Source organism: Collinsella sp. CLA-JM-H32B, from assembly GCF_040098065.1.
In the GTDB taxonomy this organism is placed as follows: Bacteria; Actinomycetota; Coriobacteriia; order Coriobacteriales; family Coriobacteriaceae; genus Collinsella.
The window spans coordinates 1-56,225 of the sequence record NZ_JBBNNA010000014.1 but is presented as its reverse complement, the minus strand read 5'-3'; the positions used below and the strand labels follow the sequence as shown (position 1 = coordinate 56,225).

The window sequence follows — 56,225 nt, the reverse complement described above, 5'->3', positions numbered from 1 at the left end:
CCGCAGGAGCTGCCGGACGAGCGCAACTTTGAGGAGACGCGGGCAAAGCTCGACAGCGCGGGCTGGAAGGTCGACTACGTGGTCACCCACACCTGCTCAACGCGTATGCTTTCGCCCACGCTTTATCCGGCACCCGGCTGGAATTACCCCGCCGTTGATCGGCTTACGGCATTTTTCGATGAGCTGGAAGACCGCTTGGATTACAAGCGCTGGTACTACGGACATTTTCATCGGGATGCCAATCCGGCCGAGCGCCACACCGTGCTCTACGACTGCATCGTTCGCCTAGGCGACGAACTCCAGCCCTGGGATGTTGCGTAGAGGCGCGGTGGCTGGCTACTCGACCGTTACAGTGATGTTTTCCCGATGCTCCCGGATGACGTTCCAGCTAAAGTGCTCGACCAGCTGCTCGGCAGAGCGCGGCGTGGTGTCTGGCGCGATGCCTGTTTGCCCGGCGAGCCAGCCCAGTAGTGCCTCGGGCGTGCCAAAGCGGGCGCGTAGTTCGCCCAGGTCCAGATCGCGGTCGCGCTTGGAAAGGCGGCGGCCGTCCGGTGACATGAGCAGCGGAATGTGCGCGTAGTGCGGCGTGGGAAGGCCCAGCAGATGCTGCAGGTAGATCTGGCGTGGTGTGGAGCCAAGCAGGTCGCATCCGCGTATGATCTCGGTAACACCCATGGCGGCGTCATCGACCACCACGGCCAGCTGATAGGCAAACACGCCGTCGCTGCGGCGCACCAAAAAGTCGCCGCATTCGGTGGCGAGCGCTTCGCATTGGGCCCCGTACGTGCGGTCCACGAATTCGATCACATCGTCTGCGAGGTCGTCGACGGCGGGCACGCGCAGGCGCGTGGCCGGGGCGCGCAGGGCACTGCGGCGGGCGACCTCTTCGGCCGAAAGCCCTCGGCAGGAGCCGCGATAGATGGGCGTGCCGTCGCTGGCGTGCGGCGCGCTCGCGGCGTGGAGTTCGGCGCGCGTGCAAAAGCAGGGGTAGGTGAGGCCGGCGTCTTGCAGCTGGTGCAGGGCGTCCTCGTACAAGTCCAGGCGATCGTGCTGGTAGTAGGGACCTTCGTCCCACTCAAGCCCCAGCCAGGCCAGGTCGTCAATCAGTTGAGCGGCAAGTTCCGGGCGCTTGCAGCGATCGTCCAGGTCCTCGATGCGCAGTACGATGCGGCCGCCCTGGCTGCGGGCCGAAAGCCACGCGCACAGGCAACTGAACACGTTGCCCAGGTGCATGCGGCCCGAGGGCGACGGGGCAAAACGGCCCACGACGGGCGCGGGGGCAGAGGCGGCCGGCGTCGTTGGCGCGTCCGCGGCGGGCGTTGCTATGTTGCGTGCTTTGATATCCATGCGGACGAGTATAGCGCGGGGCGCGATGGGGAGACGTCACTGTGGTCCGCAAGTTGTCGAAGCCCCGCATTGCGTATGGCGGGCCGCAGACTCGGCGCTTTGATTCCTGTCCATCAATTCGGCGCCTTAGACGACAGAAACCCCGGCAGCTCTTCGCAACTGCCGGGGTTTCCGCGGAAAAGGGGGACATGATCCTCGAGCGAACGGCAAAGGGGCAAACCGTTTTCGCTCAACTGCTTTATGCCCCTCGGCTGGCGGCTCAATCAGCGCATGCCGCGCCCACACAAAGCCACTACACCTGTGACGGAGCTGTGAAATGGTATCTATCGTTGGTGCATGCCATGCCAAAGAGTGTCCCTAACGGCTAGTCATTTAAGAACGTCCCCAATGACTAGCTGCTGGCGGCGGGCGTGACTTTTGTCCCATTTGGCGCTCCGGTCGCCTAGATATTCGTCATGTGCGCCCGTAAACGTGGGACAATGACGCTGTTGGTATCACAGACAAAGGATGTGCCTATGAACGCCCCCGTTGCCAAGACCTGTCGGCAGCGCCGCCTATTCGCGCGATTCGCTTCCGTCTGCGCACTCGTCGCGCTTGCGTTGTTGCTGCTGCCTGCCGCCGCACACGCCGACGGCTACTCCATGAGCCAAACCTACATCGGCGCCACGGTTGAGGCCGATGGATCGCTGACCGTTGTCGAGGGACGCCAGTTCGATTTCGACGACGACATCAACGGCGTGTTTTGGGAGATCAATACGGGCACCAACCAGCAGGGCGGCACGGCGGGCGTCGACGTGCTGAGTGTCGAGGAAGAGGACACCGCGTTTAACAAAGTCGATAGCGCGAACAAGGGCGACTCTGGCGTCTACACGGTCGAGCAGACCGGTGACGGCGTAAGGATTAAGGTGTTCAGCCCCCACGAGAGCGGCGATAGCGCGATCTATTACGTGAGCTACACCATGACCGGTGCGGTCATGAACTGGGCCGATACCGCCGAGCTCTACTGGAAGTTCGTGGGTGACGGCTGGTCCGCGGATTCCGACGATGTCGAGATGGAAGTGTACTTCGCAAATGCCGCTGCCGGGACGGCGGCCGTCAAGGGCGATAACTTCCGCGCATGGGGTCACGGTCCGCTGACGGGCGACGTGTCACTCGATGCGGATGAACCCATGGTCACCTATACCATTCCCTGCGTGCATCAGGGCGAATTCGCCGAGGCGCGCATCGCCTTCCCCAGCGACTGGGTGCCATGGCTTTCCGCTTCAAGTGAGGAGCGCATGCCGACAATCCTGAGCGAGGAGAAGGCGTGGGCCGACGAAGCTAACGCCCGCCGCGCTCACGCTCGCATGATTGCCAATGCACTTGCCGCGCTAAGTGTTGTCGCGGCGGTGGCATTTACCGGCACAATCGTTGTGCTCAAGCTGCGCCGCCGCAAGCCCAAGCCGCTTTTCCAGGACGAATATTTCCGCGATGTGCCTTCGGCCGACCATCCCGCCGTACTTTCGGCCCTCATGAGCTGGAACGAGGTGCCCGATCAGGCATATATCGCTACGCTCATGAAGCTCACTGACGACCGTGTGATCAAGCTGGAGCAGGCGACCGTGACCAAGGCCAAGAAGGGTCTGCTGAAGCGCGAAAAAGAAGAGCAGACGTATCGCGTGATGGTGAGTGATGCGGGCTGGAAATCGGCCAAGGGCATTGACCACATGGTGCTCAAGGTTTTCTTTGCCGGTGCTAAGCCCGACGAGAACGGCGATCGCTCGCGCACGTTTGACGAGCTGCAGCACTACGTTAAACAGCACGCTACGCCCGTGGGGGACAAGCTCGAGGACTATCAGAACACCGTTAAGGGCAAGCTGGCCGATAGCGAGTACGTTGCCTCGGACGGCATCGTTGCAATGGTGTTTTGCCTGGTTCTTGGTATTCTGATCGCCTTTGTTCCCGTGGGATCCATTTTCTTTACTGACGGCGCGCAGGTGAACATTATCGCCGCGGTTATCTCGGCGCCGATTGTGCTGGTGGGTATTGGCGTGGGCCTTACGTTCCGCCGCTTTACGCCGGAGGGCGCCGAGGTGGCGGCTCGCTGCAAGGCGCTTAAGCATTGGCTCGAGGACTTCACGCGCCTAAAGGAAGCCGTCCCCGGCGATCTGGTACTGTGGAACAAGCTGCTGGTGATGGGCGCGGCGCTGGGCGTTTCGAAGGAAGTCCTGCGTCAGCTTGCCGAGGCTGTTCCTCCCGAGGTGCGCGAGGCCGACGGTTTCTACGACAATTACCCCTGCTACTGGTGGTACTACCATCATTACGGTATCGATTCGCCGCTCGATTCATTTAACAATGTGTATCACGAGAGCATCCGTGAGCTGGCTTCGAGTTCCGATAGCTCGAGCGACGGCGGAGGCGGCGGCTTCTCGGGCGGCGGCGGAGGCGGCGTCGGCGGAGGCGGCGGCGGAACGTTCTAGCGAGCGCTTGCTTTGGGGTGGACCTTTCTGGGCGGTTGCCAGGGAAGATCCATCCCATTTTTGTGCATCGAAACGGGCCATACTTTCCGCTGCGGACCTTCGCGCAAGGGGCAGTGGGCAAAAAATGCCAAATATGAGTACTGTTGCCTAGATTGTCACATTTGCTTGTACTAAAAAATGGACTCCTAACGAGATTGTTTCTCGTTAGAAATCCATTTTATTGTACATTTGGGGAGATACGTTAGTTCATCCAACGCGTCGAGAGGTCTAAGAGACCCGAAAAAGCCGAATTTCGCTGCCACTAAAAAGGTAACAGTACTCATATTTGATGTTTTTTGACCACAGCTATATGTGAACCCCTATATAGCGACCTCAAGAAGGGCTTCGTCGGTCGTTTTGATCAAGACTGTCCCCAACGACTAGTCATTTAAGAACGTCCCCAACGACTAGGTGCGGCTGCTGCCAAGGAGTGTCCCGGGGTGCCGGCACAAGAGGAACGTCCCTAACTGCCGGGTTTTAGACTGTTAGGTCGAGTTCGTAGAGGAAGCTTTCGCGCGGCATGGCGTGGCGGCGTTCCTCGCGGTTGGCTCGGTGCGTGGCCGTGCGCTTAAAGCCGTGCAACTCGTAGAACTTCCACGAGCAGTTGGAGTCGGTGTACAGGTGCGCGCTGGTCGCCCCGCACGAGGACAGATGCGAGATTGCAGCGTCGAGCAGCACCGTGCCAACGCCCAGGCCGTGGACATCGCGATCCACGGCAAGCAGCGTGACCTCGTTGTCATGCGGCAGCGGGCTTTTCTCGAGCAGGCGGTTGTTGGTTCGAATGGTGGTGCGCACAAAGGAGAGGTACTCGGCGCAAGCTTCAGGCTCCAGCTCGCGCATCTGCGACAGCAACGAGCGTTCGGTGTCCATCCAATGTTCCTTGACGGTGGCGCCGGAGCTCTGTCCCGCACGCGCGAGCGCAATGCCACGCGCCTGACCGTCGATTACGGCAACCTGCGAAAACGTCGAGGAAGAAAGGCAGTAGGCAAGGTCGCACGCGGCTTCGAGGCGGTTGTACTCATCGTTATCCGAGTTGTTGTGCCAAAGCTGCTGCAGGATCAGCGCGATGGCGTCGAAATCTTCGGTATCAAACGGTCGGTAGAGAACCCGCGAGACCATGGTGCCTCTTTCTATTGCGGATGCATATCGAGCACAGTTCTACCACGCCATTGGCATCTAATTATGGTGCCCCTGTGTTCCATGAACTCACCGTGCCCAGTGGCGCTCCTGCAACCCCCGCTCGAAGCTTTTTCTGCACAGCCGTGCGTTGCGGGGTGCATCGTCGCGCTCGATGCGCTACATTGAATCAGTATTTTCAATGCCGCTGCGCGAGCGCTGCAGATCGACGTATCACCGACTCACAGAGCACGGCGGCGTACCAGACAGGAGGACTGCATGGGATCTGATGTGAAGATCGCACGCGCGTTGATCTCGGTTACCGATAAGACGGGCGTCGTCGATTTCGCACGGACGCTGGTTGACGACTTTGGCGTCGAGATCATCTCTACGGGCGGCACGGCTCGTGCCATCGAGGACGCGGGCGTTCCCGTAACCCCCATCGAGGAGTTCACGGGCTATCCCGAGATGATGGACGGCCGCGTCAAGACGCTGCATCCCAAGGTTCACGGCGCGCTGCTTGCCCGTCGCGATTCCGAGCAGCACATGCAGGAGGCCGCTCAGCACGGCATTAAGCTGATCGACCTGGTGGTCGTCAACCTGTACGAGTTCGAGAAGACCGTCGCCAACCCCGAGGTCACCTTCGCGGATGCCATCGAGCACATCGACATCGGTGGCCCCTCCATGCTGCGCTCTGCCGCTAAGAACGCCGCGAGCGTTACCGTCATTTCCGACCCGGCCGACTATGATGCCGTCCTGGCCGAGATGCGCGAGACCGGTGGCTGCACCACGCTTTCCACCCGTCGTCGCCTGCAGGTGAAGGTCTACCAGACCACCGCCGCCTACGACACGGCTATCTCCCGTTGGCTCGCCGCCCAGGCAAGCGACGTGGCGGATACCTCTGCCAAGCTCGAGATCTCGCTGGAGAAGGTCGACGACCTGCGCTATGGCGAGAACCCGCAGCAGAAGGCCACGGTCTATCGCTTTGCCGAGGGCTGCGAGAACACCGCGAGCTCGCAGTTCCCGCTCGTGGGCTCCGAGCAGATCCAGGGCAAGCCGCTCAGCTACAACAACTATCTGGATGCCGACGCCGCTTGGAACCTGGTCCGCGAGTTCGACGAGCCCGCCTGCGTGATCCTCAAGCACCAGAACCCCTGCGGTTCCGCCGTTGCCGAGGATATTACGGCTGCCTACGACCGCGCCTTCGCCTGCGATCCCAAGAGCGCTTTCGGCGGCATCATCGCCTGCAACCGCGAGGTTCCCTATGAGCTGGTCGAGCACTTCGCCGACCAGAACAAGCAGTTCGTCGAGGTCATCATCGCCCCGAGCTACACCGCCGAGGCACTCGAGCGCATGGCTAAGCGCCCCAACCTGCGCGTGCTGGCCACCGGCGGCGTGGACCACGGCGCCCAGGTTGAGCTGCGCTCCGTCGACGGCGGCATGCTGGTGCAGGAGGTCGACCACGTGACCGAGGACCCCGCGACCTTTACGTTCCCCACCGACCGCAAGCCCACCGACGCCGAGATGGCCGAGCTCGAGTTTGCCTGGAAGGTCTGCAAGGGCGTTAAGTCCAACGCCATCCTGGTCTCCAAGGGCAAGGCCGGCATTGGCATGGGTCCCGGTCAGCCCAACCGCGTGGATTCTGCGCTGCTGGCCTGCGAGCGTGCCGAGGACTTCTGCGAGCGCGAGGGCGTGGAGAAGGGCGGCTTTGCCTGCGCAAGCGACGCGTTCTTCCCGTTCCGCGACAACGTCGACGTGCTTGCTGCACACGGCGTGACCTGCATCATCCAGCCCGGCGGCTCCAAGCGCGACGACGAGAGCATCCAGGCCTGCAACGAGCATGGCATCGCAATGGTCTTCACGGGGGCTAGGCATTTCCGTCACTAAGTTCCGCCCTGGGACAAAATAATCTCTGCAAAAGACGGTCGCTCCGTTTGGAGGGCCGTCTTTTTGGTATAAGAGGACGGAATGACTAACACGAAAGGTATGACCATGCCCCAGATTGATGATGCCGAGCTGTTTGGCAATGCCGAGGATCAGCGTGCGTACGAGGACTTTTGCGCCAATCAGGAGGCGGTCGAGAAGTTCACGCTCGACAAGCCCGCGCTTGTCTGCCGTTGGCGCATGTCCAACAAAAAGGTGCCCATGCTCAACCGCCACATCCGTGCGCTATCCGAGCGCCTGGTGCAGGGCGAGCCGCTTACCCACAACATGCTCAGCTGGGCCAAGCAACACGTTGAGTGGTCGCTCGCCGAGGGCGATTACACCGCGCACGACGGCGTACTCATGCTGGTGATTGACGTTAACGGCAACGCCGCCATGACGGTGGGGGAGTACGAGCCGCTGGCCGATACGTCGGCCAAGGCGCTGCGTGCCCGCTCCGCCGAGGCCCGCTCCGAGGCTGACGAGACCGGCGTGGCACCCGAGCTGCTCGCCGCCGTCAACAACGGTGAGCTGGCCTTTGTGGCACCGGCGGACGAGTGCCTGTGTGGCACGGCGACCCTTATTGAGCAGTTGGCTCAGACCAAGAACATCCCGGTCACGCGCGTAGACATTCCCGCACAGCTCAAGGGTGCCCTGTTCCTGGTGAGTGACGAGCACGGCGTGGTTCCCGCAACCGAGACGGACGCCGCGGAGGCCGACGCCGCCACGGTCGCCTTCTTTGCCGACGGCTACGAAAAGCTCCGTGCCCGCCGCTAAATGATTTTTCTGGGACGGGGATTATATAATCATTTGATTCTCGCGCCCGTTGCGAGCGAGGGACGAGCCAAGCGCTTTCGTTTGCGAACAGTTCTGTCACCTTGGTGCCGCGTGAGGTGCGTACCTGCGGCTTCGCGGTCATAATGGGACAAGACAACCAAGAGGGGAGCGGAATCCATGGCGCTAATCTATGTCGTTGAGGACGACGAGCCTATCCGTCGCGAACTTGCCGACATCCTTGCCCGTGCTGGTTTTGAGGTCGAGGCCTGCGAATCGTTCGAACATGTCTCGCGCGATATCCTTGCTGCCGCGCCCGACCTGGTGCTGCTCGACCTCACGCTTCCCGTCAAGGACGGCCAGCATATCTGCCACGAGGTCCGTCGCGAATCCGAGGTCCCCATCATCGTGCTTACCTCGCGCTCGACCGAGATCGACGAGGTCATGGCCATGACGCTCGGCGCGGACGACTTTGTGCCCAAGCCCTACAGCGCGCGCGTGCTCGTGGCTCGTATCAATGCCCTGCTGCGCCGCACCACGGCTGCCGGTGAGCGCAGCACGCTCGTCCACAAGGGACTGGAACTCGACCTCGCTCGCTCCACGGTCACCAACACGGCAACTGGTACCGGCACCGAGCTCACCAAAAACGAGCTGCGTATCCTTTCGCTGCTCTTGGGTCGCGCGGGCAAGATCGTCTCGCGATCGGCCATCATGCAGGACCTGTGGGACTCCGATGCCTTCGTGGACGACAACACGCTTACCGTCAACATCAACCGCCTGCGCGCCACGCTCGAAAAAATCGGCATCAAGGGGTATCTGACGACGCACCGCGGCCAGGGCTATTCGGTCTAGGTGCCAGGTATGTCGTTTGCCAAATTCTTCAAAGACGCGCTGCTTCCCGTCGCCGTGTGGACCTGCGGCGTGCTGCTGAGCTGCTTTGTACTGACGGTCGCCGGCGCTTCCGTTTCCATCGTGGTCGTGGCGGTCGGCGTGTCCTTTGTCTTTGGCATGCTCGGCATTGTGATCGAGTACGCGCGCCGTCGTCGTTTTCTGCGTCAGCTTGAGCGTGCGGCAGAGGAGCTCGAGAGTCCCGCATGGGTGCAGGAGATGGTGCAATGCCCGACCTATGCCGAGGGCGAGCTCGAGTACGAGGTCTTGCGCCGGGTGGGCAAAGCTGCTTGCGACGAGGTTGCCGAAGGCCGGCGTCAGACCGATGACTATCGCGACTATATCGAGAGCTGGGTACACGAGGCCAAACTGCCCTTGGCGGCTGCCCATCTGATCTTGGAAAACCTGGACGGCAGCGAAGACGATCCGACGCGCGTGGACGACCTGGCACGCGAGCTTGCCCGCGTGGAGCGCTATATCGACCAGGCGCTGTACTATGCGCGCTCGGAGGTTGTGGAGCGCGACTACCTGATTCGCCGCTGGGATCTTAAGACCTTGGTGACGGGTGCCATTAAAGCCAACGCGCGCGAGCTCATTGCGGCGCACGTGGCGCCGGTGTGCGAGAACCTCGACTTCGAGGTGTTCACCGACGAGAAATGGCTCGAGTTTATTCTGGGCCAGCTCATTCAGAACAGCATTAAATATGCGCGCGAGGATGGCGCAAAGATCGTGTTTTCGGGCGCGTTGTTGGACGAGGGCCTGGCAAGCGAGCGCATCGAACTCACCGTCGCGGACAACGGCTGCGGCGTGAGCGCGGCCGACCTGCCGCGCGTGTTCGAGAAGGGTTTTACCGGCGACAACGGCCGCACCACCAAGCGCGCAACGGGCATCGGCCTCTACTTGGTGGCGCGTCTGTGCTCCAAGATGGGCATCGACGTCACCGCATCGTCCGAGCCGGGCGAAGGCTTCGTCGTCACGTTCGCTTTTTCAACGAACAAGTTCCAATACTTTGAGTAGTCAGCCCGTATGGCGTAGCCGTTCAGGATCTGCCCATCTAAGAAAATATCAGGCTTCTCGGTAGCTATATTCCTGAACGGGAACATTGCTAATGTAGCAAACACTATATTCCCGTACATGAACATAGTTCCACGGTTTTATACTATGTTCACGAATAGGAATATAGCTGGAGGCATGATGAGAACGGTGACAACGATTAAAAAGCTGGATGGGCGCATCAAGCTCAAACCGTCGGAAGTCGCTTTCTCGGAGCGCGTGGTTTTCGATCCCGCCGAGATGGGGAAAGCCCTTAGGCTCAGAAGGCGTGAGCTTGGCTTGACTCAACGCGATGTCGCGACTATGACGGGCCGCAGCCTTCGTGTGATTGGTGATATCGAGCGGGGGCGGACAACGGTCGAAATTGGTGTCATTTTCGATTACGCCTCCATCGTGGATATTGATTTTATTCTGAAGGTGAGGGGGAAGTAATGGATGGCACGCTGTTCGTTCACCGTGAGTTTAATGGGTCTTACCAGCTGGTTGGCATATTGGAGGAAAACGCGGGGCTTCCGATATTCACCTATAGCCCCAAATATCTCCAGAGCGGTGATGCGGCCCCGATTTCGACCTCGCTGCCGTTGTCGGCCGAGACATTTAGTCCGGACACAACGGGCTCCTTTTTCTCCGGCATCATTCCGGAGGGGCAGCTCAACAGGGATCTTGAGAAAAGGGCGCGAGCGGAACGCGGAGATTACTTTAAGGTGCTCGATTTAGTCCGCGATGAACCTGTCGGCGCTCTGGTTTTGACGCGAGATCCTTCGGCCGACAGTCTCGAAATGGGCTATGAAGAGATAGGTGAGGAACAGCTAAGCGGGCTGGCATACGCGCCGGCGGAGGTTGCTTTTGATTTAGCGCTAGAGAGTCGAATCTCCCTTGCAGGTGCTCAGGCGAAGGTCGGTCTCTACCATACGGGCGATGATCCATGTGGCGGATGGTACCTGCCTCATGGAGCGGCCCCATCTACGCACATTCTCAAGGCGGGATCGAAAACGTTCCCGGGCGAGACAGTGTGCGAAGCGATGTGCGTGAGGGCCGCCTCTCTGATGGACCTGTCGGCCGAAGAGTGTTTTCTTATCCGAGTTGAGGATGCCGAGCCAATTATCGCCGTGAGGCGATTTGACCGAGTAACGCCTGATGCTGGATGCTCGGTTGACGGATTGCCAATTCCATACCGTTTGCACCAGGAAGATGTTTGTCAAGCCAAGGGCATTTCGCGTGAGCTTAAATATGAGCCCACGGGCGTCAATTACCTGGGGCTTATCGTCGATGCGGTGCGAAGGACGTCGACGAATCAAATGGAGGACAGGTTCCTTGTCGGCTATAACCAGCTGTTCGACTATGCCGTAGGTAACTGCGATAACCATCTAAAGAACTGGTCGTTCGTGTGGGACGAAAGTTGGAAGCAGGTGAGGTTGGCGCCGCTCTATGACGTGCTGTGCACAACGGTTTATCCCAGTCTCGTTCGCGAGATGGGCGTCTCGTTTGGAGGGAGCCGCAAGATTGACGACGTAACGCGCGGGTCGGTGATGAGCCATATGATCGGGGCGGGTTTGCCCGGGGGAATTGTTGCCGGAATGATTGCCGATACCTGCAATGAGGTTCCAGACGCGCTAAGAGACGCCGCGCGCGGTCTCAAAGAAGAGGGTTTTGCTGAGGCGGAGGTAATGTTCGAGAAGATCATTCCAGAAGTGCAAGCTCGTCTAAGCAGGATCGCCATATAACAAAAACGTGCCGCCCCAAACAAAGCGTGCCGCCCCAAACGGGGCGGCACGCCATCTTTTATCAGCCAACTCGCTGAAGTACGGTGACGAAGGCGCAAGGCCGGGAGGGGTTATCTAAGCCGACATCCCGCAGCCGCGAAGCGGCGAGGACGTCGGCGTGATAACCCCGCAGGCCTTGCGCCGGCGGGAAGGAACCTACTTCACGACCAAAATGTCGCAGTCCGTATTGCGCAGCAGGAACGTTGAAATCGAGCCCAGTAGCGCGTACTTAATTGAGGACAGGCCGCGGGCGCCGCAGAGCACCAGATCGGGCTTGACCACGTCGAGCATCTCATCCTTGAGCGTCTCACGAATGCGGCCGGTACGAATCATGACCTCGACCTCGGGAATGTCGGGATTGGCCTTGGCCTCTTCGAGCTGCTTGGCGATGGAGTTCTTAAATGCCTCCTCCAGTCCGTTGACCAGATCGACCGGATAGGAACCAGCGCTCTCGAGTGCCGTGGAATCGATAACGTGGCCGATAATCAGCTTGGCGCCGTTGTTCGCGGCGACCTTGATGGCGCGTGCGAGCACAAAATCCTGCTGCTCAGTACCGTCGAGTGAAACAAATACCTTGGTGTAGCCCTCGTTCATGGTTTCCTCCTTGGTCTATCGCACGGGCGTGGGGCTCGTGCATCGGGCGGGCGCGGATGCGTGGCCGCCGGACACTTTATCTTGTTGCAGTTATACCCAAGGATTTGGGTTTGACCGCTCGCAATTCTGTGAACGGGCGAGTTTTTTGGTAAGGGTAGGCGCAGGCGCGCCGCCAACGGTTGATAATGGGACATCGCCCGCACCGTCCGCAGAACAATATCGGCGGGTGTCTAACGAGGGGGTCCCTTTGGATATCATTGAGCTTCTAAAATCTGCCTTCATGGGCCTGGTCGAGGGCATCACCGAATGGCTGCCTGTTTCGTCGACCGGTCACATGATCTTGGTGGACGAGTTCGTCAAGATGAACGTGAGCGAGACGTTCTGGAATATGTTCCTGGTCGTGATTCAGCTTGGCGCCATTTTGGCCGTCTGCGTTTTGTTCTTCTACGACCTCAACCCGTTTTCTCCCAGCAAGGGCAAGGAGGGCCGTCGCGACACCTGGGTGCTATGGGGCAAGATTGTGCTCGGCTGCATTCCCGCCGCGGCGATCGGTCTGCCGCTTAACGACTGGATGGAGGAGCATTTCTACAATGCTCCCGTCGTGGCGTTGGCGCTCATTGTGTACGGCGTGCTGTTTATCGTGATTGAGAACTGGCGCGCGAGCAAGCGCGACCAGGCCGCTCTTGCCGGTTCGTTTGGTTCGCGTGCTGTGGTGTCGGGTGTACGTCCCGCCGGTGCGCACTTTGCGGCGCCCGCCGCGGCTACCGCTGAGGATGAGGACGATGACGATAACCTGGACTTTGGCTCCATCACTACGCTCGAGGATCTGAGCTGGAAGACCGCGCTGGGTATCGGTTGCTTCCAGGTGCTTTCGCTGATTCCGGGCACATCGCGCTCCGGCTCCACCATCATCGGCGGCCTGCTTTTGGGCTGCACGCGCTCGGTGGCGTCCAAGTTTACGTTCTTCCTGGCCATCCCTGTCATGTTTGGCGCGAGTGCGCTCAAGCTGGTCAAGTACTTCATCAAGGGCGGCACGTTCGGCGCCAACGAGATCGCCATCTTGGGCGTGGGCTGCGTCGTCGCCTTTGTGGTGTCGCTCATCGCCATCAAGTGGCTTATGGGCTTCGTCCGCCGTCACGACTTTAAGTGCTTCGGTGTTTACCGCATCATACTGGGCATCGTAGTGCTCGCGTACTTCTTTGTCCTGGAGCCGATGCTCGGCCTCTAACTTAGTCGACGCTGCGCGGCGGCCAGGGTGACAGCTTGTCATTCAAAGAGGGTGGCATGACCAAAAGGTCTATGCCGCCCTCTTTTCATGCCAATTTGTTCGCTCTGGTCGCCGTTCGCTGCTGCTGCCATGACATCGGCGGTTTCGTGATTGGCGCAATGGGGACAGGTTACTTTGCAGCAACGTGGTGCAGACTAACCTGACCCCATTGCATCAAATCTGCTGGGGCGGGCTCGATGGCGGCGCACGGAGTCGCGGTGTGATTTACGTCGGTGTCCGCGCGGCTCGGTATACTGGTACGGCTCAAACTATGGCGCTGCCCGCAGGCGCGCCGTCCGTCAGATGAGGAGTCGCCCATGACCCAGCCGCTGCCCTGGGAAAGAAACACCGCGGTACCCGTGCCGCCCGCACCGGAGCCCGTACCACTCGATGTATACGCCGCCCCCGCCGCGCCGGAACCCGAGCTCGTCCCGCTCGACATCTACGACGCCCCGGCCCCGGCGCCCAAGCCCGCCAAGCCGCTCGTCGACATCGACAGCCTCAACCCCGCCCAGCGCGAGGCGGTCCTGACCACCGAGGGCCCGTTGCTGGTCCTTGCCGGCGCCGGCTCGGGCAAGACCCGCGTTCTGACCTTCCGCATCGCGCACATGCTGGGCGACCTGGGCGTTAAGCCCTGGCAGGTCCTGGCCATCACGTTTACCAACAAGGCTGCGGCCGAGATGCGCGAGCGTCTGGCAGCGCTCATTCCCAACGGCACTCGCGGCATGTGGGTGTGCACCTTCCACGCCATGTGCGTGCGTATGCTGCGCGAGGACGCCGACCTGCTGGGCTACACCGGCCAGTTCACCATCTACGATGATGACGACTCAAAGCGCATGGTGCGCGACATTATGCAGGCGCTCGGCATTGAGCAAAAGCAGTTCCCCATCAACATGATCCGTAGCAAAATCAGCTCGGCCAAAAACGCCATGATCGGGCCCGAGGACATGCTCAAATCCGCCGACAGCCCCAACGACAAAAAGGCCGCGCAGGTCTATATGGAGCTGGAGCGCCGCCTGCGCGCTGCCAACGCCATGGACTTCGACGACCTACTCGTGCGCACGCTCGAGCTACTGCGCACCCGCCCCGAGGTGCTCGACAAGTATCAGGAGCGCTTCCGCTACATTAGCGTCGACGAGTATCAGGACACCAACCACGTCCAGTACGAGATCGCCAACCTGCTGGCCGCCAAGTACCAAAACCTCATGGTCGTGGGTGACGACGACCAGTCCATTTACAGCTGGCGCGGCGCCGATATCACCAACATCCTGGACTTCGAGAAGGACTTTAAAAACTGCAAGACCGTCAAGTTGGAGCAGAACTACCGCTCCACGGGTCACATCCTGAGCGCCGCCAACGCCGTGGTGCGCCACAACTCGCAGCGCAAGGACAAGCGCCTGTTCACGGCAGAGGGCGACGGCGAGAAGATCCAGGCCTTCCAGGCGAGCGATGAGCGCGATGAGGGCCGCTGGATTGCCGGCGAGATCGAAAAGCTGCACTCCAAGGGCACAAGCTACGACGACATCGCCGTGTTCTACCGCACCAACGCCCAGTCGCGTATTCTCGAAGATATGTTCCTGCGCGCGGGCGTACCCTACAAGATCGTGGGCGGCACGCGATTCTTCGACCGCGCCGAGATCCGCGACGTCATGGCCTACCTCAAGATGATTGTGAACCCGGCAGATGAGATGAGCGTCAAGCGTGTCATCAATACGCCGCGACGCGGTATCGGCTCCACCTCGATCCAAAAGATTGAGCAGCTGGCGCGCGATAACCGCTGCTCGTTCTTCCAGGCCTGCGAGATCGCGACGGCCGAGACGGGCATGTTTAGCGCCAAGGTGCGTAACGGCCTGTCGAGTTTTGTGGCGCTGGTGCGCGAGGGCCGTCGCATGGACGGCGAGCTCAAGGACGTCGTCGAGATGATTGTCGACAAAACGGGCCTGCTGCAGGCGTTCCGCGCCGAGGGCACCATGGAGTCTGAGAGCCGCGCCGAGAACATTCAGGAATTCTTGGGCGTTGCTGCCGAATTTGAAGAGACGCACGAGGATATCGAGGGTACGCTCGAGAGCTTGGAAGAGCTGCGCGCGGCTGGCGTTGCCGATGTACCGGCCGGCGCCGAGTCCGAGCCCGTCGTGGTGAGCGCGCCTGCGCCTGAACCGGGGCCGTCTGCCCCGGCATCCTCGTTTGAGGCGCTCGTTGGCGCGCGTGATGCCGCGGGTTCCAATCCGCTCGATAGCCTGGCGGCCCCGGCGCTTTCTCCGCAGGATGCTCTGGCTGCCGCCATCGCGGGCAATGCCTATGCCGCGCCGACGGAGCTGCCCGCGGGTGCCGTGCATGCCGACGAGATTGAGCGCACCTATGGCCCGCTTACCTGCAAGGCGCTGCCCGCCCTCATGGAGTGGCTGGCCCTGCGTTCCGACCTGGATTCTCTTGCCGGCGAGACGCATGCCATTACCATGATGACTATCCACTCCGCCAAGGGCCTGGAGTTCCCTGCGGTCTTCGTTGCCGGCATGGAGGAGGGCATCTTCCCGCACGTGCACGACTTTGGCGGCAGCGACGATCCGGGCAAGCTCGAGGAAGAGCGTCGCCTGGCCTACGTTGCCATCACGCGTGCCCGTAAGCGACTGTTCTTGACCTATGCGGCCACACGTCGCACCTACGGTTCGACCTCTGCCAACCCGCGCTCGCGCTTCCTCAACGAGATTCCGTTTGAGGATATCGAGTTTAGCGGTATCGGCTCTGCCGGTTTTGAGGGCACGGGCTGGGAGAAGCGCGGCGACCGTCACGGCACCTTTGGCTCGGGCATGGGCTCGGACATGTATGGCGGCAAGGTGTTTGGCTCGCATACGCGCTCGACCGGCGGTTCCGGTTCGCGCGGCGGATCGAGCTTTGACGATTTCTTTGGCGGCAGCAGCTACGGGACCGAGCGCCATCGTGGGGTTTCGCCCGATGCCGGCCGTGTTGCCTCGACCTTTGGCTCGGGCGCGCCGCGAGCCAAAAAGCCCTCGTCCAAGGTGTCCCCGACGGTGGAGCGCAAGGTCGATCGCGCCAGCGCATCGCAGGACTTTGCCGCGGGCGATACCGTGAGCCACAAGACCTTTGGCACGGGTACCGTGATCTCGGTCGCTGGAGACATGATCGAGGTCCAATTCGAAAAGACCGGCCAGACCAAAAAGCTAATGAAAGGTTTTGCACCGATCGTCAAACTGTCGTGATCCCGGCGGACCTGGGCGGGCGTATGGGGCAACATCGCCTGCTCGGGCAGTCCTGCTCGCACGGATAGCACATTAAGTGCTCTCCGGCTCGTGCGGAACTCGCGATCGATGTTGCCCCATACGCCCGTCCAGGTCCTTAGATAACGTTGCTTGCGAACGTCGCTCTGCTCGTCCGCTTTTTTGATCTGGAGAGCCGGGTGGGCTGATATATATGGACAAGGGGCTCCCCCGTTGGTGGACGGGGGAGCCCCTTGTTGCGTTTGGGTTGTTGGTGCGATCTACAGATGCGAGACGATCAGTTCCATCTTGCCTTCGAGGTCGATGGAGCTGACGGTGCTCGGGGCCAGCAGGTGGCTTCCCTTGTGGACGGGGTCGCCGCAGACGGTGCCTTCGCCGTCGATGACCGACAGGCACATGAAGGGCCAGCGCTGGTCGAGGGTCTTGCTGCCGTTGGCGCGCACGCGATCGACGGTGTAGCAGGGGTTGGACTCGAGCTCGGTCACGCCGTCCACCTCGGGCGCGGTCACCGTGCCGTCGGTCGGAGCCTGAGCATCAAAGTCGATGCAGTCGAGGCTCTGCTCAATGTGCAGCGGGCGCAGCTTTCCGTCGGTGCCGGGGCGGTCGTAGTCGTACAGACGATACGTCACGTCGCTCGACTGCTGCGTCTCCAGAATCAGCGTGCCGGTCTTGATGGCGTGAACGGTGCCGGAGTCGATCTGGAAAAAGTCTCCCTTGTGAATCGGCAGCACGTTGAGCATCTCGTCCCAACGGCCCCCCTCGATCATCTGCGCGGCCTCGGCGCGGTCGTGCGCGCGCTGGCCGACGATGATCGTGGCACCGGGTTCGCAGTCCAGCACATACCAGCACTCGGTTTTGCCCAGGCTGCCGTTCTCATGCTCGGCGGCGTACTCGTCGTTGGGGTGAATCTGGATCGAAAGGTCGTCCTTGGCATCCAGAATCTTAATGAGCAGCGGGAACTCCTTGCCCTCGCAGTTGCCAAAGAGCTCGCGGTGCTCGGCCCACAGCCACGAAAGCGTGTGACCGGCGTACGGGCCCTCCGCAATCTGGCAGTCGCCGTTGGGGTGTGCCGAGATGGCCCAGCACTCACCGATGGGACCTTCGGGAATGTCGTAACCAAATACGGTTTCGAGCTGGCGGCCGCCCCAGATCTTCTCGTGAAAGATCGGCGTCAGTTTAATCAAATCGGACATGTTCATACCCCCATTGTGTTGCGCGGGCGCTGCACAAAACAGCTCAAAACGAGCACCCGGATGACTACAAAAACCTATGCCAACGTTACGTTGTGCAACTCAAAGCGGTCGCCAACGTTGCGCGAGACCGAATACTCAAAGGCGGCGCCGCTGTCCAAAAAGCCAATCTGGGTGAGCTCGAGCAGGGGAGAGCCAGGCTTGGTGTCCAAGCGCTCGGCTTCTTCCTCGGTTGCTGCCACGGCGCGAATGGTACGGTGGAAGCTCGAAATCTTCAGCCCACATTGCTCGCGGATGAAGTGGTAGACCGATCCGTACAGGTCCTTCTTTTTAAGGCCTGGAATCAGCTCGAGGGGCATGTAGGTGTACTCGATAACGATGGGCTTCTCATCGGCCTGACGCACGCGCACGATGCGATAGGCAAAGTCATCCTCGGCAATTCCCAGCTGGGCTGCGATGTCCGCTGGTGGATTAACAATCGAGAAATCGTAGACCACCGAGGTCACCTTCTCCCCGCGGTGCTCATACGAAAAGCCCTGGGCACGGTCGTTTTTGCCCTGGAAAAACGCCTGACCGGGAAGTCCCGCCGTGTCCTTAACGTAGGTACCCGATCCGCGTCGGCTGGTAATAAGACCTTCCTCGGTGATTTGCTCGATAGCTCGTTTGACGGTGATTTTGGAAACGCTATAGAGCTCGCAGAACTCAACGACGGTGGGAAGCTTGTCGCCCGGTTTAAGAGTGCCATCCTCGATGCTTCGACGAATATCTGCAGCTATCGCCTCGTATTTGGGAATCATTGAACCTCCTTTCCGACATATATCAATACGCAAGTAAGTATAACCCTTAACAAGGCACCCATATAACCTTTATCTAAGAAGCTCGAGAAAGAAAAAAGAAAAAGACGCTTTACTTTTAGAATTAGAGCGCTATAGTTTAAGCAACGAACGGAATCTTTCCGCAGAACAGGATCGACCGTTTGGGGACGGTTTTGTTTTGGCGGGTTGGATATCGGTATGACCGGTGCGCGCCCGCGCCGGATAACCTGCCAAAGCAAACCCGTCTCCAACCGGAAGCTCTAGAACACGAAAGCGAGGACTTTGATGGCACAGTATCAGCTGCCCAACGACTTCTTCTTTGGCGCTGCTATGTCCGGCCCGCAGACTGAGGGTCAGTGGAACCAGGGCGGCAAGCTCGAGAACCTGTGGGACACCTGGTCCATCCAGGATCTGGGCTCGTTCTACAACTGCGTTGGCTCTTACGCCGGCAATGACTTTATGGCCAAGTACCAGGAAGACCTTCGCATTTTGAAGGACTTGGGCCTGGATACCTATCGCACTTCCATCCAGTGGAGCCGTCTGCTCGATGCCGACGGCAACCTCAACGAGGAAGGCGCCGCGTGGTATCACGAGTTGTTCCGCGCCTCTCGCGAAGCCGGCCTGGAGCCGTTTGTCAACTTGTACCACTTTGACATGCCCACCTACCTTTTTAACCGTGGCGGCTGGGAGAGCCGTGAGGTTGTCGAGGCTTACGCACATTACGCCGACGTCGCCTTCCACGAGTTTGGCCAGGAGATTAAGTACTGGTTCACCTTTAACGAGCCCATCGTCGAGCCCGAGCAGCGCTATCAGGAGGGCGTGTGGTTCCCGCAGCTCCACGACTTTAGCCGCGCCCGCACCGTGCAGTATCACATCTCGCTGGCGCACGCGCTGGCCGTGGCCAACTACCGCCGCGCCTATGACGAGGGCGCTATTCGCTCCGATGCCAAGATCGGCATGATCAACTGCTTTACCCCGGTCTACACCAAGGAGAACCCCAGCGAGGCAGACCTCGAGGCCGTGCGTATGACCAGCGGCATCAACAATCGCTGGTGGCTCGACCTTATTACCAAGGGCGAGCTTCCTGCCGACGTGCTCGACAGCCTGGCCGAGGGCGGCGTTAAGCTCCCGTTCCGTGCCGGCGACCAAGAGATTCTCAAGCAGGGTGTTGTCGACTGGCTCGGCTGCAACTACTACCACCCCACGCGTGTTCAGGCACCGGCGAGCAAGGTCGACCAGTACGGCCTGCCGCATTTTGCCGACGAGTACGTATGGCCCGACGCCGTTATGAACGAGAGCCGCGGCTGGGAGATCTACCCGCAGGGCCTCTACGACTTTGGCATGGACTGCGCTAAGAACTATCCCGATCTTGAGTGGTTCGTTTCCGAGAACGGCATCGGCATCATGGACGAATACAAGAACCGTGACGCCGAAGGAACCATCCAGGATGACTACCGAGTCGACTTTGTGCGCCAGCACCTGGAGTGGGTTGCCAGGGCAATCTCCGAGGGCGCCAAGTGCCGCGGATACCATTATTGGGCCGTCATCGATAACTGGTCTTGGGCCAATGCCTTTAAGAATCGTTACGGCTTTGTCGAGGTCGATCTCATGGACGGCTACAAGCGCCGCCTTAAGAAGTCGGCGGCCTGGCTCAAACAGGTCGCCACGACCCACGTGGTTGATTAGCGACCGGGCGAACGCCCAGACCGCGCGCCGCCGCGCGCAACACATGGCACATCTGGTGGCAGAGGGCGACAGACCACCGTGCGCATAGGAAAAGGCCGGATTTGAAAGTTAGGAGCAATCATGGCCAGTGACAACGGAAAGAGCTTCCTCGACAAGTTTGCCGAGGTCTCTGCGAAGGTGGGAAACCAAGTTCACCTGCGTTCCCTGCGTGACGCCTTCGCGACCATCACGCCGCTCTATATCCTTGCGGGTATCGCGGTTCTCATCAACAACGTCGTGTTCCCTCTGTTCCCGCTCGATGCGGCGGGCCTTGCCAACCTCCAGACCTGGGGTTCGGCAATTACGCTGGGCACCCTCAACGTCTCTGCCATTATCTTGGCCGGATTGATTGGCTACAGCCTCGCCAAGAACAAGCGTTTCGATAACCCGCTCGCTTGTGTGGTCGTCGCTATCTCTGCTTTCGTCATCATGATGCCGCAGCAGATCACCGCCTCGCTTGCCGCCACGAGCCCGCTGCTCACCGACAAGATCACCTCCGCCGAGGTCACGGGCGCCCTTTCGACTGCCAACACCGGCACTAACGGTCTGTTCTCGGCCATTATCATCGCTCTGCTCTCCGTCTCGCTCTTCATCAAGATTTCTGGCGTCGAGAAGCTCAAGGTTAAGCTGGGCGAGGGCGTGCCTCCCGCGGTCTCCAACTCCTTCAACGTCATGATCCCGATGCTGCTCAACCTCGCAATCTTCGCTCTTGCCGCAGCCCTGCTCGCCGTGTGCGCCGGCACCGATCTGTGCGCCATCATCTCCACGTGCATCTCCAACCCGCTCAAGAACATCATGAACGCCGGTCCGTGGGCTGTTATCCTCATCTACACCCTTGCCAACCTGCTGTTCTGCGTCGGTATTCACCAGTCCACCATCTCTGGCGCTACCGTCGAGCCGATCCTGACCATGCTCATCGTCGACAACATGGCTACCTTTGCCGCCGGTGGCACCATCCAGCCCGATCACTACATGAACATGCAGATCGTTAACAGCTTCGCCCTCATCGGCGGCTCGGGCTGCACCCTCATGCTTCTGCTCGACACGCTCCTGTTCTCCAAGAACAAGGCTTCCGAGACCGTTTCCAAGATGGCTATCCTGCCTGGTCTGTTCAATATCAACGAGCCGGTTATCTACGGTTACCCCATCGTGTACAACCTGCCGCTCATGATCCCGTTCGTCCTTCTTCCCGACCTGTTCATCGGCATCACCTATGGCCTTACCTGCGCAGGCATCATCAGCCCCTGCATCGCCCAGGTGCCCTGGACCATGCCCCCCGTCATCAATGCCCTGCTCGCTACGGGCTTTGACTGGCGCGCCGGCGTGTGGCAGGCTCTCGAGATTGTCATTGGCATGGCCGTCTACCTGCCCTTTATGAAGATTTCCGAGAAGGCAATCGCCAAGCAGGAGGCTCTCGCCGAGTAGAACGCCTAACGTTCGTCCCTTTCACCTTTGCGGGTGCCGGTACGCGGTGCCGGTGCCCGCGGCTCTCTCCCTTGTGTAAAGATGCAGGGGGGTGGGCACAATAGCCGCAAGGAATAAAACCAGTTGTCGTCTGCGCGCCGCGCAGTTATAAGGAGGAAACCATGAAGAAGATCATGCTCTGCTGCAATGCCGGTATGTCCACGAGCCTGCTGGTCCAGAAGATGCAGGCCGAGGTTGCAAACCGTGGTCTGGATATCGAGATCGAGGCTCGTCCCATGAACGAGGCCCACGATCACCTGGACGAGTGCGACATGTTGCTGCTTGGCCCGCAGATCGGCTACACCAAGGGTGACTTTGAGAAGGAGGCCGCCGGTCGTTTTCCGGTCGAGGTCATCAACATGGTCGACTACGGCCGCATGAACGCTGCCGGCATCATCGACCACTGCGTCAGCGTGATGGGCTAGGTGCTCCACATGGAGGATATGAATGAACTGCAGATGACCTGCTTTGAGATCATCAGCTACGTCGGTACCGCCAAGAGCATGTACATCAATGCCGTGCAAAAGGCCAAGGAGGGCGATTTTGACGCCGCCGAGGAGCTTATTAAGCAGGGCGACGAGGCCTATAACGGTGGCCACGATGTTCACATGGGGCTTCTGAAGAAGGAGGCCAACGGCGAGCGTAACGGCGAGGCCCCGTTGATTCTGCTGCATGCCGAGGACCAGATGGCCGGCACCGAGACCATGCGCGTCATGGCGACGGAGCTCATCGAGGTTCACAAGCAGCTGCAGGCACTTCAGGCCTAGTCGGCGTTATCGCCGCGGCGGACCGTGCGGTCCAACAGACAACATAGTCCCTTTGACGGGCGCCGGGAGTCTCCGCCTCCCGGCGCCTTTATATTTGGGGAAGGTCATGTGCGGCCTGTTGAGCAGCCATCTGCGTTTCCCCAGATAAAACCTGCCAAAACAAACCTGTCCCTTTTTGGTAGGTTTTTGCCTTGGGAGCGGTACCATACAGACAATGTTTAAACGAGAAAGGTGGGCTCCCATGGAACCTAAGCAGTATTACATCGGCATCGACGTCGGCGGCACCTCGGTCAAGGAGGGTCTGTTCGATGAGGACGGAAACCTGCTTGCCAAGGCCAGCGTGCCCACGCCTCCCATCGTTGACGCTGCGGGCTTTGCCGCGGTGACCGAGGCTATCGACCAGGTGGTCGCCAAGGCCCAGATTCCGCGTGCCTTTGTGTCGGGCATTGGCCTGGCCGTTCCGTGCCCCATCCCGGCATCGGGCGATGCCAAGGTCAAGGCGAACATCGCCATCAACCTGCCCGAGCTCAAGATCGCCATCCAGGAGCACTGCCCCGACGCGGTCGTTAAGTACGAGAACGACGCCAACGCTGCTGCTATGGGCGAGGCCTGGCTCGGCTCTGCCAAGGGCGTACAGAACGTGGTGATGGTCACCATTGGTACCGGCGTGGGCGGCGGCGTTATCGTCAACGGCGACGTGGTATCGGGCGTTGTGGGTGCTGGCGGCGAGATTGGCCACATGTGCCTGAACCCGGCCGAGGAGCGCACCTGCGGCTGCGGCGGCCATGGCCACCTGGAGCAGTATTCCAGCGCCACCGGCGTGGTGAGCAACTACCTTGCCGAGTGCAAGAAGGCGGGCGTCGAGCCCATCGAGCTGACCGGCCCCTCCGATTCCAAGGACGTGTTCCAGGCTTGTCGCGAGGGCGACAAGCTCGCGCTGGCCGCGGCCGATACCATGGCCGACTATCTCGGCCGCGCACTGGCGCTTATTGCCAACGTGGTTGATCCCGAGATGTTCCTCATCGGCGGCGGCGCCTCCGCCTCGGCCGATGTCTACCTCGACAAGGTTCGCGAGCACTTTAAGCAGTACGCGCTTTCCGCCTCGCGCGAGACGCCCATTAAGGTCGCTTCGCTCGGAAACGACGCCGGCATCATCGGTGCCGCCTACGTAGCCCTGCGCGCTGCCGGTAAATAGCTGGTGCAAGGGGGACAGGTTACATTGCACCAACATGGTGCAAAAGGGACAGCCTTGGCCCCCGTGCCTGCGCCCCAAAATATGCCGTGGCCCTTCCGTCTGCGAAGGCTCGGCATCGGCGTGCTACCATAGCTACGTCCAAGTACACATATCAAGTGGAGGATATCCATGGCAAACGTTCTTGTCTTTGGTCACCAGAACCCCGATAACGACGCCATCATGAGCGCCGTCGTCCTGTCCCAGCTGCTCAACCAGGTTGAGTATGCCGGCAACACCTACGAGGCCTGCGCCCTTGGTCAGCTTCCGGCCGAGTCCGCCAAGCTGCTCGCCGACGCCGGCATTGCCGAGCCCCGCGTGATCGAGTCCGTCGAGGCCGGTCAGCTCGTCGTCCTCACCGACCACAACGAGTCTGCCCAGTCCGTCGCCGGTCTTAAGGACGCCACGGTCTTTGGCGTCGTCGACCACCACCGCATCGGCGACTTCGAGACCGCCGGCCCGCTGCACTACATCTGCCTGCCCTGGGGCTCCAGCTGCACCATCGTCACCAAGCTCGCCGGCGTGCTCGGCGTTGAGCTTTCCGACGTTCAGGCCAAGCTGCTGCTCTCGGCCATGATGACCGACACGCTCATGCTCAAGAGCCCCACTACCACCGATGTCGACCGCGCCGTCGCCGCCAAGCTCGGCGAGCAGGTGGGCGTCGACCCGGTCAAGTTTGGCATGGAGGTCTTCCTCACCCGCCCGTCCGGCTCCTTCACCGCAGCCGAGATGGTTGGCAACGACATCAAGATGTTCGAGCCCGCCGGCAAGAAGCTGCTCATCGGCCAGTACGAGACCGTCGACAAGAGCCGTGCGCTCGGTATGATCGACGAGATCCGCGAGGCCATGCGCGCCTACGCCGCCGAGAAGGGTGCTGACGGCATCGTCCTGTGCATCACCGACATCATGGAGGAGGGCTCGCAGGTCCTGCTCGAGGGCGAGACCGAGGCTGCTCAGAAGGGTCTGGGCATTGCCGACGAGCACGACGGCGTCTGGATGCCGGGCGTCCTCTCCCGTAAGAAGCAGGTCGCTGCCCCCATCATGGCCGCCTGCTAGGTTTAGTTGACCAAACGCCACGACCGGATCGCGGAAGCCCCGTGCTCCGGTCGTTTTTTGTGCACGGCGCCGCGTCGTCTCTTGGATAGGCGTGCCCGTGCCGTTGAGCAAATAATGTTCAACCTGTGGTTCCGCTTTTCGGCCACGCTTGCGCGCTTGTCGTGCAGGGTAGGCTAGATGCAAGCGTAATACGTTAGAGCGCGGCGCCGCCACTTGGGCGGGCCGTGCTTTTTTAAGACGGGAGCTTTCCCGTGAAAGGAGCCGCCCATGGCAGCACCCGAGCAGCTGTTTAACGTTCGTGAGCGCAAGCGTTTTGAGCGCCACGACATTTGGGAGCGCATCACCGAGAACGGCACGATTTCCGCCGCCGTCATGGTCTTCGCCGCCATCGCCGCCGTCATTTGCGCCAACACCGATGCCTACGAGGCCATCCATCACTTTTTGGAGACCCCGCTGTATGTGGGTCTGGGCAACCTTACGGCCGGTCTTACCGTTGAGCTTTTCGTCAACGACTTCCTCATGGCGATCTTCTTTTTGTTGGTGGGCATTGAGCTTAAGTACGAGATGACGGTCGGCGAGCTCAAGAACCCGCGCCAGGCTATGCTTCCCATGCTGGCGGCCGTGGGCGGCGTCGTCGTTCCCGCCTGCATCTATCTGATCTTTAACCATGCCGGCGCGCACAACGGCTGGGCCATTCCCATGGCAACCGATATTGCCTTTGCGCTGGGCGTGCTGTCGCTTTTGGGCAACCGCGTGCCCAACGGCGTGCGCGTGTTCTTCTCGACGCTCGCCATCGCCGACGACCTCATCTCCATCGCCGCCATCGCCATCTTCTACGGTCAGAGCCCCAATCCGTTTTGGTTGGGCGCCGCCGCGCTTGTGACCTGCGCGCTCGTGTGGCTCAACAAGACGCAGCATTACCGCCTTGCCCCGTATTCGGTACTGGGTCTGCTGTTGTGGTTCTGCATGTTCAAGAGCGGCGTGCACGCTACGCTCGCCGGCGTCATCCTGGCCTTTACCATTCCGGCCAAGTGCGGCGTCAAGCTCGATAGCCTCACCGATTGGTTGGGCGAGTGCCTACCGTTGCTCGACGACCGCTACGACGACGAGGCGCACATCCTGGGCCAGCACGACTTTACCGTCTCGACCACCAAGGTCGAGCGCGTCATGCACCGCGTGACCCCGCCGCTCATCCGCATGGAGCGTCTGATCTCCACGCCGGTCAACTTTGTGATTCTGCCGATCTTTGCGTTCGTGAATGCACAGGTTCGCCTAGTGGGCGTGGATATGAGCACGTTGCTCACCGACCCGGTGACGCTCGGCGTGTACTTTGGCATGCTGCTGGGCAAGCCGATCGGCATCTTTGGTATGACGTTTGCCCTGGTTAAGTTTAGGGTCTGTGAGCTGCCGCACAATGTCAACTGGCACATGATTGCCGGCGTGGGCATTCTGGGCGGTATCGGCTTTACCATGTCGATTCTCATCAGCGGTCTCGCCTTCCCGACGGCCCAGTTCGAGGTCCTGGCTGCCAAGGCCGCTATTCTTGCCGGTTCGGTCACCGCTGCCGTGCTCGGCATGATCTACATGAGTGTTGTCTGCAAACACCCCGCGCCCAAGGGCGAGTAAAAGCACATACAAGTTTGAAAACGCCGCCTGTGAACACCATCACAGGCGGCGTTTTAGTCATTGGGGACGTTCTTAAATGACTAGGTTTATTCCACGGTGCCGTAGACGGCGCCCCAGCCGTGGGCGGCCAAGGCGGAGTTGAGCTGGTCGCAAAGTGATTGGCGGTCGTAATAGCCGGGCGGTAGCAGGTTGACGATTTCCATGAGGTCGGGCGCCAGGTCCAAGATCTCGGCCTGCACGATGAGATCCAGGCGGTCGATGGCGTGGCGGTCGTAAAACAGTCCGTCGACCAGGCGCTGCAGGTCGCCGAATTCCTCGGCCTGGAACGATCCATACTCCATAGTGCCTCCTTGGGCGCCCCACGCCGGCATGCGCGGCGATTCGTAATTTATTGCGATGGACTTAATCTATCACGGCTTCATAACGTTGCGGCGGTGGCGGTCTATACTTAGACGAACTGCAACGTACCGCTTCGCGAAAGGTCGCACCCCATGCAGACGATCTACCAGAAGATGGAAACCACCGAACTCGATGCCGCCATCGCGGCGCTCAAAGCCGAGGTCGCCGAGGTCAAGGCCAAGGGTTTGGCGCTCGACATGGCCCGCGGCAAGCCGTCGCCCTCCCAGGTGGACATCTCGCGCCCCATGCTCGATATCCTCAATGCCGACGCCGATCTGCACGACGGCAACGTCGATTGTTCCAACTACGGCTGTTTTGAGGGTATTCCCTCGGCACGCAAGTTGGCAGGGGAGTTCCTGGGCTGTCCCGCCGAGCAGACGCTCGTACTGGGTTCGTCGAGCCTGCTGATTGAGCACGACATCGCCGGCATGTTCTGGCGTTGCGGCTCGTGCGGCAGCGAGCCCTGGGACGCCTACGAGGCCGCGCACGACGGCAAGAAGGTCAAGTTCCTGTGTCCTGTTCCCGGCTACGACCGCCACTTTGGCATCACCGCCGATCTGGGTATCGAGAATGTCCCCGTCGCGATGACCGACAACGGCCCCGACATGGACGAGGTCGAGCGTCTGGTTGCCGCCGACGACTCCATCAAGGGCATCTGGTGCGTGCCCAAGTATTCCAACCCCACGGGCATCACCTTTAGCGAGGACACCGTGCGCCGCCTGGTCGAGATGCCCACGGCCGCGTCCGATTTCCGCATCTTCTGGGACAACGCCTACTGCGTGCACGACCTGTACGACGAGACCGACGAGCTCGCAAACATCTTTGACCTCGCTCGTGCGGAGGGCACCGAGGATCGCGTGGTGGCCTTTGCTTCGACGTCCAAGATCACCTTCCCGGGCGCCGGCATTGGCTTTATCGGTGCGAGCCCCGCGGTTATTGCCGAGTTCTCCAAGCGCCTGAAGGCAGGTCTTATCAGCGCCGACAAGCTCAACCAGCTGCGTCACGTGCGTTTCCTTCCCACCATCGAGGCGGTCAAGGAGCATATGAAAAAGCATGCCGAGTTCTTGCGTCCGCGCTTTGAGGCCGTTGAGCGCAAGCTCACCGAGGGCCTGGGCGATACGGGTTGCGCCACCTGGACGCATCCCCGCGGCGGCTACTTTGTGAGCTTTGATGGTCCCGAGGGCTCTGCCCAGAAGGTCGCCGCGCTTTGTGCCGACCTGGGCGTCAAGCTCACGCCGGCTGGTGCCACTTGGCCTTATGGCAAGGACCCGCGCGACACCAACATCCGCATCGCGCCGAGCTACCCCACGGTCGAGGACCTGGAGGCCGCGCTCGATGTGCTGGTGCTGGCCGTCAAGCTCGTCGCTGCCGAGCTTGCGCGTGCCGAGCGCGCCTAACGCCTAGGGTCCCGCAAGTCCGCGCCCAGTACTATCAGCACTCTCGATTCGCAAAGGAGCGTATACATGGATTTGGGAATTTCCACCAACCCCACGCCGGAGCTCTACACCATCAAGGTGGCCGGCGAAATCGATATCTCTAATGCCGACAGTCTGCGTAACGCCATCGACTTGGCGCTCGAGCAGCCCACCGAGGCCGTTGAGCTCGATTTTGCCCAGGTGAGCTACATCGATTCAACGGGCATTGGCGTTCTCGTGGGCGCCGCGCACCACGCGGTCGACCACGGCAAGCGCTTTAGCTGCACCAATGTGCAGCCCCAGGTGATGCGCGTGGTTCAGCTGTTGGGTGTCGACCAGGAGATTTCGATCACCGCTGCATAATCTTTGTCCCCAAAAGGGCGTGCCGTTTGGCATATGTTTGTGATGCGCTCGGACGTTTTGGCGTCCGGGCGCTATACTTGACCGAATGAATAGACGAGTTCCGGCCGAATGGCGCGGTGCGGGCTCGACTCACATCGAGCCTTGGAGGTATGTGTGTTTGGTATTGGAGAGGGTGAGCTCGCGATCATCGTGGTCTTCGGCTTTTTGCTGTTTGGCCCGGATAAGCTCCCGCAGATGGGCCGCACGATCGGCCGTGCCATCCGTCAGTTCCGCGAGACGCAGGAAAAGATGACGGCCGTTGTTCAGTCCGAGATTATCGATCCGGTGAGCGAGGCCGCGTCGGCCCCGGTCAAGCCCAAGAAGGCTGCCGTCGATGATGATTCCGATTCGGACGAGGATGCCGTCGAGACGGCTGCGCCCGCAAAGAAGGAGACCTTTGCCGAGCGCCGTGCCCGCCTTGCCGCCGAGAAGGCCGCGAGCGAGGGTGCCACTGAGGGCGAAGGTGCTGCTGAGGCGGCCGAGGGTGCAGAGCCTGCCGCTGCTGCTGATGCTGCCGTCGAGCCCGAGCCTGCTGCAGAGCCGGAGCCCGAGCCCGAGCCGGCAGAGCCCACGACGGCTGACCTCTATGCCCGTCGTCCCCGCAAGCGCAAGGCCGTCGTCGAACAGCTCGCCCGCGAGCTCGAGGCCGAGGACGATGCCGCTGCCGACGCCCCGAAGGGAGGCGATGAGTAATGCCTATCGGACCTGCGCGTATGCCGCTCTTCGATCACCTGGGAGAGCTCCGTCGCCGCCTGACCATCGTGGTCGTATCGGTCTTTGCCGCCGCTATCGTGCTGTATTTCGCCACGCCCGTGGTGCTCGACATCTTGGAAGACCCCATCCGCTCCTTTGTGCCGGACGGTAAGTTCTACATCACCACCACGCTCGGCGGCTTTGGCCTGCGCTTCTCGCTGGCCATCAAGATGGCCGTGGTCATGTGCACGCCCATGATCATCTGGCAGATTTTGGCGTTTTTCCTGCCGGCGCTTCGCCCCAACGAGCGCAAGTGGGTCGTGCCCACGGTGCTCGCCTCGACGGTGCTGTTCTTCCTGGGCGCAATCTTTTGCTACTTCATCATCATCCCTGCGGGCTTTGAGTGGCTCATCGGCGAAACCTCGGCCGTCGCTACGGCGCTGCCCGATCTGGAGAACTACGTCAACATGGAGCTGCTCTTTATGATCGGCTTTGGCGTGGCGTTTGAGCTGCCGCTCATCATCTTCTACCTTTCCGTCTTCCATATCGTGTCCTACGCGGCCTTCCGCAGCGCCTGGCGTTACGTATACGTTGGCCTGCTTGTGGGCTCGGCTGTGATTACGCCCGACGGCTCGCCCGTTACGCTGGGCCTCATGTATGGCGCCCTGCTCTCGCTCTACGAGATTTCGCTCGCTATCGCCCGTGTGGTCATTACCGCGCGCGAGGGCAAGGAGGGCTTGTTTGTGAGCCGTCTGGACCTGTTCTCGGACGATGAGGACGACGAGGAGTAAATCGGTATGCACGAGGTTGGCATTGTCAACGGCATACTCGATACAGTGATTCGCGCGGCGCGTGGGGCGGGGGCCTCGCGCGCCGTTTTGGTAACGCTGCGTATCGGGGATATGACCGAAGTTGTGCGCGAGGCGCTCGACTTTGCGTGGGAGACGTTTCGCGACGAGGATCCGCTCACGCAAGGCTGCGAGCTTGCCGTGGAGGAAGTCCATCCACAAAGCGAGTGTCTGGACTGCGGCGAGGTCTTCGATCACGACCGCTTTCACTGTCGCTGCCCTCACTGCGGCGGCGCCAACGTGCGCCTGCTGCATGGCCGCGAGCTCGACATCGCAAGTATCGAAATCGAAACCCCCGATGATTAGCCCATCAGCCATCTGGGGACGGGGTATAAAGGGGCAGAAGTAAGGAGTGCCGAATATGGCCGAGAAAACGATTGATATCGCGTCGCCGATTCTGTCGCGCAACGAGCGCCTGGCAGATCAGCTGCGTCAGCGATTTCATGAGACAAACACCTACGTGATTAACGTGCTGTCGAGCCCCGGCTCGGGCAAGACCACCACGATCCTGGGCACCAACGAGCGCCTGCGCGACAAGGCTGGCCTGCGCTGCGCCGTCATCGAGGGCGATATTGCCTCGGATGTCGACGCCATTACCATGAAGGAAGCCGGCATGCCCGCCATCCAGATCAACACGGGCGGCCTGTGCCACCTCGAGGGCAACATGATCATGGAGGCCGTTGACGCGTTCGACCAGGCGGTGGGTCTGGAAAACATTGACGTCATCTTTATCGAAAACGTGGGTAACCTGGTCTGCCCAGTCGACTTTGACCTGGGCGAGAACCTGTCCATCATGATCCTCTCGGTGCCCGAGGGCGACGACAAGCCCATCAAGTACCCGGGCATCTTCCAACACGCCGGCGCGCAGCTGCTCAATAAGGTCGACGTGGCCCCGGCTTTCGATTTTGACATGGATAGGTATACTAAGACACTCGATGACCTCAATCCGCAGGCGCCGCGGTTTGCCGTGAGCGCGCGCAAGGGCGAGGGCATGGATGCCTGGTGCGATTGGCTCATCGGGCAGATTGAGCAAGCAAGGGCGTAAGTCGGCCGCCATACGGGCGGGCGTAGCCGCAGAGACATGAGATAGGAGCCTCTTTTGAAGCTCATCATCGCCGAGAAAAACGACGCCGCGCGTCAGATCGCCGAGCGGCTGTCCACGGGTAAGCCTAAAAAGGACAAGGTGTACAACACCGCCATCTACCGTTTTGAGTGGAAGGGCGAGGAGTGCGTGACCATCGGCCTTGCCGGTCACATCCTTGCGCCCGATTTTTGCGACAGCGTGCTGTTCGATAAAAAGCTGGGTTGGTATTCGGTGACCGAGGACGGTGAGATGTTGCCGGCCGATATGCCCGATGGCCTGGCGCGTCCGCCCTATGACACCAAGCGTAAGCCGTTCCTTGCCGATGGCATCTCCATCAAGGGTTGGAAGCTCGAGAGCCTGCCTTACCTCACCTGGGCGCCCGTCATTAAGCTGCCGGCCGAGAAGGAGCTCATTCGTTCGCTCAAGAACCTCGCTAAAAAGTCCGACAGCGTCATCATCGCCACGGACTTCGACCGCGAGGGCGAGCTGATCGGCTCGGACGCTCTCAACAAGGTGCGTGAGGTTGCGCCGGACTTGCCGGTTGCCCGCGCCCAGTACTCTTCGTTTACCAAGGCCGAGATCACGCACGCCTTCGATAATCTCGTCACGCTCGACCAGAATCTGGCCGACGCCGGCGAGAGCCGCCAGCACATCGACCTCATTTGGGGCGCGGTGCTCACGCGCTATCTGACGCTCGCCAAGTTCGGCGGCTTTGGTAACGTGCGCTCTGCCGGCCGCGTGCAGACGCCGACGCTCGCCCTGGTGGTCGAGCGCGAGCGCGAGCGCATGGCGTTTGTGCCCGAGGACTATTGGCAGATCCGCGGCATGGGCGCCGCACAGGGCGCTACCGAGGACGATCGCTTTAAGATTGCGCACAAGACGGCGCGTTTTACCGACAAAGATGCTGCCGAGACGGCGTACGGCCATGTTGACGGCGTTACGACGGCAACCGTCGCCGCGGTGACCAAGCGCTCGCGTAAGCAGCAGCCGCCCACGCCGTTTGCGACGACCTCGCTGCAGGCTGCCGCTGCGGCCGAGGGCATCTCGCCTGCGCGTACCATGCGCATTGCCGAGTCCCTCTACATGGCCGGTCTCATCAGCTACCCGCGTGTCGACAATACCGTGTACCCTGCGACGCTCGATCTGGGGGCCGTGGTGAGCGACCTGGCAAAGATCAACCCAGCGCTGGCGCCCGTGTGCAAAAAGGTGCTTGCCGGTCCTATGAAGCCCACGCGCGGCAAGGTCGAGACCACCGACCACCCGCCTATCTATCCCACGGGCGAGGGCGATCCGTCCACGCTCGACGGCGGCCAGCGCAAGCTCTACGACCTCATTGCCCGTCGCTTCCTGGCAACGCTCATGGGTCCCGCGACCATCGAGAACACCAAGCTCGAGCTCGACGTCAACGGCGAGCCGTTCGTGGCCTCGGGCGACGTGCTCGTGACCCCTGGCTTCCGCGAGGCCTATCCGTACGGCCTTAAGCGCGACGAGCAGATGCCGCCGCTGGAGCAGGGCGATACGGTCGACGTGTTCGACATTAAGCTCGAGGCCAAGCAGACCGAGCCGCCCGCGCGCTACAGCCAGGGCAAGCTCGTGCAGGAGATGGAAAAGCGCGGCCTGGGTACCAAGTCCACGCGCGCGAGCATCATCGAGCGCCTGTACGCCGTGCGCTACCTCAAAAACGATCCCGTGGAGCCGAGTCAGCTGGGCATCGCCATCATCGATGCACTGACGCAGTTTGCCCCGCGCATCACGAGCCCCGATATGACCAGCGAGCTCGATGGCGACATGACCCGTGTGGAGCGCGGCGAGGATACCGAAGAGCATGTAGTGACGCACTCGCGCGCGCTGCTGGCTGGTGTGCTCGACGAGCTGCTCAAGCACACGCAGGAGTTGGGCGACGCCATCAGCGACGCCGTCACGGCCGATGCGCGCGTGGGCGCTTGCCCCAAGTGCGGCAAGGACCTGGTTATGAAGACGAGCGCCAAGACCCGTGGCAGCTTCATTGGCTGCATGGGCTGGCCCGACTGCGATGTGACCTATCCGGTGCCGAGCGGCGTCAAGGTAAGCCCGCTCGAGGGCGAGGCAGCCGTGTGCCCCGAGTGCGGCGCGCCGCGCATTAAGTGCCAGCCGTTCCGCCAGAAGGCCTTCGAGATTTGCGTGAACCCCACGTGCCCCACCAACTACGAGCCTGACCTTAAGGTGGGCGAGTGCAAGGTGTGCGCCGAGGCCGGACGCCATGGCGACCTGATCGCGCACAAGAGCGAGAAGAGCGGCAAGCGCTTTATCCGCTGCACCAACTACGATGACTGCGGCGTGAGCTATCCTCTGCCGGCGCGCGGTAAGCTCGAGGCGACGGGTGAGACATGCCCCGAGTGCGGCGCCCCCATCGTGGTGGTCAACACGGCGCGCGGTCCGTGGCGTATCTGCGTCAACATGGACTGCCCGACCAAGGAGAAGAAGCCCGCCCGCGGCCGCAAGACCACGACCAAGGCGAGTACGGCAAAGAAGACCACGGCGACAAAGAAGACTGCTGCCAAGAAGACGACGGCCAAAAAGACGACTGCCAAGAAGTCGACTACCAAAAAGACCGCTGCCGACAAGTAACCGAGCACATATAGACACGGCGGGGCCGGGCGCGCAAATGCAAATGCGTGCCCGGCCCCACTTCTAAGTTGCGGTGAAATAGGGACTGTTTTTGCTGGCAAAAGGCCTAATTGATCCCTATTTCACCGCAAGTTATGATCAGTTGTTGGGATTACTTCACCTCGACGGGTGCGGCGCCGGGGTAGCGGTCCTCAAAGTCCAGACGGTATTTGTTGTCGTTGGTGCCCGCTACGTTGTCGCGCGCCAGCGGCGCTACGATCTCGTCCTTGTGGTTGGCGGGGCTGGAGTACTCAAGGCTGATCTCCCAGGCATCGCAAATGACGTCAATGCGATTCTCCAGGTCGTCGTAGAGCGCGATGATGTCTTTCCACGAGCTATAGTTCTGCGAGTCGATGGGAACATCCAGGTCCTCGACCTCGTCCTTAAGGTCGCCGATCTGATCCTCGAGCGCCTCGGCGGCATCGCTGGCAGATTGGCGCGAGCTGCGGTCATCCTTGAGATAGTACGTGTTAAACGTGGTAGCGCAGTCGCGAACCTGCTGATCAAGATCGGAGAGCCTGCTGTAGTAGGAGCTCAGCTGGTCGTAGACGTTCTGCTCGCTGATGGTGGCGGCATCGTGGGCGTCATCGTCATTATCGTCAAGCTTGTTGGGGTCGCCCTTGACGGACATATCGTCGTCATCGTGGTCGATCTTGACCTTCTCGATGGTTGTGCCCTTGGAATCGTCGGCGTTCTTGTTGAACGGTCCGATCATAAAGAATGCGACCAGCGCGATAATCACGACGACCAGTACGGCGATGATGCCGATAAGCAGAGCGTTGTTGTTTTTGGGCGCAGCGGGAGCACCGGCCTGCGGAGCGGCGGTCGGTATGGGCTGCTGCGGCGCGGAGCCGGCTGGCGTCGCCCATTGCTGCGTCGTGCCGACTTCGGGCTGGGGAGCGGGCACGGGCTGATGGGCGGACTGTACGGTCACGTCTGCCTGCGCATCCTCTTGCGACTGAGAGGCCTGGCCATCATCGGTTACCGGCGTTCCGCAGCTGGTGCAGAAGCGCTCGTCGTCTTTCAGAAGCTTGCCGCAATGGGTACAAAACCGGGGCATGATGGTTCCTTCCACTCGATGTGTTGGCTAGATTATAAGGTGGTTCAGGTGCGGTTGGGCCGCGCCGACCCAACTGGTTGTGTGAGGATGATCATGTCGCGCATGCCCTGTCGCATGCGTCACAATGAGTGCGGCGTGCTAGGTGTCCGGCGCGGCCGTTTATCGACGGCTCGGTAGAATGCGATGGTGGGGAGTGAGTCTGTGTACTGCGGCGAGCAAGGTCGGGGTGGCGGCGAAAACGTGGAGGCGTTCCGGTTCCCGCCGGGGGATGCGCCCCTCGCTGCGCGCGATTGCTCGCGTCGAGTGTTTTGTGCCGGGATGTTGACCGGAGCGCTTGCCTCGGTGATGAGTCTCGGCGGTTGTGCCGCGCGCCGCAACGAGGCTGAGGGCTCCGCTGTCCCTGTCAAACAAACGTCAAAGCGGTCATCCGCGACAAAAGCGACGGCCGCTCCTAAGTCTTCTTGGATCGCCGCCATTCAGCAAGATATCGAGGCCCTGGTCGAGCCGTATGGCGACTCCGTCTCGGTTTACGCCGTGGCGCTTGATCCTCAAACGTTCGCGTCGCTCGATGGTGAAGTCGCTGTGGCGCCGGACGCGCGACATGTGGCGGCAAGCATCATCAAGCTTCCCATTCTCGCTTGTGCGCTCGAGACCGTGACGGCGGGCGAGCTGTCCCTCGACGAGCAGATAACGGTAACGCAACAAGATATCGTGGGTGGCAGCGGCAGCATTCAGTCGCGCGGCGCGGGTGTGTCGTACGGTATTGACGAGCTACTGCACGCTATGATCGCCCAGAGCGATAACGTGGCAGCGAACCTTGTTATCGGCAGGCTTGGCATGGATACGGTCAACGAAACGTGTGCCGCATTGGGACTGACCCAGACCGTGCTCGCTCGTTTGATGATGGACACCGAGGCCCAGGCACAAGGTCGCGAGAACTATACGAGCGCCCGTGATGCTGCGGCCGTGTTGCAGCGGCTGGCGGCGGGGACAATCGCGACGCCCGAGCCGTGCGAGCGAGCGCGCGGATATCTGCTGGCGCAGGAAGACGCGCGCGGTATTGTCGAGGGTGTTCCCGGCGGCGTTTTGGTTGCGCACAAAACGGGCAGCCTGGCGAATGCTCAGCACGATGCCGCAATCGTCTACACCGAACGCTCCTACGTGCTGGCAATCCTCACCCAAGACCTCGAACGCGAGCAAGCCCTAGCCCTCGAGCGCGATATTTCCTTCGCCATCAACGCCCGCGCCCACTCCTAACTTGCGGTGAAATAGGGATTGTATTTGCTGCTAGAAGGCGTATTCAGTCCCTATTTCACCGCAACTTTGGAAAGGCACCTTTAGCCGTTGGGGACGTTCTTAAACGACTAGTCATTAAAGAACGTCCCCAACGACTAGTCATTTAAGAACGTCCCCAATGACTAGGTGGGGTTTGGGACGCGCCTGCCCCTGGGGTATCATGGCTTGGTTGCTATAACTTGCATTTTCGCGCCTTGTAGGAAGGGGCTGCGCCCATGGCTTTTGAGCCCGCTCAACATAGCTTTATCACGCTCGAGGGCGTCGACGGCGCCGGCAAGTCCACGCAGGCGCGCCTGCTGGCCCGCGCGCTCGACCTCGCTGGCTATCAGGTCGTAACTCTGCGCGAGCCGGGCGGCGCCGCCATCAGCGAAAAGATCCGCGCCCTGCTGCTCGACCCCGCCAATACGGCGATGGGCGACACCTGCGAGCTGCTGCTCTACGAGGCCGCGCGTGCCCAGCTGGTGCACGAAGTCATCGCGCCTGCCCTCGCTGCCGGCAAGGTGGTCCTGTGCGACCGTTTCTACGATTCCACGACCTGCTATCAGGCGTTTGCCGATGGCCTCGACCGTCAGATGGTGCGCGATGCCAACAACCTGGCTGTCGCCGGTACGCATCCGGCGCTCACGCTCGTCTATCACATCACGCCCGAGCAGGCGGCGCTGCGCATGGCCGCCCGTGGTGCGGCAGACCGCATGGAGGCCAAGGGCATGGCCTTCCAGGAGCGTGTCTACCAGGGATTTTGCGCAATTGCTGCCGAGGAGCCAGACCGCGTAAAGCTCATCGACGCCACTGCGTCGATCGCAGACGTCTTCACGCAAACGGTCGAGCTGGTTCGCGCGTACGGTCTCGACATTCCCCAAGATGCCGTCGCCGCCGCGCTTGCCCAGGAGGCCGAGTAACATGGCCCCCGCGCAGACAAGCCTGCTGGCCAAGCTCGACACCCAACAGCGCGTGCGCGATTTTTTGACCAACGCCATCGCAAGCGGCCGCGCATCGCACGCCTACCTGTTCTTGGGCGCTTCCGGCGCCGGTAAGCTCGACGCCGCATGGGCGCTTGCCCAGGCATTCCTGTGCGAGCGGGACGGCTGTGGCTCGTGCGACAGCTGCGTGCGCGTCGCCCGCCATACGCATCCCGACGTGCACTATTACACCCCCGAAAGTGCTACGGGCTACCTCATCGCGCAGACCCGCGAGCTGCTCGACGACGTGCCCTTGGCGCCCATCCGCGCCAAGGCAAAGGTCTACATCATCGACCGTGCCGAGCAGCTGCGCGCCAACACCGCCAACGCGCTGCTCAAAACGCTCGAGGAACCGCCCGAGGGCGTCATGTTCATCCTGTTGGGCACCTCGGCCGACGTGATGCTGCCCACCATCGTGAGCCGTTGCCAGTGCGTACCGTTTCGGCTGGTGTCGCCCACTGTGGCCGCGCAGGCCGTGAGCCGCGCCACCGGTCAGGACCCTGCGCGTTGCCGCATGGCCGTCGCTGTGGCGGGAAGCCCCACGCGTGGCATCGAGTTTCTCAAGAGCGCCGAGCGCCAGGACGCCCGTCGTCAGATGGTCCGCGCCATCGACTCGCTCATCGCTGCCGACGAGGCCGACGTGCTCAGCCGCGCCAAGTCACTCATCGTCGCCGTCAAGGCGCCGCTCGCCGAGGTCAAGTCCACGCAGGAAAAGGTGCTCGAGCAAAATGCCGACTACCTGTCGCGTGGAGCATTGAAGCAGCTTGAGGACCGCAACAAGCGCGAACTCAACGCGCGCGAGCGTTCGGGTATCATGGAAGCGCTGGCGAGCGCGCGGACGCTCATGCGCGACGTGCTGCTGACACTTCAGGATGAGGCGGCAGACGTTGTGAACGAGGACGTGCGCGACACGATCGGGCGGCTTGCCGCGGCGACGAATGTTGCGGGTGCCACCCGGGCGCTCGAGGCAGTCGCGACCGCTGAGCGCAACATCGCCAGAAACGTTACTCCCCAGCTGGCCATCGAGGTCATGCTGTTCGATATCAGGAAGGCACTGAAATGCCGTTAGTCGTACCCGTTAAGTTTACCTACGCCTCGCGCGACCTGTGGTTCGACCCACAGGATCTGGATATCCTCGAGGCCGATTATGCTATCTGCTCCACCGAGCGCGGAACCGAGATCGGCCTGGTCACGGCCGATCCCTTCGAGGTGCCGCTCGACGAAATCGGTCAGCCGCTCAAGCCCGTGTTGCGCGTAGCGAGCGACATCGACCTGCAGCTTGCCGACGACCTGGCTATCCAGGGTGACGAGGCCATGGTCGACTTCCGCCGTCTGGTCAAGGAGCTCGACCTCGAGATGAAGCCGGTCGGCGTCGAGTACCTGTTTGGCGGCGAGAAGGCTGTGTTCTACTTTGCTGCCGAGGAGCGCGTCGATTTCCGTCAGCTCGTCAAGGACCTGTCCTCGACGCTGCACATTCGCGTCGACATGCGCCAGATCGGCGTGCGTGACGAGACCCGCCTGGTGGGCGGCTATGCCCAGTGCGGCCAGGAGCTCTGCTGCACGCGCTTTGGCGGACAGTTTGAGCCGGTTTCGATTCGCATGGCAAAAGAGCAGGACCTGCCGCTCAACTCGTCCAAAATTAGCGGCGTCTGCGGCCGCCTGATGTGCTGCCTGCGCTACGAGTTCGAGGCGTACAAGGACTTTAAGAGCCGCGCGCCCAAAAAGAAGACGCTTATCGATACGCCGCTTGGCAAGGCGCGTATCCAGGAATATGACACGCCGCGTGAGCAGCTGGTGTTGCGCCTGGAGAACGGCAAAGTCTTTAAGGTCAACCTGGCCGACATGACCTGCTCGGAGGGCTGTAAAAAGAAGGCCGCCGAGCAGGGCTGCAACTGCCGCCCCGACTGCGTGACGCGCGATGTGCTCGAGCGTATCGAGTCGCCCGAGATGCGCTTGGCGCTTATGGAGCTCGACCGCGAGAACGGCGTCGACGTGGGCGATGGCCTGTCGAGCGCCGACCGTCTGGCGGGGACGACGATGCCCAAGCGCCGCCGTCGCGATGCGGACGCCGATACCCGTGCGGGTCAGAGCCAGGGCGAGGGTCGCGGCCGCGGTAAGGGTCGCGGCAAGGCCGAGGCACCCGAGGCCGAGGAGGCTGCCGGTGGACGTCGCCGCCGCAAGCGCTCGGGTTCGGGCGATACCGGCGAGGCCGCTCCCGCAGGCAAGAATTCCCCCCGCGAGCGCGAGGCTCAGCAGCCCCAGCAGCAAAACCGCGGCGGTGGCATGAATCCCACGCGCCGTCGCCGCCGCCATTTGTCGAGTGAGGAGCGCGAGGACGCCTTCCGCGCCGCAGCCGCTCGCGAAGCCGTCGCCGCCCCCAAGGGTGGTTCGGGTTCCGATACGCCTGCCGACAAGGGTGGCAAGCAGCGCAACGATGACGAGCGCACCCCGCGTCCGCGTCGTCGCCATTCCTCGGGCGCGCAGCAAAAGCCTTCGGTGCCCTCCGTGGCCGATCAGGTCTCGGATGGCGAGGTCAAGGTCACGCGCCGTCGCCCCGGAGATGGCGGAGGGGCGGCCGCCAAGGCCGCGCGCGGCGCTGCTCGCGATGAACGCGAGTCGCGCGACGATCGTGGTGGCGAGGGTTCGGCCGACCAGGGTCAAAAGCGCCGTCGCCGTCGCCGTTCCCGCAAGCCGCGCCAGGATGGTGGCGAGGGCTCGACCCAAAACTCGTCCGCACCGCAACCGCCCACCGGCGAATAGCGCCCGCAAACGGATTTAACCTGCCTGACCCCAAACGCGTCGGGGTACCATAGCGCTGAATCAACAACCCTCCCTGCGACCGAGCGTAGGGAGGGTTGTGTCGTGAAGAGACATTTGAATGTGTTGGGATGCCTGCAAGGTGCCGGCATCCTACCGTTTGCGGACGAATTGCTACCGTTTGCCGAGCGGTTGGCGCACGAGGGGCTTGAGGCGTTGTCGCCCACGCGATGCGCCGGCTGCGAGCGCTCCGGCGCGCTTATTTGCCAAGACTGCTTGGCGGCGCTTGCACTCATCGACCCGCGGCATAGCTGCACCCGATGCGGAGCCCCGTTTGGAGACTTGCTGTGCACCGAGTGCTCGGTCGAGGGTGCGTCTTCGGCGATGGCCGAAGCGCTCGACCGGTGCCTGGCATGTGCCGTTTACACGCATCCGCTGCCGCGGATCATTAAAGCGTACAAAGACGCGGGCGAGCGACGTCTGGCGCCGTATCTGGCAGAGCTGCTATACGACACCGCCTTACATGCCCAGGTCGCGGCACCCGAACGCTACGGCGGTGTGTTGTCCGGCGCCGATGCCGTGGTGTTTGTGCCCGCGACGGCGGCGGCGTTTCGGCGACGCGGTTTCGATCATATGGAAGCCATCGCGCGCCCATTTTGCGAGCTGTCTGGTGTTCCGCTGCTCGACGCCCTCGTTAAGTACGGCCATGGCGACCAGCGTGAACTCGGTCGTGAAGAACGCCGTAAACGCGCCCGAGGCATGTACGAGACCGTTGAGGACGTGCGGGGCCGCCGCCTGCTGCTTATCGACGACGTTATCACCACGGGTGCGACGATGGCAGCGGCTTCGGCGGAACTCAAACGCGCCGGTGCCGCGGCCGTTGATGGCCTTGCTATCGCACGCGTTTGGTAGGGGTGATTCGTGTGGCGGTAACAATCAGGCAGTGCAACAAACCGACAAAAGAGCAGCTAGCGGCTTCCGCAATCCTAACAGGCGCCTCGGCGCTACGCATGATGCGCGCCGAGCGCCGACAGATGGGCTACATCGGCTGGAAGGACCTTGAGCCCGAGGAGGAGTGCCGCGTGCTGTGTACGTCATCGCCTTCGACCGAGGATATCTATCTTCCCGACCTGGTGCGAATTGGAGCCAAAAGCGGCGAGGTGCAAGAAGATCTTTGCTTGCTGGTGGGATCTGCGGCGCAGCGCCGCCGTATGCCTGGCGTGGACTGGTCCGTGTGTTCCGGGTTGCCTGCCGGCGCGATTCTAGAGGTGGAATCGGGGGTGTGCAGCCTATCTCCCGAGGCCCTTTGTGTTGCCGTCGCCCGCGAGGTCGGCTGTATCCAGGCGTTTGCCCTGGCCCAGGAACTGTGTTCCAAGATTTCACTGAGTGATCGCGGGAAGTATCTGCCTCCCTACACCTCACCTGTTGCGAATAGACTTGCAAAGGACAAGGACCAACCGGCAGACGTGGGCTACTTTGAAGTCGAGCCGGTGCTGACGCCCGATCGCCTGGCAGATTACCTTGCGGCATGCAAGGGGAGTGCGGCCAAACAACTGCTACGCCTGTGTCCCTACCTGTCAGAAAACCTGCGCTCACCCATGGAGTGCATCATGCTTGCCATGTTTTCGCTTCCGTTTTCCTATGGCGGATTTGCCTGCGGTCCCTTTAAGACCGACTACAAGATCGAGTTCGATGACCGCGCGCAGGCAATCTCGGGGATGCCGCATGCAGTTTGCGATGCGTACCAGGAAACAGCCCGGTTTGACCTGGAATACAACGGTGAGCTGGGTCATTCCTCTCGAAGGGGACGTGTCCATGATGAAAAACGCAACACGGGCTTGATTACTATGGGAATCGAGGTCGCGACGGTCAACAACGAAATGCTCTGCGACATGGAAGCGATGGAAGCGCTCGCATGGCGCATCCACCAGCGTATGCGAAAGCGGTACCGGAATCGTGTCGATGCCCGCAGGAAGAAGCAAGAGGCGTTGCTTAACACGCTGCGGGCGTGTTTTGGGCTTAAGCCGGTCTAATTCACGTCGAAAGGAGGAGGGGGGGGGTTAATCATATGCCCTGGCCAAAAAATGGCAAATATGAGTACTGTCACTAAATCAGTAACAGCAAAATCAAAGAATTTAGGACTCGGAGGCGGCGTAAAGAAAGAAGATAATAAACAAACGTAGAATAACTAAGCATCAGATTGGCGACACTAAGCGCAAAATCTGTCCGAGAGGCCAAAATTGCCTGTTACAAAATTGGTAACAGTACTCATATTTGCTATTTTTTGGCCACGGCGCCCTAAGACGGGTGTGTTGGGGCTTTCCATAGGGGAGCGACGGGCTCAATCAGAGCACGTGCGGCCCGTCCTGACCTGCGAAATCTGTACTCGCGATGCGAATAACGCCCCTAACCTTAAACTTTAGCTTGAACTTAGCTATAATGCGCTTCGTTCCTACCAGGCTGTGGTTGCGGACGGACGAAATGCCCGTCCTAGTCCAAGACAGACGCGGTCAAAGGGATCCACGTAAGCGACCGCGTGCGCGCGGCGCGATCATGGCGCGTCCTAGATGTAAGCCGCACCGTCCGTTCTACTTTCTTTGGGGCAATACCGCCTCGCGGGCGAGCGGGCCAGTCGTGAAGGTGGCTGCGGCCTCCCGAGCAAACACCCCGGTGCGCAAGTGTGGGGTCAAATACCAGGTCAGCTGGTGGGAACAACCTGATATTCCGCGCAACGCACGGATCGTATACGACACAGAAGGCAGGGTAGTGGACATGGTGAGGGGCAGCTTGATGCACGCGGCTCGGTTAGGTGCTGGGACCGCAGCGGTCATCGCCGTTTTGGGCCTGAGCGGATGCGCGTTCAACCCGCTGTCTACGTTCACGACTCCCACGATCGACCAGATCGAGTACGAGACCGTCACGCCGGCGGTGTCGGACGATGCCCTGGTCACTCCCGGAACCCTGACGGTCGCCCTCGATACTTCCGATGCGCCGCAGGCAATGCAGGGCGCCGACGGCGAGCTCACGGGATATGCGGTCGACGCCGCCCGCGCCCTCGCAAGCCGCATGGGCCTTAAGGTCGCCTTTGTCGATGCGTCCTCGGCAGGTTCCGCGCTCGGCGACAAAAAGGCTGATATCTTTATCGGCGAGATCAACTCCACAGACGGGGACGTTAGCTCGCTCGGCACCTGCCTGTACGATGCCGCTTCTGTGTTCGGTAAAACCAGCGATGGTGGGTCGCTAAGCGTTTCCACCGATACCCTTAACGCGTCTACCCTGGGTGTCCAGATGTCCTCGGCCTCGCAGGAGGCGCTTGCCAAGCAGAGCATTACCGCCAACCAAAAGACCTACTCCAACATCAACGAGTGCTTTGAGGCGCTCGAGTCCGGCGAGGTCGACTATGTGATCTGCGACTCCACGGCTGGCGGCTACCTTGCACGCCTGATGAGCGAGATCTCCTATGTCGGTGCGCTCGAGGCACCCTCGACGCTTGGTGTTGCGGGCCTCTCATCCAATGACGAACTGTGCCGTGCCGTGAGCGATGCCCTCGACGGCATCACGGTCGACGGTACGCTCGAGGCGGTCCACTGCGTCTGGTATGGCAGTATGCCCTACGACCTCACCACTAAGACGGTTTCGGGCGCTAACGTGCAGCCGGGCGACTCTGAGTCCAGTGAGACCACGTCCTCCGGCAGCGAGTCCTCCGATTCCAACAATGAGACCGCATCCTCCGAGGACAAATCGTCCAGCCAGGAAGGCGCCATCACCGACGACGACATTAACAAACTCAATAGCTAGTTATTGCTAGGGGTGGTGTCTCCTATACGTTGGAAAGGACACTTCTTCACGGTTTCAACACGCACTGCCGGGTTTCCCCAATAGGGGAGCCCGGCTTTTTCATCCCTATAAAACCAGCAGGTCAAAGCCAATTTTCGAGACCAAATACAAATCTGTGGGCTCCCTCCTATAGCGCACTTTGCCATGGAAAAGTACGAGACTTCGGTATGCGGTATCAAGCAGTCGTTATTCGGGTCTTTGGGAATTCGCGTGATTAAATGCACGGCAATGGGTACATAGCCAGTACGGTAAGTCCCCGAGGCAGATTGGAGCCACGTATGGATATCAAGGTTTCTGGACGCAAGACGACGGTAACCGATGCTCTGCGTGCGCATGTGGATGAGAAAATCGGCGAGGCGCTCAAGGTTTTCGACATCGAGCCCATGACAGTCGACGTCGTGCTTCGTTATGAGAAGAACCCCTCGAACCCCAACCCGGCAATCGTCGAGGTCACGGCTCGTGCCCGCGGTTCGGTGATTCGCGTTGCCGAGCACGGCGCAGATATGTACGCCGCCATCGACCTCTCCGCCGATAAGGTCACCCGCCAGCTGCGCAAGTTCAAGACCAAGGTCGTGGACAACCGCCAGGGCGGTGCCAGCGCAGCGGATGTCGCACCGGTCGAGCGCGTCGAGGATCTGGCCGACCTGCTGCTGCCCGAGGAGGAGGACGACCTGCTCGTCCGTGAGAAGGTCATTGATGTCACCCCGATGACTGAGGAGCAGGCGCTGGTGCAGACCGATCTGCTCGGCCACGACTTCTACGTGTTCGAGAACGCGACGACTGGCCTCATCAATGTGGTGTATCACCGTAAGAATGGTGGATATGGCATCATCAAGCCCCGCATCGAAACACTTGACGAGTAAAATACGTTAACTTGCATGAGTTAACGGTTGGCGGCCATCCCATGCGGGTGGCCGCCTTTTTACGTAAGGAGTCGCTTTGATGGACAAGGCCGCATCCGCCGGTCATTCGGACCGTTGCCGCATCGTCGTCGATACTTGCTGCGACTTTAGCCCCGAGGTCGCCGCGAACCTCGATGTCGATATCCTGGGTTTCCCCTTCATTATCGATGGCGAGGAGCGCACGGATGACATCTGGTCGAGCATCACACCCAAGGAGTTCTACGACCGCATGCGCGCCGGCGCTCGCGTGTCTACCTCCGCCGTGTCGCTCGGTCGCTATATCGAGTTCTTTACCGAGTGTGCCAAGGAGGGCACGCCCACGGTCTACCTGTGCTTTACCTCGGCGCTGTCGTCGAGCTACAACTCCGCGTGCCAGGCGGCAGATGCCGTGCGCGCCGAGTATCCCAACTTTGAGCTCTACGTGGTCGACAACGCTCTGCCCTGCGCGACCGGCGCGCTCCTGGCGCTCGAGGCCGTGCGCCAGCGCTCGGCGGGACTCACCGCCAAGCAGCTGGTCGACTGGGCAAACGAGGCAAAGACCTACGTCCACGGCTACTTTACGCTCGAGAGCTTCGACGCGCTGGCTGCCGGCGGCCGCATTCCGCCCGCGGCGGCGCAGCTCACGGCAAAGCTCGATGTCAAGCCCGAGCTCTCCTACGACCTTGCCGGCTCGCTGTCGCTGATTGGCGTCAACCGCGGCCGCAAGAAGGCGCTCAAGTCCATCCTCAAGTCGTTCCGCGAGAACTACGTGCCCGACCGCACCATGCCCATCGCCATCATGACGGCCGATGCCGAAAAGGACGGTGACTGGCTCGAAGCCGCCATCCGCAAGGAGGAGGGCTGCGCCGACGTCACGATCATTCGCAGCTCCGTGGGTCCCACCATTGGCTCGCACGTGGGCCCCGGCATGGTGGCCTGCGCGTTTTGGGGCAAGAATCGCGCCGAGAAAGCCTCGCTTTCCGACCGCATCGCGCGCCGCGTGCGAGGCGAGTAGGTAGGCGCTGCGGCTGCAAGTGCCCTCAAGTCACGGCCGAAACGCTGGCACCGAGTATTTTAACCTGGTAACAACACCCAACCCAAAAGGAAAGGTTTCATGGCAAACAAGCTCTCCGTCGCATTCATCGGCACCGGAATCATGGGTGCCCCCATCGCCGGCCACATCCTGGACGCCGGCTACCCCGTCACGGTCAACAACCGCACCAAGTCCAAGGCCGCCGCGCTTATCGAGCGCGGCGCCGTCTGGGCTGATACGCCGGCAGATGCCGCGGCGAACGCCGACGTTGTCTTTACCATGGTGGGCTATCCCTCCGAGGTCGAGGAGCTCTACCTGGCGGGCGACGGCCTGCTCGCGTGCACTAAGCCCGGCGCGGTCCTGATCGACCTCACCACGAGCTCGCCCGAGCTGGCGCGCGACATTGCCGAGGCCGCCCAGGTCTCCGGCCGCATGGCGTTTGACTGCCCCGTCACCGGCGGCGAGTCGGGAGCTATCGCCGGCACGCTCACGGCTATCGTGGGCGCCACCGAGAACGACATCGCGCCGGTCCGCGACATCCTTTCCACCTTTGCGGCAACCATCTGCTGCTTCGATGGCGCCGGCAAGGGTCAGGCTGCCAAGCTTGCCAACCAGGTGTCGCTGGGCGCCTGCATGGTTGGTATGGCCGATGCGCTGGCCTTTGCCGAGCTGAGCGGCCTTGATCTTGAGAAGACCCGTCAGATGATCCTGGGTGGCACCGGCAAGTCCGGCGCTATGGAGAGCCTGGCGCCCAAGGCGCTCGACGGCGATTACAAGCCCGGCTTTATGGTCGAGCACTTCATCAAGGACCTGCGCTTGGCGCTCGCCTATGCCGACGACCGCGAGCTTGCGCTGCCCGGTGCCGACGTGGCCTTTACGCTCTACGACATGCTCGACGCCATCGGTGGTGCCAAGCTGGGTACCCAGGCCGTCACGGTCCTCTATAAGGAGGAGGCCGACGCCATCGCCGCCGGTCTGGACTGGTCGCAGTATCGTCCCGAGGAGCATGGTGCTCACGAGGAAGGCTGCGGTTGCGGCGAGCATGGCGACGATCACGAGTGCGGTTGTGGCCACCACCACGACGAGGGCCACGAGTGCTGCGGCGGCCACGGCCATGACGACGGCCACGAGTGCTGCTGCGGCCACCATCACGAGGAGTAACGCCCATGAGCTGGACGTTCGTGGTGCTTGCGCTGGCGCTCTTTCTCTTTGCGATCTACATCGGTTTTTTGTGCGGCCAGTGGGCGTGCGAAAAGCGCGTGATCACCAAGCGCGACTACTGGATTGCCAACTTTGCGGGTGCGGCGGCAGTCGTCCTGCTGACCTGGGTGTTCTCGCTGTTCCCGCTGGTGCAGTTTGCGCCGATCGGCTGGCTCGGCGGCTTTATCGCCGGCCTTAAGATGAGCTTTGGCGAGTCCGTCGGTCCGTGGCGCAAGCACGACGAGGTCTTTAACGTCAACAAGGCCCATCGCGCCGCCGCCGACGCGGGCGACGCCGAGGAGCGCCGCCGTGCGCGTCGCAATGGCGCGGCCGACCGACAGCTCATCTCGGTCACCGATGACAGCAAGGGTGCTGGCAAGCACGCTAAGAAATAGTAAGAAGAGGTAACTATGGCAGAAAACAAAGACGAACAGCTCACCGACGAGGAGCTGGCACAGCTCCAGCTGGCAGAGGAGAACGAGAACGCCGTCGACCGTCTGGTCCAGGAGCTCGGCTGCCCCACGCGCCGTATCCGCCAGTTTGCCGCCCGCGTGCTGCACCTGCTTGCCGAGCGCGATCCGCAGCGCGTCGTGCCCTGCGTGCCCGCGCTGATCGAGGCGCTCGACCGCCCCGAGGCGCAGACCCGCTGGGAGGCTCTCGATGCCCTGACGGCGCTCGCCACCACCTGCCCCGAGCAGCTGGGCGATGCCTTTGAGGGCGCCGAGACCGCACTGTTCGACGAGATTTCCTCCACGCTGCGCTATGCCGCCTTCCGCCTGCTGTGCGTGTGGGGCGCCACGAGTGTCGAGCGTTCGCGCGAGGCTTGGCCCATCCTGGACGAGGCCATCCAGTGCTACCACGGTGATCTCGAGTATCGCGACATGCTCGGTTGCCTGTACGAGTTTGGTCAGGGCGAGATTGACGCCGAGGTTGCCGAGAAGCTCGCGCTGCGCCTTAAGTTCGACGCCGAGAACGGCAAAGGCAGCTATCTCAAGGCCCGTTCGAGCGAGATTTGCGAAATGCTTGTTAAACGTTTTGGCCTGGATCTCTCCAAAAAGAAGAAGCGTGCTAGCGTTAAAAAATCTGACGACGCCGAAGACGAGGAGTAACAGATTATGGCGCACGATGTAGTCCTGATTCCCGGTGACGGTATCGGTCCCGAGATTACGCAGGCCATGCGCCGCGTGGTCGAGGCCGCCGGTGTCCAGATCAATTGGAACGTCCAGGAGGCCGGTGCCGGTGTCATGGACGAGTTTGGCACGCCGCTGCCCCAGCACGTGCTCGATGCGGTCGCCGAGACCAAGGTTGCCATCAAGGGTCCCATTACTACGCCGGTTGGCACGGGTTTCCGCAGCGTTAACGTCGCCCTGCGCAAGCACTTTGACCTGTACGCCTGTGTGCGCCCTTGCCTGTCGCAGCCGGGCGACGGCTCGCGCTTCCGCGACGTCGACCTGGTCATCGTGCGCGAGAACACCGAGGACCTCTATGCCGGCATCGAGTTCGATGAGGGGGCTGCCGAGGTCGAGGAGCTCTCGCAGCTTGTCGAGCGCTCGGGTCAGAAGGCCTTCGCCGCCGATTCCGCTATCTCGATCAAGCCCATCTCCATCGCCAAGAGCCGCCGCATTGTGGAGTACGCCTTTGAGTACGCCCGCCGCTGCGGCCGCAAAAAGGTGACGGCCGTGCATAAGGCCAACATCATGAAGGCGACCGATGGCCTGTTCCTGCGCGTTGCGCGCGAGGTGGCCGCCAACTATCCCGATATCGAGTTCAACGACAAGATCGTCGACGCCACCTGCATGGGCCTGGTCCAAAACCCCAACGACTTCGATGTCCTGGTGCTGCCCAACCTGTACGGCGATATCGTCAGCGACCTGTGCGCCGGCCTGGTGGGCGGTCTGGGCATGGCCCCCGGCTCCAACATCGGTGCCGACTGCGCCATCTTCGAGGCTACGCACGGCTCCGCGCCCGATATTGCCGGTCAGGATATCGCCAACCCCACGGCCGAGATCCTCTCTGCTGCGATGATGCTCGATCACCTAGGCGAGAACGGTGCTGCCAGTCGCATTCGTGCCGCCGTATCTGCCACGCTCGACGAGGGCGAGCAGGTTACCGGTGACGTGCGTCGTGCCCAGACTGGCTCCGTCGAGGGTGCGGTGGGTACGCAGGCCTTCGCCGATGCCGTTATCGCGCACCTGGCCTAAGGTATGCACGCTGCAAACGCCTAAATAGTACTTAAGTGTTTGCGTATAACCTAAGAATCAATACGCCCGGCGCTCTGCCGGGCGTATTCTATTGGGGACTATGTTTCCTAACAAGGAGTAACTGATATGGGTCTGATTCAAAAGAAGGACGAGAAGGACGAGATCGACGGCATCCAGATCATCGAGCGCGGCGAAGGCCCCGACGGTGATGAGGACGAAAAGATCGACCTGGTCGCCGGCACGTCTGCCGAACATATTGCCGCCGGCACGTCCGCCGAGGAGGAGGACGCTCGCCTGGAGGCAAAGATCGCCGCGGATGCAGCTGACGAGAACCTCATGCCCGAGGAACAGGACGAGGACGACGACTCCGACGTGGACGACCACGCTTGCAAGCACAAGAAGACGATGATTGCCGCCTTTGTGGTCGCCGTCGTGATTGCTGCCGTGGTCGGCTTCTTTATCGGCAACGGTGGTTTTGGCGGCAAGGGCGTCGGCTCGGCGACCCTGTCCGAGGACCAGCTCGATTCGACCGTGGCAAGCTATAGCTACAACGGCAAGAAGAGCGACATCACCGCGCGTGAGGCCATCGAGAGCCAGTACAGCCTCGACACCGTCAAGGACGATGACGGCAACTACACCGCTCCGTCTGCCGACGTTATCCTGTCCTACGTGCGCAACCAGATTCTGCTGGACGCTGCCGAGGACGAGGGCATTACCGTCTCTTCCAAGGAAATGAAGCAGTACGCCGAGGATTCCATCGGCACCTCCGACTACAAGACCATGGCCACGCAGTACGGCGTGTCCAAGGACCAGGCCAAGCAGATCGTCCGTCAGTCCGCGACGCTGCAGAAGCTCTACAAGAAGAAGGTGGGCGATAGCTCCGCAAGCATGCCGACCGCTCCGACAGAGCCTTCTGACGGCAACGAGGAGACTGCGAGCAAGGACTACGCCGACTACATCATCAACCTTGCCGGCGATGAGTGGGATAGCTCAAAGGGCACTTGGAAGGATGCCGACAGCACCTATGCCAAGGCCTTTGCCGATGATGCCTTTACGACCGATAGCGCCACCTATAAGCAGGCCATGACCGCCTATTACACTGCCTACCAGCAGTACTCCTCGCAGGCTTCGAGCGCCAGCTCCAAGTGGACCGAGTACGCCAACGGACTCTACGCCAAGGCCAACATCAGCATCTACGGCCTGTTTGCGTAAAGATTGCCTGAGCCTTCGAGTACGAAGCCGAAATATCTGATGAAGCCCCCTAGAACTGACATCGTTCTAGGGGGCTTTTTGCGTTGCAGGGAAGGGCGAGGAAGAGGGTGGTAGGGGAGAGGTTATATACAAATTCTTGGAGACTTTATTCATGTAAAGTGAAAACGATTTCGGCCAAACTGGTAGTAACAATGTGGTACCACTGTTCATCTGGTAGTAACCACTTTTGAGATGAAATCGAATGGAAATTGCTAAGAATTAGTTTGGTAATGAAAGAAACGCAGCACATCTACCTGCGCAAATTACCGTTTACGGGCCAAAAATAACCGTTTGGCAACGATATAGTAATTTGAACGAAATGTGGTGGACGTTTGAATTGAGTGTGTGCTACCGTACATACCAGCAACCCGAGAAAAGGGACTGGGTTGTCTAAGTTTGCGCACCAATGCCGGCAAGCGGAGAAGCCGGTATGCACAAGGCGCGGACATGGAACTCGTTGGTGAACAACGAAAGAAAGGTTGGAGGAGATACCATATGATGAAGTACCTCCAGAAGCTCGGCAAAGCGCTGATGCTTCCCGTCGCGGCGCTTCCCGTCGCAGGTATTCTTATGGGCGTGGGCTACCTGCTCGCTCCCGCAGTCATGGGTGCTGCCGGTGACACTACCGGTTTTGCCTATACCGCCGGTTTCCTGCTCATCAAGGCAGGCGGCGCTCTTATCGATAACATGGCCTGGCTGTTCGCAGTCGGCGCCGCTGTCGGCCTTGCCGACGATCACGATGGCACCGCTGGCCTCGCTGGCCTCGTCGCCTTCCTGATGATCCAGCAGCTCCTGAACCCTGCTGTTGTTGGCACCATTCGTGGTATGGACGCCGATGCTCAGACCGCTTGGCTTGCCACGACCGAGGGCATCGCGTTCTCCAAGATCGCTGGTAACTCCTTCATCGGCATCCTGTCCGCCGTCATCGGTGGCACTTGCTACAACAAGTTCAAGGACACTCGTCTTCCCGACTGGCTGGCCTTCTTCTCCGGCAAGCGTTGCGTCGCCATCATGACCGCCGTCATCTGCATCGTCGTCTCCGTCGTCCTGCTCTTTGCTTGGCCGCTCATCTTCGGTGCTCTTGTTGCTCTTGGTGAGGGTATCGCCGCCATGGGTGGTATCGGCGCTGGCATCTACGCCTTCCTCAACCGCCTGCTCATCCCGACCGGTCTGCACCACGCTCTGAACAACGTGTTCTGGTTCGACACCATCGGCCTGGGCGACCTGACCCACTTCTGGGCTGGCGAGACCTCTGCTGACGTCAAGTGGAGCCTCGGTATGTACATGTCCGGCTTCTTCCCCTGCATGATGTTCGGTATCCCGGGCGCTGCCCTGGCTATGGTTCAGACCGCTAAGAACAAGAAGGCTGCTATCGGCCTGGTTGTCTCCGCTGCTATCTGCGCCTTCGTCTGCGGCGTCACCGAGCCCTTCGAGTTCGGCTTCATGTTCCTGTGCTTCCCGCTCTACGTCGTGTACGCTGCCCTGTACGGCATCTTCACCATCGTCACCTACTATGTTGGTTTCCGTGCTGGCTTCTGCTTCTCCGCTGGTGCTACCGACCTCCTGTTCTCCTCTAGCCTCCCGGCTGCCGCCAACACTTGGATGATCATCCCGCTGGGCATCGCTGCCTTCGTGGTCTTCTACCTCGTGTTCCGCTTCGCCATCACCAAGTTCAACCTCATGACCCCTGGTCGCGAGGATGAGGATGTCGAGGAGACCTCCGCTTCCGCCGCTGCTGGCGACGACAAGTTCGCCGCTCTGGCCGCCGCTGTTCTCGCTGCCGTCGGTGGCAAGGAGAACGTCAAGACCGTTGACTGCTGCGCTACTCGCCTGCGCTTCGAGCTCGGCGATTCCGATCTGGTCGACGAGGCTGCCTGCAAGAAGGCTGGCGCTCTGGGTGTCATGAAGATGGACAAGGGTGCTACCCAGGTCATCATCGGCACGCAGGTCCAGGCTGTTGCCGAGGAGCTCAAGAAGCTTCTCTAAGCCTTAAAGACGTATCTGTCTTGCAAAGGGTCGTCCCGCTCCGCGGGGGCGGCCCTTTTTGCTACCTTAATACTTGATGCAGCGATGTAATTGGTATTACAGTACACAGGCAATCAACTGGCAAACATTATTGAAATATGCTTGTTGACCTGCTGTTATTCCATTAAAACTGCTATAGTACGTGGTGTCTGGTTACAACCAATTTCGAGTCATATATCCGGCAGGTATCATTATGGCAATGGGAGCGCGCAAACAACCTTTGTACGATCAGCTCGTCGATTTGCTGACCGATAAAATCGATCACGAGCTTCGACCTGGCGACTATTTGCCGTCCGAGCGTGACTTGTCGGAGCGCTACGGGCTCTCGCGTACGACGGTTCGCCTTGCCCTGCAGGAGCTTGAGCGCCTAGGCTTGGTGGTTCGTCAGCGCGGCCGTGGAACCATGGTGTGCGACCGCTCTCTGCAAACGGCAAACCTCTCGCAAATCTATAGCTTTACCGAGCAGATGAAGGCGATTGGCCGTGTGCCCAAGACGACGATTCTTGAGTTTACCGAGGTCGAGGCTGACAAGAATATTGCCATAGAGATGAACGCGCGTCTTGGCGAGCGTCTGTATAAGATCAAGCGCCTGCGTATTGCCGATGGCGTGCCGCTGATGATTGAGTGTACATATCTGCCGAGTCGTAAGTTCTTTGCGCTTAAGCGCCCCATGATCGAGAATAAATCGCTGTACGACATGATCGAGCAGGACTTTCACGAGAAAGTTCGCGTGGCAGAGGAGGAATTCTACGCGAGTATTGCCCGCCATTCCGATGCCCGTCTGCTCGAGATTGCCGAAGGCGCACCGGTCCTGGATTTGATTCGTACTACATACGACATGAACAACGAGGTTATCGAGTATACGCGTTCGGTTGCGCGCGCCGACCAGTTTAAGTACAAGGTCTACCACAACCGCGCAGTCTAGAGTTATTGGGTATAAACGGCTTGGCGTGTTTTGCGGCGGGTGCAAAATGTGCCAAGCGCAAGAAGGCAACGAACAATCGCTCGAATTAACAATGCAGTGGTTTTTGATCCGCCCTAAAACGCACTGCGGGTACGGGAGCATAGATGAGCACGTATGCTATCAAGGCCGACAAGTTCTTTTTGCCGGCGGGGCCGCAGCTGGGCGGCTACCTCATGGTCGAAGATGGCGTCTTTGGCGCTTGGCAGGCCGATGAGCCCGCTTGCGAGATCAAAGATTATTCGGGTACATGGATTGCGCCGGGCATGGTGGACACCCACATTCATGGCTTCTATAACCATGCCACGACCGATAACGATGCTGAGGGTATCAACATCAGCTCGACCGAGCTCGCTCGTCGTGGTACCACCAGCTGGCTGCCTACGACCTTTACCGACGGTGTGGAGCAGATCAAGGACGCCTGCGCTGCCATTGCACGGGCGGACGAAGAGCGTGGACCTGAGTTCTGCGGTGCTCGTATTCAGGGCATCTACCTGGAGGGTCCGTTCTTTACCATGAAGCATGTGGGCGCCCAGAACCCTGCTTATCTGATCGACCCGTCCGAGAAAGTTTTTGACGAGTGGCAGGAGGCTGCCGGCGGTCGTATCGTCAAGAGCGCCATGGCGGCCGAGCGCGATGGCGCTGCCGCTTACGCCGCGGCTCTGAGCGCAAAGGGCGTCGTGACCTGTATTGGCCACTCCGATGCCACCTATGATGAGTGTGCTGCAGCGATCAATGCTGGCGCCAGCTGCTTTACGCATACCTACAACGGCCAGCGCGGTCTGCATCACCGTGAGCCCGGTGTTGTCGGGGCTGCTATGACCACGCCCAACACCTATGCCGAGATCATTTGCGACGGTAAGCACGTGAACCCTGCTGCTATCAAGGCACTGCTGCAGGCCAAGGGCTGGCAGCACACGGTGCTGATCACCGACTGCCTGGGTTGCGGCGGCATGCCCGAGGGCAAGTACACCAGCGGTGGCATGGATGTCATTATGAAGGACAACCTTTGCTGGCTCGCCGATGGCTCTGCTATCGCCGGCTCGGTGCTCACGCTCGCGCAGGGCGTCAAGAACATCGTCGACTGGGGTCTTGCGAGCGCCGATATCGCAATTCGCATGGCGACCGAGGTGTCCGCGCGTTCTGCTCACGTCGAGGATAAATGTGGCAGCATTATGCCTGGCCGCGATGCCGATTTTGTCGTGTTCAATCCCGACCTTACCCTGGTCGAGACGTATGTGGGTGGCAACAGCGTCGGTAATGCGTTTACCGAGTAGCTGCCAAAGAAACGATCCGAGAGGGGATTTAGATGATTTACGGTGCATTGGGCGATATCGAGGAGTACCGCGGAATGCTCAAGGGCCTCGACGTGCTGATCGACTGGCTCGAGGAGAACGACCCGGCGCAGCTCGAGGTCGGCAGCCATCAGATTCTGGGCGACAAGGTCTTTGCGAACGTCATGGCTCCCACGACGCGTCCCGAGGCCGAGGCTCACTATGAGACGCATCAGCGCTATCACGACCTGCAGATTGACGTCGAGGGTCGCGAGGCCTTTAAGGTTGCCACGGGCAGCCTGACGCTGGTCCAGGAGTTTGACGAGAAGGACGACTACGACCTGGTCGATTCCGACGCTTCGATCGCCGGCGATTTTGCTGACGACAAGTTTGCGCTGTTTGTCGCCGGCGAGCCTCACATGCCCACGCTCGAGTTCCCGGGCGATGGCGCACAGCCGGTCAAGAAGATCTGCTTTAAGCTGCTTGCAGACGCTTACTGGGAAGAGTAGCGCGCTGCTCGTGAGCTAGCGTGATTCCCCTTGGGGAGCGCGTTTAAGCCCCGCTGATCGCGGTTCCTTTGGGGATTGCGGTTAGCGGGGCTTGTTGTTGAGTAGGGGAGTTATCGGCGGCGTTGTGCTTGGATTGGCGGATGTTCGCCAGAAATCGGCAACAAAAAAGCCGCCCGAAGGCGGCTATCTTGTGCAATGGAGCCAGCGACCGGGCTCGAACCGGTGACCCCCGCTTTACGAGAGCGGTGCTCTACCAACTGAGCTACGCTGGCGGCCATGTGGTGACGCAACTGAGGCGTCAACGGCTGTCTATGATACGGGACATCGCACATCCGCGCAAGTGTTCTGACGGCTTTTCTCACTTTAAATGCACTAATATTGGAAACGTGATGTCCCGCTCGTATGGGTCTCAAACAGAATGGGGCAGCCATGGCTCAACTCAAGATCCTTCTCACGCGTATCGATGACCGTTTCATTTACGGGCAAGACGTTGAGCTGTGGAACGAAGCCGTGGGTTCCAACCTTGTTTTAATCGTCAACGATGAGATCGCGGCAGATTCGCGCCAATGGGCACCCATGAGGGTGGCGGTGCCAGAAGGCGTTTGGACACGGTTTTTCTCGGTGCAAAGGACCGTCGACATCATTCATACCGCAACGCCGCGCCAGTTGATTCTGATTATGGTGGCCTCACCCGCCGATGCGCTCGCGCTGGTTAAGGGTGGTGTGCCGATCACCAAGATCAGCATTGGGCATATGCAGACAGGGGAGGGCAAGCGTCCCGCAACGCCCGCAGTTGCCGTAGACGACACAGACGTCGCTGTTCTCAGAGAGCTGCAAAAGCTCGGCATAGAACTAGAAATCCGCTATCTCCCCAGTTCCGCCCCCGACCCCATCGGCAATCTGTTCAACTGATCCCTTGGGGACGGAGGAAAACGAATCATTTTGCCCTTGCGAGGGACGCGTGCGATGCTGCCTGTCAAAAACAATGCCCATTTACTACGTTTGATCGGCTATCGCCGAGCATGTCGAATTTGAGAAAAACAAAACCGACGCTCCTATAAGTTGTCAATAGGCAGTTTGCGGGAGCGCTCCCTTCAATTCGCACAGGAGCTCGTAATACCTCCTCTCCAGTTTCGTCGACCGCCGTCTCCCATGTTCCAG

General features: G+C 60.8%; 49 protein-coding genes, 1 tRNA gene and 1 pseudogene. 43 read left to right on the top strand and 8 right to left on the bottom strand.

The window, feature by feature from the left end; all coding sequences use genetic code 11:
- Window positions 1–321: pseudogene (locus AAA138_RS08055) on the top strand (metallophosphatase); the annotation flags it as partial.
- 15 nt (window positions 322–336) lie between these two features.
- Here AAA138_RS08055 and gluQRS read toward each other — a convergent pair.
- Window positions 337–1,347, bottom strand: a complete 1,011-nt coding sequence (gene gluQRS / locus AAA138_RS08050; RefSeq protein ID WP_349090359.1) for a tRNA glutamyl-Q(34) synthetase GluQRS — start codon at window positions 1,345–1,347, stop codon at window positions 337–339.
- A 515-nt stretch (window positions 1,348–1,862) separates the two neighbouring features.
- On the opposite strand from gluQRS, the gene AAA138_RS08045 reads away from it, so the two are divergent.
- Window positions 1,863–3,806, top strand: a complete 1,944-nt coding sequence (locus AAA138_RS08045; protein WP_349090357.1) for a DUF2207 domain-containing protein — start codon at window positions 1,863–1,865, stop codon at window positions 3,804–3,806.
- Between the two features lie 516 nt (window positions 3,807–4,322).
- Here AAA138_RS08045 and AAA138_RS08040 read toward each other — a convergent pair.
- Window positions 4,323–4,964 (bottom strand): GNAT family N-acetyltransferase, encoded by a 642-nt coding sequence (locus AAA138_RS08040; RefSeq protein WP_349090355.1) that lies wholly within the window; start codon window positions 4,962–4,964, stop codon window positions 4,323–4,325.
- 276 nt (window positions 4,965–5,240) lie between these two features.
- Between AAA138_RS08040 and purH the strand changes: the two genes are divergently transcribed.
- From purH to AAA138_RS08010, 6 genes are all read left to right on the top strand, one after another.
- Entirely contained in the window at window positions 5,241–6,848 is a 1,608-nt protein-coding gene (purH, locus tag AAA138_RS08035; RefSeq protein WP_161144557.1) for a bifunctional phosphoribosylaminoimidazolecarboxamide formyltransferase/IMP cyclohydrolase, read from the top strand.
- A gap of 81 nt (window positions 6,849–6,929) precedes the next feature.
- Complete coding sequence (locus tag AAA138_RS08030; protein ID WP_349090354.1) at window positions 6,930–7,661, top strand: hypothetical protein; 732 nt, start codon at window positions 6,930–6,932, stop codon at window positions 7,659–7,661.
- 177 nt (window positions 7,662–7,838) lie between these two features.
- The gene (locus AAA138_RS08025) at window positions 7,839–8,510 is read left to right on the top strand and encodes a response regulator transcription factor (protein WP_349090352.1); all 672 of its coding nucleotides are present in this window, start codon (window positions 7,839–7,841) and stop codon (window positions 8,508–8,510) included.
- A 9-nt stretch (window positions 8,511–8,519) separates the two neighbouring features.
- Window positions 8,520–9,563 (top strand): sensor histidine kinase, encoded by a 1,044-nt coding sequence (locus tag AAA138_RS08020; RefSeq protein WP_349090350.1) that lies wholly within the window; start codon window positions 8,520–8,522, stop codon window positions 9,561–9,563.
- Window positions 9,564–9,740: 177 nt separating this feature from the next.
- A complete protein-coding gene (locus tag AAA138_RS08015) occupies window positions 9,741–10,031 on the top strand; it encodes a helix-turn-helix domain-containing protein (protein ID WP_349090349.1) in 291 nt (96 codons plus the stop codon).
- Window positions 10,031–11,323: a HipA domain-containing protein gene (locus AAA138_RS08010; RefSeq protein WP_349090348.1), complete on the top strand. Its 1,293-nt coding sequence runs from the start codon at window positions 10,031–10,033 to the stop codon at window positions 11,321–11,323. The genes AAA138_RS08015 and AAA138_RS08010 overlap by 1 nt, the downstream gene beginning before the upstream one ends.
- Window positions 11,324–11,518: 195 nt before the next feature.
- Here the strand turns inward: AAA138_RS08010 and AAA138_RS08005 are convergent, their stop codons facing one another.
- Window positions 11,519–11,956, bottom strand: coding sequence for a universal stress protein (locus AAA138_RS08005; RefSeq protein WP_349090347.1), 438 nt, complete (start codon window positions 11,954–11,956; stop codon window positions 11,519–11,521).
- A gap of 247 nt (window positions 11,957–12,203) precedes the next feature.
- Between AAA138_RS08005 and AAA138_RS08000 the strand changes: the two genes are divergently transcribed.
- Together AAA138_RS08000 and AAA138_RS07995 are read left to right on the top strand one after the other, a co-directional pair.
- Window positions 12,204–13,184, top strand: a complete 981-nt coding sequence (locus AAA138_RS08000; RefSeq protein WP_349090346.1) for an undecaprenyl-diphosphate phosphatase — start codon at window positions 12,204–12,206, stop codon at window positions 13,182–13,184.
- Between the two features lie 356 nt (window positions 13,185–13,540).
- Window positions 13,541–16,441, top strand: a complete 2,901-nt coding sequence (locus tag AAA138_RS07995; protein WP_349090345.1) for a UvrD-helicase domain-containing protein — start codon at window positions 13,541–13,543, stop codon at window positions 16,439–16,441.
- A gap of 278 nt (window positions 16,442–16,719) precedes the next feature.
- Here the strand turns inward: AAA138_RS07995 and AAA138_RS07990 are convergent, their stop codons facing one another.
- Both AAA138_RS07990 and AAA138_RS07985 read right to left on the bottom strand, forming a co-directional pair.
- Window positions 16,720–17,658 carry a type I phosphomannose isomerase catalytic subunit gene (locus tag AAA138_RS07990; RefSeq protein WP_349090344.1) on the bottom strand — a complete coding sequence of 313 codons (939 nt, stop codon included), beginning with the start codon at window positions 17,656–17,658 and terminating at the stop codon, window positions 16,720–16,722.
- A 68-nt stretch (window positions 17,659–17,726) separates the two neighbouring features.
- A complete protein-coding gene (locus tag AAA138_RS07985; RefSeq protein WP_349090343.1) occupies window positions 17,727–18,446 on the bottom strand; it encodes a GntR family transcriptional regulator in 720 nt (239 codons plus the stop codon).
- A gap of 303 nt (window positions 18,447–18,749) precedes the next feature.
- Between AAA138_RS07985 and AAA138_RS07980 the strand changes: the two genes are divergently transcribed.
- The 7 genes from AAA138_RS07980 (at window position 18,750) to nhaA (ending at window position 26,333) form a co-directional block, all read left to right on the top strand.
- Window positions 18,750–20,150, top strand: a complete 1,401-nt coding sequence (locus tag AAA138_RS07980) for a glycoside hydrolase family 1 protein (protein WP_349090342.1) — start codon at window positions 18,750–18,752, stop codon at window positions 20,148–20,150.
- Window positions 20,151–20,270: 120 nt separating this feature from the next.
- On the top strand, window positions 20,271–21,614 hold the full coding sequence (locus AAA138_RS07975) for a PTS transporter subunit EIIC (RefSeq protein ID WP_055285540.1): 1,344 nt from the start codon (window positions 20,271–20,273) through the stop codon (window positions 21,612–21,614).
- A gap of 161 nt (window positions 21,615–21,775) precedes the next feature.
- Window positions 21,776–22,078 carry a PTS sugar transporter subunit IIB gene (locus AAA138_RS07970; protein ID WP_055285538.1) on the top strand — a complete coding sequence of 101 codons (303 nt, stop codon included), beginning with the start codon at window positions 21,776–21,778 and terminating at the stop codon, window positions 22,076–22,078.
- A 9-nt stretch (window positions 22,079–22,087) separates the two neighbouring features.
- Complete coding sequence (locus AAA138_RS07965; RefSeq protein ID WP_197736861.1) at window positions 22,088–22,420, top strand: PTS lactose/cellobiose transporter subunit IIA; 333 nt, start codon at window positions 22,088–22,090, stop codon at window positions 22,418–22,420.
- Window positions 22,421–22,661: 241 nt separating this feature from the next.
- A complete protein-coding gene (locus AAA138_RS07960; RefSeq protein WP_035137699.1) occupies window positions 22,662–23,615 on the top strand; it encodes an ROK family protein in 954 nt (317 codons plus the stop codon).
- A gap of 168 nt (window positions 23,616–23,783) precedes the next feature.
- Window positions 23,784–24,707, top strand: a complete 924-nt coding sequence (locus AAA138_RS07955; RefSeq protein ID WP_006235927.1) for a manganese-dependent inorganic pyrophosphatase — start codon at window positions 23,784–23,786, stop codon at window positions 24,705–24,707.
- A 267-nt stretch (window positions 24,708–24,974) separates the two neighbouring features.
- The gene (gene nhaA / locus AAA138_RS07950; RefSeq protein ID WP_349090340.1) at window positions 24,975–26,333 is read left to right on the top strand and encodes a Na+/H+ antiporter NhaA; all 1,359 of its coding nucleotides are present in this window, start codon (window positions 24,975–24,977) and stop codon (window positions 26,331–26,333) included.
- A gap of 86 nt (window positions 26,334–26,419) precedes the next feature.
- On the opposite strand, the gene AAA138_RS07945 is transcribed toward nhaA, so the two are convergent.
- Window positions 26,420–26,674: a hypothetical protein gene (locus AAA138_RS07945; RefSeq protein ID WP_022093864.1), complete on the bottom strand. Its 255-nt coding sequence runs from the start codon at window positions 26,672–26,674 to the stop codon at window positions 26,420–26,422.
- A 150-nt stretch (window positions 26,675–26,824) separates the two neighbouring features.
- Here AAA138_RS07945 and AAA138_RS07940 point away from each other — a divergent pair, with 150 nt between their 5' ends.
- From AAA138_RS07940 to AAA138_RS07910, 7 genes are all read left to right on the top strand, one after another.
- A complete protein-coding gene (locus AAA138_RS07940) occupies window positions 26,825–28,129 on the top strand; it encodes an aminotransferase class I/II-fold pyridoxal phosphate-dependent enzyme (protein WP_349090338.1) in 1,305 nt (434 codons plus the stop codon).
- A 66-nt stretch (window positions 28,130–28,195) separates the two neighbouring features.
- Window positions 28,196–28,510 carry an STAS domain-containing protein gene (locus tag AAA138_RS07935; RefSeq protein WP_138340237.1) on the top strand — a complete coding sequence of 105 codons (315 nt, stop codon included), beginning with the start codon at window positions 28,196–28,198 and terminating at the stop codon, window positions 28,508–28,510.
- Window positions 28,511–28,663: 153 nt separating this feature from the next.
- On the top strand, window positions 28,664–29,242 hold the full coding sequence (locus AAA138_RS07930) for a twin-arginine translocase TatA/TatE family subunit (RefSeq protein ID WP_349090337.1): 579 nt from the start codon (window positions 28,664–28,666) through the stop codon (window positions 29,240–29,242).
- Window positions 29,242–30,033 (top strand): twin-arginine translocase subunit TatC, encoded by a 792-nt coding sequence (gene tatC / locus AAA138_RS07925; protein ID WP_055285525.1) that lies wholly within the window; start codon window positions 29,242–29,244, stop codon window positions 30,031–30,033. The genes AAA138_RS07930 and tatC overlap by 1 nt, the downstream gene beginning before the upstream one ends.
- A 6-nt stretch (window positions 30,034–30,039) precedes the next feature.
- Window positions 30,040–30,396, top strand: coding sequence for a hydrogenase maturation nickel metallochaperone HypA (gene hypA / locus AAA138_RS07920; protein WP_349090336.1), 357 nt, complete (start codon window positions 30,040–30,042; stop codon window positions 30,394–30,396).
- A 55-nt stretch (window positions 30,397–30,451) separates the two neighbouring features.
- Window positions 30,452–31,135 carry a hydrogenase nickel incorporation protein HypB gene (hypB, locus tag AAA138_RS07915; protein WP_349090335.1) on the top strand — a complete coding sequence of 228 codons (684 nt, stop codon included), beginning with the start codon at window positions 30,452–30,454 and terminating at the stop codon, window positions 31,133–31,135.
- 54 nt (window positions 31,136–31,189) lie between these two features.
- Window positions 31,190–33,781 carry a DNA topoisomerase I gene (locus AAA138_RS07910; RefSeq protein WP_349090334.1) on the top strand — a complete coding sequence of 864 codons (2,592 nt, stop codon included), beginning with the start codon at window positions 31,190–31,192 and terminating at the stop codon, window positions 33,779–33,781.
- Between the two features lie 151 nt (window positions 33,782–33,932).
- Here the strand turns inward: AAA138_RS07910 and AAA138_RS07905 are convergent, their stop codons facing one another.
- Complete coding sequence (locus AAA138_RS07905; protein WP_349090333.1) at window positions 33,933–34,880, bottom strand: zinc-ribbon domain-containing protein; 948 nt, start codon at window positions 34,878–34,880, stop codon at window positions 33,933–33,935.
- 318 nt (window positions 34,881–35,198) lie between these two features.
- Between AAA138_RS07905 and AAA138_RS07900 the strand changes: the two genes are divergently transcribed.
- The 18 genes from AAA138_RS07900 (at window position 35,199) to AAA138_RS07815 (ending at window position 55,064) form a co-directional block, all read left to right on the top strand.
- The gene (locus tag AAA138_RS07900) at window positions 35,199–36,137 is read left to right on the top strand and encodes a serine hydrolase (RefSeq protein WP_349090332.1); all 939 of its coding nucleotides are present in this window, start codon (window positions 35,199–35,201) and stop codon (window positions 36,135–36,137) included.
- A gap of 254 nt (window positions 36,138–36,391) precedes the next feature.
- Window positions 36,392–37,075 (top strand): dTMP kinase, encoded by a 684-nt coding sequence (tmk, locus tag AAA138_RS07895; protein WP_349090331.1) that lies wholly within the window; start codon window positions 36,392–36,394, stop codon window positions 37,073–37,075.
- Between the two features lies 1 nt (window position 37,076).
- Window positions 37,077–38,204, top strand: coding sequence for a DNA polymerase III subunit (locus AAA138_RS07890; protein ID WP_225093935.1), 1,128 nt, complete (start codon window positions 37,077–37,079; stop codon window positions 38,202–38,204).
- Entirely contained in the window at window positions 38,195–39,895 is a 1,701-nt protein-coding gene (ricT, locus tag AAA138_RS07885; protein ID WP_349090330.1) for a regulatory iron-sulfur-containing complex subunit RicT, read from the top strand. The genes AAA138_RS07890 and ricT overlap by 10 nt, the downstream gene beginning before the upstream one ends.
- A gap of 102 nt (window positions 39,896–39,997) precedes the next feature.
- The gene (locus tag AAA138_RS07880; protein WP_349090329.1) at window positions 39,998–40,804 is read left to right on the top strand and encodes a double zinc ribbon domain-containing protein; all 807 of its coding nucleotides are present in this window, start codon (window positions 39,998–40,000) and stop codon (window positions 40,802–40,804) included.
- An 11-nt stretch (window positions 40,805–40,815) separates the two neighbouring features.
- Entirely contained in the window at window positions 40,816–41,925 is a 1,110-nt protein-coding gene (locus tag AAA138_RS07875; RefSeq protein WP_349090328.1) for a hypothetical protein, read from the top strand.
- 739 nt (window positions 41,926–42,664) lie between these two features.
- Entirely contained in the window at window positions 42,665–43,690 is a 1,026-nt protein-coding gene (locus tag AAA138_RS07870) for a transporter substrate-binding domain-containing protein (protein ID WP_349090360.1), read from the top strand.
- Window positions 43,691–44,007: 317 nt separating this feature from the next.
- A complete protein-coding gene (raiA, locus tag AAA138_RS07865; protein ID WP_349090327.1) occupies window positions 44,008–44,592 on the top strand; it encodes a ribosome-associated translation inhibitor RaiA in 585 nt (194 codons plus the stop codon).
- Window positions 44,593–44,671: 79 nt separating this feature from the next.
- Window positions 44,672–45,625 (top strand): DegV family protein, encoded by a 954-nt coding sequence (locus AAA138_RS07860; RefSeq protein WP_316369989.1) that lies wholly within the window; start codon window positions 44,672–44,674, stop codon window positions 45,623–45,625.
- Window positions 45,626–45,724: 99 nt separating this feature from the next.
- Window positions 45,725–46,804 (top strand): NAD(P)-binding domain-containing protein, encoded by a 1,080-nt coding sequence (locus AAA138_RS07855; protein ID WP_349090325.1) that lies wholly within the window; start codon window positions 45,725–45,727, stop codon window positions 46,802–46,804.
- A gap of 5 nt (window positions 46,805–46,809) precedes the next feature.
- Window positions 46,810–47,238, top strand: a complete 429-nt coding sequence (locus AAA138_RS07850; protein ID WP_117716283.1) for a hypothetical protein — start codon at window positions 46,810–46,812, stop codon at window positions 47,236–47,238.
- A 15-nt stretch (window positions 47,239–47,253) separates the two neighbouring features.
- Window positions 47,254–47,952, top strand: a complete 699-nt coding sequence (locus tag AAA138_RS07845) for a hypothetical protein (RefSeq protein ID WP_346972935.1) — start codon at window positions 47,254–47,256, stop codon at window positions 47,950–47,952.
- Window positions 47,953–47,958: 6 nt separating this feature from the next.
- Window positions 47,959–49,044 carry an isocitrate/isopropylmalate family dehydrogenase gene (locus tag AAA138_RS07840; RefSeq protein WP_349090324.1) on the top strand — a complete coding sequence of 362 codons (1,086 nt, stop codon included), beginning with the start codon at window positions 47,959–47,961 and terminating at the stop codon, window positions 49,042–49,044.
- Window positions 49,045–49,170: 126 nt separating this feature from the next.
- A complete protein-coding gene (locus AAA138_RS07835) occupies window positions 49,171–50,256 on the top strand; it encodes a hypothetical protein (RefSeq protein WP_349090323.1) in 1,086 nt (361 codons plus the stop codon).
- Window positions 50,257–50,790: 534 nt separating this feature from the next.
- Window positions 50,791–52,281, top strand: coding sequence for a PTS transporter subunit EIIC (locus AAA138_RS07830; protein ID WP_342996068.1), 1,491 nt, complete (start codon window positions 50,791–50,793; stop codon window positions 52,279–52,281).
- Window positions 52,282–52,513: 232 nt separating this feature from the next.
- The gene (locus AAA138_RS07825) at window positions 52,514–53,245 is read left to right on the top strand and encodes a GntR family transcriptional regulator (RefSeq protein WP_349090322.1); all 732 of its coding nucleotides are present in this window, start codon (window positions 52,514–52,516) and stop codon (window positions 53,243–53,245) included.
- 143 nt (window positions 53,246–53,388) lie between these two features.
- Window positions 53,389–54,558: an N-acetylglucosamine-6-phosphate deacetylase gene (nagA, locus tag AAA138_RS07820; RefSeq protein WP_349090321.1), complete on the top strand. Its 1,170-nt coding sequence runs from the start codon at window positions 53,389–53,391 to the stop codon at window positions 54,556–54,558.
- A gap of 32 nt (window positions 54,559–54,590) precedes the next feature.
- Window positions 54,591–55,064 carry a YhcH/YjgK/YiaL family protein gene (locus tag AAA138_RS07815; RefSeq protein ID WP_349090320.1) on the top strand — a complete coding sequence of 158 codons (474 nt, stop codon included), beginning with the start codon at window positions 54,591–54,593 and terminating at the stop codon, window positions 55,062–55,064.
- 196 nt (window positions 55,065–55,260) lie between these two features.
- On the opposite strand, the gene AAA138_RS07810 is transcribed toward AAA138_RS07815, so the two are convergent.
- Window positions 55,261–55,336, bottom strand: a tRNA-Thr gene (locus AAA138_RS07810).
- Window positions 55,337–55,493: 157 nt separating this feature from the next.
- On the opposite strand from AAA138_RS07810, the gene AAA138_RS07805 reads away from it, so the two are divergent.
- Window positions 55,494–55,976: a PTS sugar transporter subunit IIB gene (locus AAA138_RS07805; RefSeq protein WP_349090319.1), complete on the top strand. Its 483-nt coding sequence runs from the start codon at window positions 55,494–55,496 to the stop codon at window positions 55,974–55,976.
- The last annotated feature ends 249 nt before the right edge of the window (window positions 55,977–56,225 follow it).

Excerpts from the sequence above, each read along its gene's own strand:
- ricT (WP_349090330.1), top strand. The coding sequence starts at position 38,195 with ATGCCGTTAGTCGTACCCGTTAAGTTTACCTACGCCTCGCGCGACCTG.
- AAA138_RS07935 (WP_138340237.1), top strand. The coding sequence starts at position 28,196 with ATGGATTTGGGAATTTCCACCAACCCCACGCCGGAGCTCTACACCATC.
- AAA138_RS07995 (WP_349090345.1), top strand. The coding sequence starts at position 13,541 with ATGACCCAGCCGCTGCCCTGGGAAAGAAACACCGCGGTACCCGTGCCG.
- AAA138_RS07805 (WP_349090319.1), top strand. The coding sequence starts at position 55,494 with ATGGCTCAACTCAAGATCCTTCTCACGCGTATCGATGACCGTTTCATT.
- AAA138_RS08020 (WP_349090350.1), top strand. The coding sequence starts at position 8,520 with ATGTCGTTTGCCAAATTCTTCAAAGACGCGCTGCTTCCCGTCGCCGTG.
- AAA138_RS07990 (WP_349090344.1), bottom strand. The coding sequence starts at position 17,658 with ATGAACATGTCCGATTTGATTAAACTGACGCCGATCTTTCACGAGAAG.
- hypA (WP_349090336.1), top strand. The coding sequence starts at position 30,040 with ATGCACGAGGTTGGCATTGTCAACGGCATACTCGATACAGTGATTCGC.
- AAA138_RS07870 (WP_349090360.1), top strand. The coding sequence starts at position 42,665 with ATGGTGAGGGGCAGCTTGATGCACGCGGCTCGGTTAGGTGCTGGGACC.
- AAA138_RS07840 (WP_349090324.1), top strand. The coding sequence starts at position 47,959 with ATGGCGCACGATGTAGTCCTGATTCCCGGTGACGGTATCGGTCCCGAG.
- AAA138_RS07960 (WP_035137699.1), top strand. The coding sequence starts at position 22,662 with ATGGAACCTAAGCAGTATTACATCGGCATCGACGTCGGCGGCACCTCG.
- AAA138_RS07940 (WP_349090338.1), top strand. The coding sequence starts at position 26,825 with ATGCAGACGATCTACCAGAAGATGGAAACCACCGAACTCGATGCCGCC.
- tmk (WP_349090331.1), top strand. The coding sequence starts at position 36,392 with ATGGCTTTTGAGCCCGCTCAACATAGCTTTATCACGCTCGAGGGCGTC.
- AAA138_RS07970 (WP_055285538.1), top strand. The coding sequence starts at position 21,776 with ATGAAGAAGATCATGCTCTGCTGCAATGCCGGTATGTCCACGAGCCTG.
- AAA138_RS07830 (WP_342996068.1), top strand. The coding sequence starts at position 50,791 with ATGATGAAGTACCTCCAGAAGCTCGGCAAAGCGCTGATGCTTCCCGTC.
- AAA138_RS07845 (WP_346972935.1), top strand. The coding sequence starts at position 47,254 with ATGGCAGAAAACAAAGACGAACAGCTCACCGACGAGGAGCTGGCACAG.
- AAA138_RS07850 (WP_117716283.1), top strand. The coding sequence starts at position 46,810 with ATGAGCTGGACGTTCGTGGTGCTTGCGCTGGCGCTCTTTCTCTTTGCG.
- purH (WP_161144557.1), top strand. The coding sequence starts at position 5,241 with ATGGGATCTGATGTGAAGATCGCACGCGCGTTGATCTCGGTTACCGAT.
- raiA (WP_349090327.1), top strand. The coding sequence starts at position 44,008 with ATGGATATCAAGGTTTCTGGACGCAAGACGACGGTAACCGATGCTCTG.
- AAA138_RS07955 (WP_006235927.1), top strand. The coding sequence starts at position 23,784 with ATGGCAAACGTTCTTGTCTTTGGTCACCAGAACCCCGATAACGACGCC.
- nhaA (WP_349090340.1), top strand. The coding sequence starts at position 24,975 with ATGGCAGCACCCGAGCAGCTGTTTAACGTTCGTGAGCGCAAGCGTTTT.
- AAA138_RS07890 (WP_225093935.1), top strand. The coding sequence starts at position 37,077 with ATGGCCCCCGCGCAGACAAGCCTGCTGGCCAAGCTCGACACCCAACAG.
- gluQRS (WP_349090359.1), bottom strand. The coding sequence starts at position 1,347 with ATGGATATCAAAGCACGCAACATAGCAACGCCCGCCGCGGACGCGCCA.
- AAA138_RS08040 (WP_349090355.1), bottom strand. The coding sequence starts at position 4,964 with ATGGTCTCGCGGGTTCTCTACCGACCGTTTGATACCGAAGATTTCGAC.
- AAA138_RS08030 (WP_349090354.1), top strand. The coding sequence starts at position 6,930 with ATGACTAACACGAAAGGTATGACCATGCCCCAGATTGATGATGCCGAG.
- AAA138_RS07900 (WP_349090332.1), top strand. The coding sequence starts at position 35,199 with ATGTTGACCGGAGCGCTTGCCTCGGTGATGAGTCTCGGCGGTTGTGCC.
- tatC (WP_055285525.1), top strand. The coding sequence starts at position 29,242 with ATGCCTATCGGACCTGCGCGTATGCCGCTCTTCGATCACCTGGGAGAG.
- AAA138_RS08010 (WP_349090348.1), top strand. The coding sequence starts at position 10,031 with ATGGATGGCACGCTGTTCGTTCACCGTGAGTTTAATGGGTCTTACCAG.
- AAA138_RS08045 (WP_349090357.1), top strand. The coding sequence starts at position 1,863 with ATGAACGCCCCCGTTGCCAAGACCTGTCGGCAGCGCCGCCTATTCGCG.
- hypB (WP_349090335.1), top strand. The coding sequence starts at position 30,452 with ATGGCCGAGAAAACGATTGATATCGCGTCGCCGATTCTGTCGCGCAAC.
- AAA138_RS07905 (WP_349090333.1), bottom strand. The coding sequence starts at position 34,880 with ATGCCCCGGTTTTGTACCCATTGCGGCAAGCTTCTGAAAGACGACGAG.
- AAA138_RS08015 (WP_349090349.1), top strand. The coding sequence starts at position 9,741 with ATGAGAACGGTGACAACGATTAAAAAGCTGGATGGGCGCATCAAGCTC.
- AAA138_RS07965 (WP_197736861.1), top strand. The coding sequence starts at position 22,088 with ATGGAGGATATGAATGAACTGCAGATGACCTGCTTTGAGATCATCAGC.
- AAA138_RS07980 (WP_349090342.1), top strand. The coding sequence starts at position 18,750 with ATGGCACAGTATCAGCTGCCCAACGACTTCTTCTTTGGCGCTGCTATG.
- AAA138_RS07985 (WP_349090343.1), bottom strand. The coding sequence starts at position 18,446 with ATGATTCCCAAATACGAGGCGATAGCTGCAGATATTCGTCGAAGCATC.
- AAA138_RS07815 (WP_349090320.1), top strand. The coding sequence starts at position 54,591 with ATGATTTACGGTGCATTGGGCGATATCGAGGAGTACCGCGGAATGCTC.
- AAA138_RS08005 (WP_349090347.1), bottom strand. The coding sequence starts at position 11,956 with ATGAACGAGGGCTACACCAAGGTATTTGTTTCACTCGACGGTACTGAG.
- nagA (WP_349090321.1), top strand. The coding sequence starts at position 53,389 with ATGAGCACGTATGCTATCAAGGCCGACAAGTTCTTTTTGCCGGCGGGG.
- AAA138_RS07855 (WP_349090325.1), top strand. The coding sequence starts at position 45,725 with ATGGCAAACAAGCTCTCCGTCGCATTCATCGGCACCGGAATCATGGGT.
- AAA138_RS07825 (WP_349090322.1), top strand. The coding sequence starts at position 52,514 with ATGGCAATGGGAGCGCGCAAACAACCTTTGTACGATCAGCTCGTCGAT.
- AAA138_RS08025 (WP_349090352.1), top strand. The coding sequence starts at position 7,839 with ATGGCGCTAATCTATGTCGTTGAGGACGACGAGCCTATCCGTCGCGAA.
- AAA138_RS07860 (WP_316369989.1), top strand. The coding sequence starts at position 44,672 with ATGGACAAGGCCGCATCCGCCGGTCATTCGGACCGTTGCCGCATCGTC.
- AAA138_RS07835 (WP_349090323.1), top strand. The coding sequence starts at position 49,171 with ATGGGTCTGATTCAAAAGAAGGACGAGAAGGACGAGATCGACGGCATC.
- AAA138_RS07975 (WP_055285540.1), top strand. The coding sequence starts at position 20,271 with ATGGCCAGTGACAACGGAAAGAGCTTCCTCGACAAGTTTGCCGAGGTC.
- AAA138_RS07945 (WP_022093864.1), bottom strand. The coding sequence starts at position 26,674 with ATGGAGTATGGATCGTTCCAGGCCGAGGAATTCGGCGACCTGCAGCGC.